This is a genomic window from Pseudomonas sp. Root329 (assembly GCF_001424925.1).
GTDB classification, from domain to species: domain Bacteria; phylum Pseudomonadota; class Gammaproteobacteria; order Pseudomonadales; family Pseudomonadaceae; genus Aquipseudomonas; species Aquipseudomonas arabinosi.
In genome coordinates, this window is record NZ_LMCV01000051.1 from 115,078 (window position 1) to 161,760 (window position 46,683).

Below are 46,683 nucleotides of genomic sequence, written 5' to 3' on the forward strand. Positions count from 1 at the left end.
TCCTGGTGGACGTGCGCGGCCCGCTCGCGTTCGAGCGTGGGCATGTGCCGGGAGCGATCAATATTCCGGGGCGACTGCTGAGCGCTGAAGGTCTGGCGGCCTACCCGAAAACCAGCGTGTTCGTGGTGTATTGCGCCGGGCCCCACTGCAACGGCGCCAACAAGGCTGCTGTGAAACTGGCGGCGCTGGGTTACCCGGTCAAGGAAATGATCGGCGGGGTGACCGGGTGGCTGGATGAAGGGTTTGAGTTGAGCATTGCGGTGCAACGGCCTGCCAGCACCGTGATCGGTTGCGAATGTTGATGTAGTCGAAAGGATCTACGCAATCCCCTGTAGGAGCTGTCGAGTGAAACGAGGCTGCGATCTGTTGATCTTGCGTCTAAATGGATGCGCACCACCCTTCCAGTGTCGCCTGCAACGTCCATCCGGTTTCCGTACGATCTATCCGCCGCACATTCCAGCCCAGACTCAGCGCCAGCAACTGCGTCCCCAGACAAATCGCAAACACCGGTGCGCCTCAACGTGGGCATAAGGGCTCTCTTGTAGTTTTTGCTTGTAGGTTTTGTCTGAAAAAAGGGCTTGTCCTACAGTCTTTGCACTGGCTTGGCGCACGCTTCAAGGGACTTGAATCTGCCGGCTACTTTTCTATAACTATTTGTCGCTTAAACACAATTTGCCCTCCTTGAGCCGCTCTAGACTGCCGGCCACTTCGGTGCTCTCCAATCGGAAGCAGCTACCGAAAGCTGCCAATAAAAGCCTCCGCACACAGGAGTTATAAATGAAGAAGCTAGTGATGTTCGGTGCCCTGGCACTGTCGATGTTGTCCCTGACAGCTGTGGCCGAAGACGCCAAGCCGATCCGCCTCGGTATCGAAGCCGGTTACCCGCCATTCTCGATGAAAACCCCTGATGGCAAACTCACCGGCTTCGACGTGGACATCGGCGACGCGCTGTGCGAGCAGATGAAAGTGAAGTGCACCTGGGTCGAGCAAGAGTTCGACGGCCTGATCCCGGCCCTGAAGGTCAAGAAAATCGACGCGATCCTGTCGTCCATGACCATCACCGACGATCGCAAAAAGAACGTCGACTTCACCATCAAGTACTACCACACCCCGGCGCGCTTCGTGATGAAGGAAGGCACCGACATCAAAGACCCGCTGACCGAACTCAAAGGCAAGAAAGTCGGTGTGTTGCGCGCCAGTACCCACGACCGCTTCGCCACTGAAGTACTGGTGCCAGCCGGTATCAATCTGGTTCGCTACGGTTCTCAGCAAGAAGCCAACCTGGACATGGTCGCCGGTCGTCTCGACGCGATGCTGGCCGACTCGGTCAACCTGGACGACGGTTTCCTGAAAACCGACGCCGGTAAAGGCTTCGCTTTCGTAGGCCCGACCTACGAAGACGCCAAGTACTTCGGCGGCGGCGCCGGTATTGCTGTGCGCAAAGGCGATACCGCCCTGGCAGAGAAATTCAACACCGCCATCACCGAAATCCGCGCCAACGGCAAGTACAAGCAAGTGCAAGACAAGTACTTCGACTTTGACGTTTACGGCCAGTAATCACGCCGTTCAAAAAAGTGGCAACCGTTGACGCGGTTGCCACTTTTTTTATGCCTTGATGATTTATTCTGCGCAGCACGCGAACACAGGAGCACCCCATGCAACGCATCGATCATTCACTGCCCTGGGGTCACCTGGGCACCGAACGCACCCTCAGCGTGTTTCGTTATGGCGCGGGCACTCGCAAGGTCTACATCCAGGCCAGCCTGCACGCTGATGAACTGCCGGGCATGCGCACGGCGTGGGAACTGAAGAAGCGTCTTGCAGAACTTGAAACCCAGGGTCAGTTGCAGGGCGTGATCGAACTGGTCCCGGTGGCCAATCCCATCGGCCTCGATCAACACCTGCAAGGCAGCCACATGGGCCGCTTCGAGCTGGGCAGCGGCAAGAACTTCAACCGCTCCTTCGTCGAACTCAGCGCACCGGTGGCCGAGTTGATCGGTGATCGGTTGGGCAATGATGCGGCTGCCAACATTGCGCTGATTCGCCAGACCATGGGCCAGGTACTCGACGGCTTGCCGGCACCGGCCTCGCAGCTTGAAGCCATGCACCGCTTGCTGCTGCGCCACGCCTGTGAGGCCGACATCACCCTCGACCTGCATTGTGATTTCGACGCGGCGATTCATCTGTATGCCTTGCCGCAACACTGGCCGCAGTGGCAATCCCTGGCGGCGCGTTTGAAGGCTGGGGTGGCGTTGCTCTGTGAAGACTCCGGCGGCAGCTCATTCGATGAGTCGTGTTCAACGCCGTGGTTGCGCCTGGCCAGGGCTTTCCCTGAGGCCGCGATCCCGCCGGCCAACCTGGCGACGACGCTGGAGCTGGGTAGCATGGGTGATACGCGAGTCGATCAGGCTCAGGCCAATTGCGAGGCGATTCTCGGCTTCCTCGCCGAGCAGGGTTTCATCAAAGGCACCTGGCCTGCGGCACCGAGCGAATGCTGCGAAGGCATGCCGTTCGAAGGCACCCAATACCTGTTTGCGCCGCATCACGGGGTCGTCAGTTTCCTGCGCGATTCGGGGGAGTGGGTGGAGAAGGGTGATGCGCTGTTCGAAGTGGTCGACCCGCTGAATGATCGAGTTACCACGGTTTGCGCCGGGACCAGTGGCGTGTTGTTTGCGATTGATCGCGGGCGCTATACACAGCCGGGCACCTGGCAGGCGAAGGTTGCGGGGCGCGAGCCGATTCGGGTCGGAAAACTCATCAACGACTGAGGTTCTTAGTCGTTTTCGAGGCCGCCTTCGCGAGCAAGCCCGCTCCCACAGTTGACCGCGTACTCCTGTGGGAGCGGGCTTGCTCGCGAAGGCGGCATCAGCAGCACCGAATATGCCCGGGCAGCTTCACAGTGTTAGGCTCTGCCCCGAATCCTGCACTTGTGAAGGAAGGTTTATGTTGAAGTTTTTCGCTCTGCTGACACTCCTGGCGTCCGCCGCCGTCCACGCTCAAACCCCGCTGCAAACCGATCTGCCGCTCAAGTACCTGGAGCAGGCCAACCCCGAGTCGCGCAATCAGCCCCTGGTGATTTTCCTCCACGGTTACGGCAGTAACGAGCAGGACCTGTTCGACATCAAGGATGAACTGCCCGCGTCATACAACTACCTGTCGGTACGCGCACCGATGGTGATGGAGGAGGACAGTTACAAGTGGTTTCGCCAGAAGGGCAACGCTGCCTACGACGGCGAGACCGATGATCTGAAGACCAGCGGCCAGGTGCTGCAGGATTTCGTCGCACAGGCGGCGAAGAAATATCACACCGAACCGAACAAGGTGTTCCTGGTGGGTTTCAGCCAGGGCGCAATCATGTCGTACGAGGTGGCCCTGCGTCACCCCGAGGCGGTGGGCGGGATTGCGGCGTTGAGCGGGCGGATTCTGCCGGTGCTCAGGTCCGAACTGAAACCGGATGAAAAGCGCCAGAAGCTGGCGATTTTCATCGGTCATGGCACGGCGGATAAACGCCTTCCGTACATCGACGGCACGGACGCCGACAGCCTGTTGCAGAGCCTGTCACTCAAGCCTGAATTTCATGCCTACCCTGGTGTCGGTCACAGCATCAGTGCTGTCGAAATGCAGGACTTGAGCGCCTGGTTGCAGCGCCTCAATCGCTGATTGTTACTTGCCGGAGACGATCTGTTTGACCAGCGTCTCGTGGCCAGCATTGTCGCTGAGGCGGGAAATCACCTGAACGATCGCCATGCGCGTGTTGGACGCGGCCATCACTGTGGTGTCGAGGGTTTTGCCGCCGCCCTGGGTGGCGGTGCTGTCGATCTGCCGCAGCCCCAGGCCGGTGCCTTTCTGGGTCAGGCTTTTTTCACTGAGTTTGGTGAAGTCCGGCAGCGCCGTGGCTTGTGCGGTGGCGAAGTCGGACGCCGCGGAGTCGAGGAATTGACCGTCGTTGTCTTTGACGTTGAGGCCGCCGGAAATGGTATTTTCAGCGGCGATCACGACGGTTTTAGTCGCCTGATTGGTGTACATGGTACCCGTTGCCCCGGCGGTGCCGGTGGCCGCGTCGCCGGCAGGCAACGGGTTGGCGACGAAGCCTTTAGGCAGGTTGAACGTGAACTTGCCGCCGAGCATCGAGACTTTCTGTGCGGGCGCGGTATTGCTGGCAGTGGCTTTGGCGGCCTGCGCATTCAGCGCTCCCAGACTGGCAACCGCCGTCAACAACAGGACAACGGCTTTTTTACTCAACAATGACATTCAGAAACTCCAGGGATGGTCGGTCTCGCGGTGGGGGGCGATCATCCCATGGAGGTTGCGGCGCATTCCAGCGCAGTCTAACGGACGGTCACGTTCTTTTGGCCAGCGCCATTAACGGCAAGCAGATCTAGACCGAAAGATTCATAGTTGACGCTTTATGAATACGCACGGTATAGCGGTCAGATTCGCAAGACACTGACCGAACAGTTCAAATTACAGATTTGGAGCATAGAAAACTATGGATTTGAACACTGACGCATTGGTGACTTTACTTTCGGGTCTCGTGGGTGCGCTCATTGGTGGTGCTTTCACCCTGCGTGGTGCCACCAAAGCCCATGAGTTAGCCCTAAAAAAAGAAGCCGCTGCGGACAAGGAGAAAATGGTTACAACGCTCATGCTTCTACGCACGGAGATCGCCACCGGTTGGAAAATATTCAAAGATGAGTATGTCGGTGAGTTGTCGCAACAAACACCAGATACGCCTTACCTAGTGATATTCCCAATTGGCGAGTCACCTTTCGCCATTTTCAACTCTGCGCCGCAGGCACTCGCTCTTTTACCCCAAAAACTAGCGAAAGATATCGTTCACTTCTACATACGTGCAAAAGGGGTGGTAGCGATGATCGAAATGAACAATCGTGACTATGAGCAAGCTCTCCAGTATGGCCGGTCAGTGCTGGCAAATCACGTAGAGAGCGCGCGCGCGCAAAACACAAAAATGCCAGAAGAGTTGAAAGAGCAGGTATTCCTCGAAGGTGTACAGTTTATGGCAGGCCAGCTAGGGATGAGCGATACAGCTGATGGCATAAGGGAGCTAGGACAAGAGCTAGAGCCAGTTGTGCAACGAATCACGGCTGCAGTTGATGAATTATTAGTTCCTGTGTCAGGGCTGCATAACAGAGTGGCGTCACCGATGCTCTGAGAAATTTGACGTCCGCTTTGGCGATAGCCGCCAGTCGTGAAGGACGGCTATCAGCCCTGCGCAATCATTCACCAACGTTTGCATATGGAGCCTGCAGCAACGGAGTTTGCCCGCATATACTCGTCCGAAATCGAGGCCTAGACTTTACTTCAGGTCCTCAATTTCTTTGACCATGACTTCCGACTTATTGGAGTACCAGTCGACTTTCAGCACCGTAAGCTGATACTGCTTTTTGCCGGAGGGAAATATCCAGTTGTCGCCCGATTTTATGTTTTCGAAATCTTTTTGATTCTGTCCTGGCAATGTGACGCTGCCGGTCGCAGTGAAATTCGATGTAATCCTACCAATGCCAATAGTTGCATTCGTTTTGGGATCAACGTATGCCTCACCCAACGACAACGTCTTGGTCCCGACATATGGTAAGTTTGTTAATTCAGGAGCGGTGGTTGCGTTTTCGGATGGCTTTGACCCCGACGTAGCAAGCTCTTGTTGGAGCTTCGTATTTTCCTCGGTGAGGGCCTTCATTTTAGTTTCGAAGTATGGAAGGGAATTCGGAGTTGCAGTCAGCCAATCTTGGTACTTCTTGTTTTCATCACGTAAGCGGGCAATTTCAACTTCGAGTACTTCAGTCTTGGCCTTGTATTGACCAGCCGTCGCTTTCTCGTTTTCCGCTTGTGCTCGAAAGACACTCACCTTGTTTTCGTCAAATACAAAAGTGAATACGGCCCAGACTGTGCCTGCTACCAGAATCGTATGGAGGATGACGCTTCGTGTCGGTGATTCTTCGAACCAGTTGCTCATAATACTTGTGGTTACCTAGCTTTTTGAGTTTATGCGGCGACAAGACGCCAACGACGGACGTTAATAAACTAAGGACTTGCGTGAAAGGTGTCCAGTGGCCCCTGCCAGAAACTCCAGGGTCAGCCTGCAGCATCACTCACCAGACTTCTTCTCCACAATGATCTGGTCATTCGGGATATCCAACTGGCGCTTAAGATCGCCGTCCGCGAAAGCAATAACGGTCGTATTACCAAAGCCCTTGAATTGCACTGTCACACCGGCATAAGCCTTGTAGCCTTCCGGCACCTTGGCTTCTTTGGCTACCAGAGCGTCAGGCATCAGGGCGTTATAAGGCGCTTTGACGTAAACGGTGGCGTGCTCGATTCGGACCTGTGCCATGCGCATGGCGCCATCCATGAGTTGGCCTGATACACCACCCATCAGTAATGGCAGCAGCATGATTAAGCTGATGCACGCGAGATAAGCGGTTTTTGCTTTTCCAGCCTCTCCCGATCTCTGAAGCGCATCCTTCTCTGGAGTGGCAATCACAGTGTTAAGCAACCGTTCATGGCTACGGTACTGCGCACCCGCCGCCTTTACCACGGAATAGAAGATGTAGAGCGCTATCGAAAGCAATGGCAAATTCCAGAAAGCCACATTGTCGTGTCGTCCGAATCCCCAAATCAGCAGCAAAGCCAACAGCGCGAAAGGGATTGCCCCCCAATGGAAAGGTGCCAGTTCATACGCCATTTTTTTAGTCGAGCGAGTTTTCTTCTTTATGTACTCGTAGGCAAAATTGAACACCGGTCGTGTCAGGATCGAGAAGCAAATGCCTAGTGAAACCAGGCAACCGACGAACATGGCATAAACAACACCAAAACAACTCGCCGCCAGGAGGAACAGCAGCCCGTCTCCAAGGGTTAGGCCTTGAGGGAAATGACCAACCCGTAATGCATAAATGATCACGCAGGCACTGCCTAAGCCGATGCTGAATTTGAGTGCCGCACCGGTTAGTTTTAAAAGACTTTCAGCGGTGGACTCAAGGGAGGAAATCACTGTTTTCATGAAGGCACATCTGTGGGGTGGATTTAGAAGTTTTTACAGTTGTCCCGTATGGTATCGACGCGATCATTCATAGCATGAGCGCACAGAGTATTCAGCGGTGGATCACTGCCTTAAGCGTGGTGAAACTTCGTGGAAAGTTTCAAGCGGCCACGCCACACTTTCCGACGGCCAAAGACCTCCCCAATATTTTTCAAAGCAGTCACCCGCTGTAGGACACCTATTCAGTGCACTCCGTGCGACCTCGTGCGGCTATAACACCAAACGCCAATGCCTACAGAATCCGCTGGCAGCCTTGATAACTTATTCCCGGTCACTGAGTCCATCAGTGACCATCTTTTTTCACCCCCGCACGGTTCCATTCAAAGGGAGCTCCGTAGCGATCAGCGTCGTCCCCATCAGACGGTGACCAATCCGGCATCCGCCTACCAAAACCTCTTCAAAAACACTACGTCGCCACGCGAGTCCGGCAGGATTTAAAGCGGCCAGCGGGTAAGGTCGCGCCCCCGGAAAAATGTCGGACGCTTCCTCGATTTTTGGAAAGCTTTCACGCGTTTAACGTATGCGTTTAAGGACACCCGCTGTTACGTCCTAACGGCTACAACGCCTTGCGTCGTTACCTACGCGTGCGCCAGAATCCGCCGGCTTGTGCGCCTTGGTACTGGGCCTTATCGTTTCTCCGTCGCTGAAAAACAGCGATCGGGTTTGGTAGCCCGGATGTAAGGAGTGCACAGCATCACCATTCGCGGCGTTTTTTTCGTCTCGGCATTATGGTGGTCATGCGCAGGGCACCTTCGGGTGCGCCGGTTTCCTTATGTCCCGGTCTACCAACCTGCGTATGGCCACCACCCTTCGTTTGGTAGCGAGGTTGGTTGGCTCTTTATTCACGGCATAAGGAGTTCTAACTATGTTCAAGGTAACGCCCAACCCCCCGAATACCGTTCCGTTACCCTACGACGCCTTTCTTGATCTTGACCCCAAGAAAATGAAAGAGGCGGCCGACCGCGCACTCAGCTTCTACCTCAACCCCGGGGCGACGAAAACGCAGATACCGCCCCGCAAGCCCAGCACCATTTTCACCATCGACGCAGCGGTGGATGACGAAACGTTGCTCGTCGAGGCTTGCGAATCGTTGGCATCAGCCAGCGCCATGGTCAACGATCTCACCGACTTGACTGACGGCCCACGACGGCAAACGATGCTGGTGCTGCAACGGGTCATCATGTTGGGGGAGTTAGCGGTCAATCGCGTACTGGACAACCACAAGCCTGGGTAGTCGCCAGGCGGGTAGTGAGGGCGCTTGCGCCCTCGCTGTTTAGCAGCATTCAAAGGTCGCAACCGCGACGCGCTGCCTTATTGTTTTTTTGCAGTAATGCCACCGACGTAGAACCGCAGATGCTGGCGCGCGGCGCTCTCTGCGCTCAGGCCACGCAGTTCTGTTGCTCGTGGTCACGCTGGAAGCGTCCGTTCAGACCCCACGTCGCACCGGATAGCTCTTGATCACATCCAGAAACTCAATGCGACGTTCGCTGGCCAGCAACTGCGGGAGCCGCTGTTCATACGCCTGTCGATACGGCTTGCTCAGGTGACGCGTGATGAAGTCGTCCTTGCTGCAGTTCCAGATTTCGTAGAGCACCAGGGTGTTCGGATCGTCCTGGAGTTGGTGGACCCAGGTGTTGACGAAGTCCGGCTCGGCCGACATCTGGTGCACCACGTCCAGCAGCCGTTCTTTCATTTCGGCGAAACGTTCCGGTTTGGCCGGCAGGTAAACGATAAACGCGACTTGATCACTCATTTCATCACCTTCGAATGCTGTGAACGGGTTATTGCGCCTGGTTCTGCGGGAACAGATTGCGACGGGTTTCTTCGTCGAACTCCGCCTTCAGCACCAGTTTTTCTTTCAACCCCTGGGCCCGCTGGGCGGCTGGACGGGCGCTGATTTCATCGAACAGGCGCTTGACGTTCGGGTACGCCGCCAGACCGTTCTCGCCGAGGATGTACGGTGCGTAATTGGCCCAACCCCAGAGCGCCATGTCGGCGATGCTGTAGGTGTCGCCGGCCAGGTACTGATGGTCGGCCAGTCGCTGATCGAGCACGCGGTAATGGCGTTCGACTTCCTTGAGGTAGCGGTTTTTTGCGTAAGGCAGGTCTTCCGGTGCGTGGTGCAGGAAATGCACCGCCTGGCCGGAAAATGGTGACAGCCCTGTCGCGATGAACATCAGCCAGGACAGTAGCTCGGCTTGCCCGGCCACGGAGGTCGGCAGGAAGCGCTGATGTTTTTGCGCCAGATGCAGCAGGATTGCCTGGGAGTCGAATACAGTGGCGTCGCCATCGACCAGCGCCGGCACCTTGGCGTTCGGGTTGATCGCCAAAAAGGCTGGCAGGTGTTGCTCACCCTTGAAGGTGTCGACGCCGATCAATTCGTAGGGCGATTGCAGTTCTTCAAGCAGCAGGGCGACTTTCATCGGGTTGGGCGAAGGGTGGAAAAAGAACTTCATGGTGTAGGCCTCAGTCAGTGGTTGGTTTTGAACTGAGGCTGATGTTGAAGTAAACCTGTTCGAATGACGTGCGAGCTTCTTGCTTTACTCGTTCGAAACTATCGAACTTGTTGTCGATTATCCTGGCCCGATGACATCGAGCCGCTTAGCGTTTGATCGCCGTACGCCCAGCGTCCGGTACCGGGCTCGCCGGCTTGGCCAACAAACGCTTGGTCACCCCAAGCATACCCACTGACACCGCGACGCCGAGGGCGAACGCGCTCAAACCCATGCCTGGCAAGGCCAGCGCCAACACCAGACAAAACGCGGCGAACGAATACATCCCGGTAGCGGTGGCCCGCAACAACGCAGCGGTAAACGCCGGCCCGCGGGTTTGTTGGGAGAACACCGCCATTACGCTGCCCAGCACCGGGAACACCGCGAGCAGGCCGCTCCAGCGCTCGCCAACGGTGCTGGCCAACAACGTGACCGCGAGGGTGAGCAGGGCGCCGGCAATCATGCGCAGCAGCAGTTTGTCGGACTTCGGCGCCGGGCCTGAAACGATCGGCTGTACCGAGGGGAACAGATACGGCGCCGCCAGCAGGGCGGTCGCAGAGGCGATCACCGAGAACACCAGGGACGGCGCAATCAACGACAACACAACGGCCGCCGAGGCCCAGACCAATAGCGAAATCACCAGCGCCCACGGCCACTTCGCGCGTTGTGCAACCTGAGCGTAGGTCACGCAAAAGGCAATCATCGCGAACATCGCCGACAGCGCTGCCGTCGCCGATTGAGCGGCGAACACCTGGCCTTGTTCGATGGCGAGAAAGAACAGAATCGGCCCGACCACCACCGGCAACCCCGACAGCCAACCGGCGACACTCGGTCCCCAGCGCTTACCGGCCAGGGAAATCAGCAAGAGAAATCCTGGGATGACCAGCAGTTTGAGTAGCAGCACGCACGCACCTCCGACCTGAGTGAGGCGGCAACGTTAGCATTGCGGGTGAGTGATTGCTCTATAGAAGTCGTGATTTTGTATACAAATATCAGGGCTTCAATGCTGACGCAGGTGATCACGATGCGGCAGCTCCTACAGGGTTTTGCATGTACAGCCGAATGAGTGAACGTCTAAGCTGCCCCTTCCCACTTGTTTCGGAATGTTTGCGTGAAATTCAGTTTGCCCAAAACCGCCACGGCGCCATTCTGTCCGCCGGAAGTGGCCGGCAGCGTTGCCGTCGATCCCCGCGCCTCGTTCTTCAACCGGATGCTGCGTTTTGCCGGTCCTGGCTTGCTGGTGTCCATCGGCTACATGGACCCGGGCAACTGGGCGACCGCCATCGAGGCCGGCTCGCGGTTTGGTTACAGCCTGTTGTTCGTGGTGCTGCTGGCGAGTCTGGCGGGGATGGTGGTGCAGTGTTTGTGTTCACGCCTGGGCATTGCCACCGGGCGTGATCTGGCGCAGTTGTCCCGGGAGCGCTACAGCACGCGGACCGCACGGACCCAGTGGGTGTTGGCGGAAATCTCGATCATCGCCACTGACCTGGCCGAAGTGCTCGGCTGCGCCCTGGCGTTCCATTTGCTGCTGGGCTGTTCGCTGACTTTCGGCATCGCGCTCACGGCGTTCGACACCTTGCTGGTGCTGGCTCTGCAAAACCGTGGCTTCCGCCGACTCGAAGCGATCATGCTGGTGCTGGTGGGCACCATCGGCGTGTGTTTCTTCGTTGAATTGCTGCTGATCAAACCCTACTGGCCGGACGTCGCCCGGGGGTTCACGCCGTCACTGTCCGCCATCGGTGATGCTGCGCCGCTGTACCTGGCCATTGGTATTCTCGGGGCCACGGTGATGCCGCATAACTTGTACCTGCACACCTCCATCGTGCAGACCCGGATGATTGGCAAGGACCTGGCCAGCAAGCAGGACGCGGTGAAACTGGCGCGCATCGACACCATCGGCTCTCTGGCCCTGGCGTTGCTGGTCAACGCGGCCATCCTGATCCTCGCCGCGGCGGCGTTCCACAAGACCGGGCATACCGACGTGGTCGACATCCAGGACGCTTATCACCTGCTCGACCCATTGGTGGGCGGGGCGCTGGCCAGTGTGTTGTTCGGCGTCGCGTTGCTGGCTTCGGGTCAGAGCTCGACCTTCACCGGGACCATCGCCGGGCAGGTGATCATGGAGGGCTTTCTGAACTTGCGGATTCCTTGCTGGCAACGACGATTGCTCACGCGCGGGCTGGCGCTGATCCCGGCGTTCATTGGCGTCTGGCTGATGGGCGACAATGCGATCGGCAAGCTGCTGGTGTTGAGTCAGGTGGTGTTGAGTCTGCAGTTGCCGTTTGCGTTGTATCCGCTGATTCGCATGACCAACGACCACACGCTCATGGGGCCGTTGGTGAATCGGTGGCCGACGCGGGTGCTCGTGTGGGGATTGTTTGTGGTGATAAGCGGGGCGAATAGCTGGTTGATCCTGCAGTTCGTAGACTGAGCCTGAAGCTGCGTTGCCTGACCGGGCCCCTTCGCGAGCAGGCTCGCTCCCACATGGGATTGGGGGCTCTCAGATTTAGTGTTCACCGCAGATCAACTGTGGGAGCGAGCCTGCTCGCGAAGAACGATTACGCGGTCTCCCTCTGAAACGCCTCAACGACAAAATCAATAAACACCCGGGTCTTGGCCGGCATCAACGTCCGGCTCGGGTAATACAACGAAATCGGTCCCGCGTCGGCGTACCAGTCGGGCAGCAGGCGCACCAGTTCGCCACGCTGGATATTCGCCAGCACATCCGGCAACACCAGCAGCGTCACGCCCAGGCCGAGTATCGCTGCTTCGCGCATCGCGGCCGGATCATTGAGCACAATGTTTTCATTCAGATTGGCCGGTGCTTCGTTGCCCGCGCCATCGTGCATCAGCCATTGGCGAATCCTCCCGGTTCGGGTGCCGCGCATCACAATGCCGGTGTGTCCGGACAGGTCCGCCGGACTGTCGGGCAGGCTGCGTCCTGCGAGGTAGGCGGGAGAGGCGACCGCCACCACATGCGCCGCCGCCAACGTCCGCGACACCACCCCGGGCGTCAACTTGAAGCCGCCGCCAATGGCCGCGTCATACCCTTCGGCAATCAAATCCACAGGACGGTTTTCGAAGTGCCATTCCGGGCGAATCAGCGGGTAGCGCGCCAGGAACGCCGGCAGCAGCGGCAAGACATGACCGATGCCAAATGTCGGCGCCAGACTGACTTTGAGCGCGCCCGCCGGCTCGCCTTGGTCGCTGCTTACCGTGCTGATCGCGGTCTGCAACGCTTCCAGATTGCCGCCGATACTCGTCAGAAAGCGTTCCCCGGCTTCGGTCAGGGACAGCTTGCGGGTCGAGCGCTGGAACAGCCGCACGCCGATGTTGCGTTCGAGCATCGCTACGTTGCGGCTGACAGCGGCAGGGGTCAGCGCGAGCACCCGTGCGGCGGCGGAAAAACTGCCGGTCTCCGCGCTGCGGACGAAAGATTCGAGGTTGGCGAGGGTTTCCATGGCGGGCACCTGCTAGTCATGCTTGAAGATCATTCAAGGCATTACCCGCTAATCAAACACTAATGGCAAGCGCAGTATTCACGCCAACGACAACCCTCGGAGTGAACAACCATGAGCACCATCGGAATCATCGGCGCCGGCGCAATCGGCGCAGCTTTTGCCAGAGCACTGTCGCGTCAAGGCATTGAAGTGGTTATCGCCAACAGCCGTGGCCCGCAAAGCCTGGCCTCGCTGGTGGAAGAACTCGGGCCAACGGCGCGTGCCGGAACCCGCGAGGAGGCCGCCGCACAAGCCATCGTTTTGGTCGCGGTCAACTGGTCGAAGTTGCCGACCGCGCTCGCCGGCCTGCCGGATTTTGGCGGACGGATTGTCATCGATGCCAACAACTCAATCGAGGCGCCGTCGTTCAAGGCGGTGGATTTGCAGGGGCGAATGTCCAGTGAAGTGTTTGCCGAATGGGTGCCCGGTGCGCGGGTGGTGAAGGCGTTCAATCACCTTCAGGCGCGGTTTCTGGAAAGCGATCCGACGGCGGAGGGCGGTCGGCGGGTGCTGTTTCTCTCGGGTGATGATGCCGATGCGAAAGCTCAAGTGGCGGCGCTGATCGAACAGCTGGGCTTCTTCGGGATTGATCTGGGGGAATTGAGCGTCGGCGCTCGGCTGGTGCAGTTTCCAGGTGGTCCGCTGCCGGTGCTGAATCTGGTGAAATTTGCCTGACGACCAGACAAAAAGAACCCGGTGCGACGTGAGTCGCACCGGGTGTATTGCCAGACGGCGAACGGATATTCGTGGGTCCCCGCGCCGTCTGTTGAACGCTTTACGCCCGTTCGATCGCCAGTGCCACGCCCTGACCACCACCGATGCATAGGGTGGCGAGGCCTTTCTTGGCGTCACGCTTGATCATTTCATGCAGCAGAGTCACCAGCACCCGGCAACCCGACGCACCGATCGGGTGGCCCAGGGCGATAGCGCCGCCGTTGACGTTGACTTTGTTCAGGTCCCATTCCAGATCCTTGGCCACCGCCAGAGATTGCGCAGCGAAGGCTTCGTTGGCTTCGATCAGGTCCAGTTGGTCGATGGACCAGCCGGCCTTGTCCAGGCAACGACGAGTCGCGCTGACCGGGCCGATGCCCATGATCGCCGGGTCAACGCCCGCATTGGCGTAAGCCGCGATTTTCGCCAGCACGGGCAGGCCGAGGGCCTTGGCCTTTTCCGCGCTCATCAGGATTACGGCGGCGGCACCGTCGTTCAGGGACGAGGCGTTACCGGCAGTCACCGAACCGTCCTTTTTGAAGGCCGGTTTCAGTTTGCCCAGCGCTTCAGCGGTGGTGCCGGCACGCGGCTGTTCATCGGTGGCGAAGGACAGCGGATCGCCCTTGCGCTGAGGAATCAGGATCGGCGTGATCTCATCGGCAAAACGCCCGGCTTCGATGGCGGCCGTGGCTTTCTGCTGCGAGGCCGCGGCGAAGGCGTCTTGTTGCTCGCGAGTCAGGCTGTACTTCTCGGCCAGGTTCTCGGCGGTAATGCCCATGTGGTAATCGTTGAACGCATCCCACAGGCCGTCGCTGATCATGGTGTCGACGATTTGCGCGTGACCCATGCGCAGACCGGTGCGGGCACCGGGCATGACGTAATTGGACAGGCTCATGTTTTCCTGGCCGCCGGCAATGATCACGTCGGCATCGCCGCAGCGAATCGCCTGAGTGGCCAGATGCAGCGCTTTGAGGCCCGAACCGCAGACCTTGTTCAGGGTCATCGCAGGCACGGTGAAGGGCAGGCCGGCCTTGATCGCGGACTGGCGCGCAGGGTTTTGCCCGGCGCCGGCGGTCAACACCTGGCCCATGATCACTTCATCGACTTCAGCAACGTCCAGACCGGTTTGCGCCAGCAGCTGACGGATCACCGCAGCACCGAGGTCAACCGCGGACACGTTGGCCAGGGCACCCTGGAAACTGCCGATGGCGGTACGGGTGGCGGCGACAATGACGACTTCTTGCATGGAATGATTCCTCACTGGGCAGCGAACTGCATTTCCGGAACGTGATCCGGCACGATCAGTTTACCGGCGGTCTTGGCGACAATCTCCTCGACGCTGACGCCCGGTGCGCGTTCCTTGAGAATGAACGCGCCGTTTTCGATTTCCAGGTAAGCCAGGTCGGTCAGCACACGCTTGATGCACCCGGCACCGGTCAGCGGCAGGCTGCATTTGGACAGGAGCTTGGACTCACCGTCCTTGGACGCGTGGGTCATGATGACGATGATGTTATCTGCGCCGGCCACCAGGTCCATGGCGCCGCCCATGCCCTTGACCAGTTTGCCGGGAATCATCCACGAGGCGATGTTGCCTTGCACGTCTACTTCAAAGGCGCCCAGCACGGTCAGGTCGACATGACCACCGCGGATCATCGCGAAGGACTCGGCCGAGGAAAAGATCGACGCGCCGATACGTGCGGTCACGGTTTGTTTGCCGGCGTTGATCATGTCGGCATCGATGGTTTCTTCAGTAGGAAAGGGGCCCATGCCGAGCAGGCCGTTTTCCGACTGCAGCATGACTTCCATGCCTTCAGGAATGTAGTTGGCGACCAGGGTCGGAATGCCGATGCCCAGGTTCACGTAGAAGCCGTCCTGCATTTCGCGGGCGACGCGTTGAGCCATTTGTTCGCGGGAAAGTGCCATTGTTGTTATTCCTTCATTCGGTCCGGGGGCAGGGGATCACTTACGCACGGTGCGCTGTTCGATGCGCTTCTCGAACGTGCCGCAAATGACCCGGTCGACGTAGATGCCAGGGGTGTGGATCTGCGCCGGGTCCAGCTCGCCGGGTTCGACGATTTCTTCGACTTCGACCACGGTAATCTTGCCGGCAGTGGCGGCCAGCGGATTGAAGTTCTGGGCGGTGTGGCGGTAGATGACGTTGCCGAAGTGGTCGGCTTTCCAGCCTTTGACGATGGCGAAGTCACCGGTGATGGATTCTTCCATCAGGTACTGGCGGCCATGGAATTCGCGGACTTCCTTGCCGTCGGCAACGGGAGTGCCGACGCCGGTGGCGGTGAAGAACGCGGGGATGCCGGCGCCGCCAGCGCGCATTTTTTCGGCGAGGGTGCCTTGAGGGGTCAGGACCACTTCGATTTCGCCTTTCAGCAGTTGGTCTTCGAACAGTTTGTTCTCACCAACGTAGGAGGCCACCACTTTGCTGATCTGCCGGTCTTCCAGCAACACGCCAAGGCCGAAACCGTCAACGCCGCAGTTGTTGGAAACCACGGTGAGGTCGCGTGTGCCTTTGCGCTTGATCTCGGCGATGAGGTTTTCCGGGATCCCGCACAGGCCAAAGCCGCCGGCGATCACGGTCATGCCGTCTTCAAGACCTGCAAGGGCTTCCTCGTAGGAACTCACGCGCTTGTCGAAACCTGCCATATGCACCTCTTTTATTCTTTGTGGGCGGCTGGCTAGCCGTATGGGGATGGAGTGTCTCGCCGCAGTATTCATTTGTTAAGTTGATTTTTAAGGTTGATTGATAGATAAAACTCACCAATCAATCATCTGTACTACGTTGGAGCCAGTGGTCATGACAGTCAAGCAGATCCGCGCATTCCTGGCCGTGGCCCAGAGTTTGAGTTTTGCCGTGGCCTGCGAGCGGTTGCACCTGTCGCAATCGGCCTTGAGCCTGACCATCAAGGCACTGGAGGAGGGGCTGGGCGGGCGCCTGTTCACCCGCAACACGCGTAATGTGGCGTTGACCGCGGAGGGAGAATCGCTGGTGCCACTGGCGCGTCGTCTGATTGCCGACTGGGACAACGCCGAGGATGAGCTGCGCCAACGCTTTACCCTCCAGCGCGGTCGCGTGACCTTGGCGGCGATGCCCTCATTTGCCGGCAACCTGCTGCCGCCGATCCTGAAAACCTTCCGCGCGCGCTATCCCAAGGTCAACGTCACGGTGAATGACGTGATCAACGAGCAGGTGCTGGAGATGGTGCGTGACCGGCAGGTTGAGCTGGGGGTGGCATTTGAACCGAGTCAGAGTTCGTCACTGGCATTCACGCCGTTGTACATGGATCGTTTCGTTGCGGTGGTGCCGAAAGATTCTCCTTTTGCCGAACGGGAAGACATCGATTGGCAGACCTTGCTCAAGGAACCGTTCATTACCTTGCAGCGTCCGTCGACGGTTCGAGTGATGCTCGAAGAGCACTTGCAGGCGCGTGGGATGAAATTGCCGGTGGAGTTTGAAAGCCATCAGTTGGCGACAGTCGGAAGGATGGTTGCCAGTGGATTGGGGGTGAGTGCGGTGCCGGCGTTGTGTGTCGGGCAGATGCTGGAACTGGGTGCGCGGTGCATTACCTTGCGCGATCCGGTGGTGGAGCGGGCTATTGGGGTGTTGACGAAGCCTGGGGTGGAACTGTCGGCGGCGGCGCAGGCGCTGTTCGACATCCTCAAAGAAGAAAACCTCGGCCAGCGCTTATCTGCGCAATGAAACACAGGCCCAATGTGGGAGCGGGCTTGCTCGCGAAAGCGGTTTGTCAGTCAACATTAATGTTGAATGTGCAGGCCTCTTCGCGAGCAAGCCCGCTCCCACAAGGTTGTGGTTTTGTCAGTTCTTAAGTGGTCAGGTGTTGAGCCAGCAACGGCAAAAGCTGCTCGCATGACGCCTCAATCTTGAGATCGAGGAGGTCATCCGCCCGAGTCTTCCCCAAATTAATCGCAATCAACGGCTTCCCCTGATCCGCCACCGCCCGGCACAACCGAAACGCCGAATACGCCATCAACGAAGACCCGACGACCAACAACCCCGCAGCCTTTTCGACCGCGGCCATTGCTTTGGCCGCCGTCGCCTGCGCCACATTCTCGCCAAAAAACACCACGTCCGGCTTCATCCGTTCACCCGCGCAGTGCGGGCAATGCGGCACCTGAAACCGCGCCTCAAACGCCGCATCCAGCAGCGTGTCGCCGTCCGGGGCTTGCACCGCATCCACGCCGGCCAGATACGGGTTCTGCGCCTCCATCAGTTGTTGGATCGAATCCCGTTCGCTGCGCTTGCCGCAGTCCAGGCACAACACCCGGTGCAGGCTGCCGTGGAGTTCGATGACGTCATGGCTGCCGGCCTGGTCGTGCAGGGTGTCGACGTTTTGAGTGATCAGCCCGCTGATCTGCTGCGAACTTTGCAAACTGGCCAAGGCCTCGTGGGCCACGTTCGGCTGGGCCTGGCGCACCCGCGGCCAACCGAGCATCGCCCGCGCCCAATAGCGCCGTCGGGATTCGGGGGCGGAGAGGAATTCCTGATACATCATCGGTTGCCGGCCACGCCGCACGCCCTGGTTGTCGCGGTAATCCGGAATGCCCGACGGAGTGCTGATGCCGGCGCCGGTCAGGACCAAAAACGGCTGGTCCGTCATTAGCTGCTGAAGGCGGTCGAGTTGTTCGCGGATGAGGCTGTCGAGCATGTTCAACACTCCGGTGGACCTGTAGGAGCTGCCGCAGGCTGCGATCTTTTGATCGTCAGCGATTTCAGCATCGCCAAATCAAGATCAAAAGATCGCAGCCTTCGGCAGCTCCTACAATAGGCCGTCAACGGTGTTTACTTACGCGCCTCCAGAATCAGGTTGAACGGTGTTTCCGTGGCCCGCCGGAACGTCTTGAACCCCGCCTCGGTGAAGACCTTGCGCAGCCGGGCCTCGCCAGCCTGGGCACCGAGCCCGAGGCCGACTTCCTGGGACAGCGAGTTCGGGGTGCAGATGAAGGTCGAGGCGGCGTAGAACAAGCGGCCAACCGGGTTGACGTTGTCGTCGAGCGAGTCATTGGCGAACGGTTCTACCAGCAGCACCGTGCCGTCCGGTTTTAGTGCGTCATAAGCGTGCCGCGCCGCGCCCACCGGGTCGCCCATGTCGTGCAGGCAGTCGAAGTAGCAGACCAGGTCATAGTCATCGCCGGGGAAGCTTTTTGCCGTGCCCTGGAAGAACCGCGCACGCCCGGCCACGCCACCTTCTTCGGCGCGCTGGGTGGCGACGGTGACGGAGGGCGCGTGGTAGTCGAAACCGACGAACCGCGAATCCGGAAACGACTGGGCCATGATCACGGTGGATGCGCCGTGGCCGCAGCCGATATCCGCCACCTTGGCGCCAGCCTCCAGTTTGGCGACCACACCTTCGAGCGCTGGTAGCCATTCGGCGACCAGATGCGCTTTGTAACCTGGCCGGAAGAACCGCTCCGTGCCACTGAACATGCACGGATGGTGATCGCCCCAGGCGAGGGCTCCGTCGCCGCGCATGGCGTTGACCAGTTTGTCCTTGTCATGGAAAAACGATGCGACCACCCCGATGCCACCCGCGATATAGACCGGTGAGTCTTCGATCGCCAATGCCATGGCCTGCTCTTCGGGCAGCCGGAACTGGCCGTCGCGGTGTTCCATGTAACCGGAAGCGGCGTGGGCGCTGAGCCATTCGCGTATCAGGCGGGGGTTGCAGCCGGTTTTTTCAGCGAGGGTTTCAGGGGTGACTGGCTGACTGTCGGCCATGGCCCGGTACAGTCCGAGCTCTTCGCCGAGGATGACGTTGGCGAGCATCGCCGCGCCGCCCATGTCGCTCACCAGTTTGCCCATGAAATCATTGATTCTGGCCTCGTCCATCACGTGTGCTCCTTCAGCAGGATCACAGTCCGGAGGCCTTGTTTTTCGAGGCGTTCACCTCTGGACGGTGGTCGTGGGAATGAACAGGACGATAAGCACGCCCTGCGTGCACTAAGTTTAGTCCGGGGGGCGTGCACCGCTGCCTTGAGCGACGAAAGTTACATTTCTCTGACTCCCACAGGGATTGGTGGTGTGTATCCGACTGTATCCAACCGCCGTCTCGATACAGTTCCCCCCAATACCAGGGCCCAGCCGAACACAGGCGAGATACAAACCTGCGATGAACTGCGTAGGCCATTTGGCACCCTATACACCGTGAAGGGGATAACAATGACCACGCTCCTGCCTGAAACCGACTTGAAACCCACACCCGTCAATCGCCTGCGCGTCGACCAATACACCAGCGGCATCATCGGCCCAAGCCAGCCGATGCTCGGGCCACTGGCCGACGGCGGCACCCTGATCACCGGCACACCGCCGGGCTGCTGGGGGCCGATGATCACGCCGGCCTTCGAGGGTGGCCACGAAGTGACGCAACCGGTGGCCATTGCCGGTGCGGAAATCGGCGACGCGGTGGCGATCAAGATCAAAAGCATGCGCGTCACCTCACTTGCCACCTCGTCCGGGGTGATGAAATTCGTTGAAGGTCGCTACAACGGCGATCCGTTCGTTTCCAAATTCTGCGCCAAGTGCGGTACCGAACACCCGGCCAGCCATGTCGAAGGCATTGGCGAAGACGCGATTCGCTGTAACACCTGTGGCGCCGAGGTCAGCGCGTTTCGCTTCAGCCACGGCTACGTGATCGTGTTCGATGCGCAGAATCAGGTCAGCCTGACCGTCAATCAGGACGTCGCCAATCAACTGGCCGGTAACGCAGCCGAGATGTCGGCGCTGCCGGAATTCGCCGCGCAACATTCGATCCTGTCCCTGGCGCGCGCCGACATCCCCGGTGTGGCGGCGCACATGCGGCCGTTCCTCGGCAACATCGGCACCACGCCGTCCCGTGATTTGCCCGACTCCCACAACTGCGCCGATTTCGGCCAGTACCTGATCGGCGCGCCGCACCGTTTCGGCATGACCCGCGAAGAACTGCACGCGGCCAAGACTGACGGCCACATGGACACCAACTCGATCCGCGAGGGCTGCGTGTTGATCTGCCCGGTCAAGGTGCCAGGCGCCGGCGTGTACATGGGCGACATGCACGCCCAGCAGGGCAACGGCGAGATCGCCGGGCATGCCACCGACTGCTCCGGGGAAACCGAAGTGGTGGTGGAAGTGGTGAAGCACCTGACGCTGGAAGGACCGATCCTGCTGCAAAACCTCGACGACTTGCCGCCCATGGCCCGGCCGATGAATGCCCAGCAGCGGCAGAAAGTCCGTGAGCTGGGCGAGCGCTGGGGCCAGCACGACATTGAGCAGAGCGGGCCGATCACCTTTATCGGCAGCGGCGAGAACCTAAACGTCGCGGTAGAGAACGGCTTGAAACGCGCCGCCTTGGTCACCGGTCTGCCGTACGACGAAGTGCTCAACCGCGCGACCATCACCGGCTCGATCGACATCAGCCGCTTGCCGGGCACCGTCCGCGTGACGTTCCTGTGCCCGATGAGCGTGCTGGATCGCATCGGCATTGGCCATCTGGTACGCGAGAAGTACGACCTGGCTTAACGCGCAACGGCGGGTCTGTACCACAGTGTGTACAGACCCCTGTGATTCCGTTCTGACAATCATTGAGATCGACATCATGCAAACTCCCACCCTCTTAGCGAAGGCGACCGTCGGGCTCGGTTTGCGTCGCGGTTTAATGAAAGACCTTCAAGCCGCCCGCGTGGGCGATTTCGATTTTCTGGAAGTCGCACCGGAGAACTGGATCGGTATCGGTGGTGCTCATGGGCATGCGTTGCGTGCCCTGGCCGAGCGTTATCCGTTGTCCTGTCATGGCTTGTCCCTGTCTTTGGGCGGTCCGGCCCCGCTGGACGTTGGGTTTCTGCAGGAAGTCCGGGTTTTCCTCGATCACTACAACGTGCCGCTGTACAGCGAACACTTGAGCTACTGCAGCGATGACGGTCACCTTTACGACCTGCTGCCGTTGCCCTTTACCGAAGAAGCGGTGCATCACGTCGCCGCGCGAATTCGCCAGGCCCAGGACATTCTTGGTCGGCGTCTGGCGGTGGAAAACGTCTCCTACTATGCCGCGCCACAGCAAGACATGGACGAGGTGACCTTCACCAACGCGGTGCTGCGCGAAGCCGATTGCGACCTGCTGCTGGACGTCAACAACGTCTACGTCAACTCGATCAATCACGGTTTCGATCCGCAGACCTTTCTGGCCGGCATCGATTCGGGCCGGGTGGTGGCCATGCACGTGGCCGGGCATTTCGATGAGTCCGACACCTTGAAAATCGACACCCACGGCGCTTCGGTCAAACCGGTGGTCTGGTCGTTGCTGGCTGAGGCTTACGCTCGATTCGGCGCGCAACCGACGCTGCTGGAACGGGATTTCAACTTTCCGGCATTTTCCGAACTGCTGGCCGAGTTGCAGACCATTCGCCGCCTGCAAACCGAGGGGGTGAGCCGTGGATAAGCCGAGTCTGTTTCAGCAGCAAAACACCCTGGGCCTTTACCTGCGCGATCCCGATCATTGCGCGCCACCGGCCGGGATGGACGTGAGTCGGGCGCAGGTTTACCGAGACCTGATTTTCGCGAACCTGTCGTCGTTGCTCAGCGGGACTTTTCCGGTGCTGATCAAGATTCTCGGTGATGAACACTGGCGTTCACTGGTACGGATTTTCCTGCGCGACTACCGCGCGCACACGCCAAAATTCGGCGAGATCGCCAAGGAGTTTGTCGAGTTCCTGGCCTCGGAACCGCAAGCGTTGGCCGAAGGGCGGTGGCCGCCGTTCATGGTGGAACTGGCGCATTACGAGTGGATCGAGATGGCGTTGCAGCAGTCCGAGGCCGAACCGTTGCCGCTGAGCGATGCCGGGTTGTTGCTGGACCGACCGTTGCAGGTTTCGCCACTGGCCTGGCCGCTGGCGTATGCCTGGCCGGTGCAGTTGGTGGGGCCGGATTATCAACCGGAGGCAGCGCCGGCTCAGCCGACATTGTTGCTGGTGCGTCGGGCTGAAGACTGGAGTGTGAAGTTTTCTGCCCTGAGCCCGTTGGCGTGGCGGTTGTTGCAGCGGATTGAGGAATTTCCTCAACTGGACGGGCGTAAGCAGCTGGAGGGATTGGCGGTGGAGGCGGGGATGGCTGGGTCGCCGGAGTTTATGGAAAGTGGGGCGATGTTGTTGCGGCAGATGCATGAAGAAGGGGTGGTGGGCTTGGTATGATCGTTCCCTCGCTCCGAGCATGATCGTTCCCACGCTCTGCGTGGGAATGCCTCAAGGGACGCTCCGCGTTCCAGCTCTCGAAAGGGACGCGGAGCGTCCCGGGCTGCATTCCCACGCGGAGCGTGGGAACGATCAACGCCCCGACGTGGGACGATCAAGCGGGGGGAATCAAACTCTGCCGGCAGTCGAGCACTAACCGCGCACCGCCGAGTTCACTGGTGCCCACCTCAAGCGCAAACCCATGCAAGCTGACAATCGCCGCAACGATCGACAGCCCCAACCCGAACCCGCTTTTCTGGTTGCCGCCGTCAGCACGATAGAAACGCTGGAACACCGCCTCTCGTTCGGCCATCGGAATGCCCGGACCCGAATCGAGCACTTCGATCCGCGTACGTCCACCCTCATTGCCCCCCCGCAAAATCACCTCGCCACCCGGCGGCGTGAACTTGATCGAGTTGCTCAGCAGGTTCGCCACCGCTTCGAACAGCAACGCGCGGTCGCCATTCAGTGGCGGCAAGACGTCAGGCAGTTGCAGCTTGAAAACCAGTTCGCCTTCTTCCGCCAACGGCAGATAAAAGTCGTGCAGCTCTTGCAACAACGGCACCGGATCCAGCTGCACAAAACCCGAACGCCGCTGACGATCTTCCAGCTCGGAAATCCGCAGCAACCCTCGAAAGCGCGCCATCAGGGTGTCTGCTTCACCGAGCACTGAGTCCAGTTGCACCGCCAGCGTCGAACCTTCATCAGCCTGTTGCTGAATCCGGTACAGCTGCGCCCGCAGGCGCGTCAGCGGCGTGCGCAGGTCGTGGGCGATGTTGTCGCAGACGCCCTTGACCTCGTTCATCAAGCGTTCAATACGTTCGAGCATGGCGTTGACGATGGCGGCGAGCATGTCCAGCTCATCGCGGCGATTGGACAATGGCAGGCGGCGGGTCAGGTCACCGGCGACGATGGCCTCGGCGCTGGCCTGAATCCCGCGAATACGCCGTAAGGGGCGGCGGCGCAACAAGTGCCAGCCGGCGATGCCCGGCAGGATCGTCAGGGTCACGCCCCAGAACAACGCGTGGAGGATGATCCGGGTCACGGCGAATAACGAACCGTTGTCGCGCACCAGCACCAGCCAGCGTCCATCCCGGGTCTGGGTCGCCACGGCGTCGCAGCTGTCAGCGGGCAGGGTCGGGTCGTCGGAGTCGGCGCAGTCGCTGAGCATGTGAATCTTGCCGTCCAGCGGCAGGCCTTCGGGAATGTGCTGCAGGGCGCCATTGAGGTAGCGATGCTGACCATCGAACAGGCCATAGGCGTCGATACCGCGAATGTCGAAGGTCATGCTGACGGCGAGGGCGTCCATCAGTTGTTCGCCTTGAAAGCGCGAAAACAAATGCTGGCGCTGCATCAGCGAGTGTTTGGCCAGGTTGTCCAGGTAATCGGACACCTCGTAGTACATGACCCCCATGAGAATGCCGCTCCAGAGCACGAACAGCGAACTGTAGAGCGCCAGCAGTCGGCTGCTGGAGGAACGCCAGCCTTTAGACGGGTTCGGCAATGACATAACCCGAGCCTCGCACGGTCCGGATCAATGGGAGATTGCCGGGTGGGTCGATCTTCTTGCGCAGCCGGCCGATGTGCACGTCGATCAGGTTGGTGCCGGGGTCGAAGTGGTAGCCCCAGACCTCTTCGAAAATCATCATTCGCGACAGAATCTGCCCGGTGTTGCGCATCAGGAATTCCAGCAGCTTGTACTCGGTGGGCAACAGCGTCAGCAGCTGACCGTCGCGGCTGGCTTCATGGCTGATCAGGTTCAGCTCCAGATCCGCCACCCGCAACGTGGTGGCCTGGGCGGTCACGGTGTTCTGCCGGCGCAGCAGGACTTCGACCCGGGCGGCCATTTCATCGGTGGCGAACGGTTTGGTCAGGTAATCGTCACCGCCCGCGCGCAAGCCGCGCACACGCTCATCGACGTCGGAGAGGGCGCTGATCATCAGAATCGGCGTGGCCACGCCCATGGTCCGCAACGTGGTGACAATCGCCAGACCATCGAGCTCGGGCAGCATGCGGTCGAGGGTGATCAAGTCGTAGTTGCCGCTGACCGCGCGCGCCAGACCTTCGCGGCCGTTGTCGACCCAATCCACGTCGAGGCCGTGGCTGCTCAGTTCGGCGACGATTTCCCGGGCGGTCACGGCGTCGTCTTCGATGGTCAAGATGCGGGTCATAGGGCGGGCCTGATTAGGAGTACTCAATGTTGAGCGGCATTTTGCCAAGAAATGATGGCAGGCTTTCTAAATAAAACTTCATGCGATCTTTTGATTTTTCCATTGAAAACACTAATCCCGGTCAATGCATAAAACCCGCCGCTACAGACGGCTTCTTGCAAATTGCAAGGCCATTGGAAGTTCAAACTTTATAACGTATTGAAAAACCGCGATTTATTTAAAGTTGGCGACTGGCACGGTGACTGCAATTCCTCCGTTGAAGAGTTGTAACACCATCTTTCCTGCCTGGAGCGATATAACAATGAATAGATCCTCTGATGGTTTCTATCCTGCCTTCGAAGAAACGAGCACGCTCTCTGGCGTGTCCTGGGGGGCGATCTTCGCGGGGGCCGCTGCGGCGGCAGCGTTGTCGCTGATCCTCGTGTTGCTCGGCTTTGGCCTGGGTTTTTCGGCGGTATCGCCGTGGGCCAATGAAGGGGTGAGCGCCAAGGGCCTGGGCATTTCAACGATTGTCTGGCTGGCCGCTACGCAAATCGTGGCGTCCGGGCTTGGTGGTTACATCGCCGGTCGTCTGCGGGTGAAGTGGGCGAACATGCACGGTGATGAGGTTTATTTCCGTGACACCGCCCATGGTTTCCTGGCTTGGTGCGTGGCGACGCTGGTGACGGCGACGCTGGTGGTCGGCTCGGTCAGCAGCATCGTCAGCGGTGGCGTGCAGGCCGGGGCGAGCGTGGTTGGCGGCGCCGCGAGTGCCGCGACTCAAGCAGCCGGCACGGCTGTCGGCAACACTGACAGTGACCCGTACGGTTACTTCGTCGACAGCCTGTTCCGCGATGATCGCCCGGCGGCGGTCAGTGATGATGCCGTTCGTGGCACCGTGACGCGCATCTTCGTGCGTAGCCTGAGCAACGACGGGCAACTGGCTGCCGAAGATCGCACCTACCTGGCGCAACTGGTCGCCCAACGGACCAACCTCACTCAAGCGGACGCGGAACGTCGCGTTGATGAAGTGTATGCCCGCACGCAAAAAGCCGTGGCCGACGCCAAACTCGCCGCCCAACAAGCCGCCGACACCGCCGCCAAAGTCGCTGCCTGGACTTCGCTGTGGATGTTCATTGCGCTGCTGATCGGTGCGTTTTTCGCCAGCCTCGCGGCAACCTTTGGCGGCCGTCGTCGGGATGCCGTGGTGTATCTGGAATCCGACGCTTACGTGACCACCACTTCACTGCCTGTCCGCTAACCCAGGAGAACTACCATGCGCTCATTACTGCTGTTCTTTCTCGGCGTACCGATTCCGATCATCATCCTGATCGCCCTGTTCATGCACTGACTTACGCTGGGGCACTAGCCTCTGCCGCTTCTGCCTTTGGTGGAAGCGGCGTTTTTGTTTGAGCGTACTGGCAGCCACCTAGATGTTGAATGTGACTGCCTCTTCGCGAGCAAGCCCGCTCCCACATTTTTCCTGCGGTGGATGCAGAATCTCCGAGCACTGGAGATCAACTGTGGGAGCGGGCTTGCTCGCGAAGGGGCCAGATTAGGCGCCCTCAATCCATCTATTCGATCGGTGTACTGACAAACACCTCAAGCCCCTCGGCATATTCGGTAAACGCACTGATCTGTGGAAACCGATTCACATCCACCTGATCCGGCACCACCAGATGGGTAAAACTCCACGCCACCGCCAACGTAATCCCGTCTTGAGCAATCGTCCCGTCAGTCTTCAACGGCTGCATTTCCAGCTCGCGCTCCAGCGCCGAATAGGCGGCCGCCAGTTGCCCTTCGACCCGCTCCACCCACGGTTCAAATTGAATATTCGCCGGCCGCAGGTTGCGTTCGTAGTAAAGCTGCACTGACTTTTCGCATGCCGCCAACGCCAGGCCGATCAGGCGCAATGAGCGCAGGCGTTGAGCGAGATCGCTGGGCATCAGGCTGTTGCCAGGACCGGCCAAGGCTTCGAGGTAGTCGAGGATCAACGTCGAGTCGATCAACACCTCGCCGTCGTCGAGCACCAGGGTGGGCGCCTTGACCACCGGGTTGATCTGCTGGAATTGCTCGAAATGCCGAAACACCGAAACCGACTGATGTTCCAGTGGGATGCCAAGGTGTTTGGCAGAGATGGCGACGCGCCGCACGTACGGCGAATCCAGCATGCCGATCAGCTTCATTGAACCGCTCCTTCAGATGTCCATTTCGGGATGGACAACCTTAGTTTAGCTTCAGCGAGCTGCAAACGGCGTGGCGCTAATCTTCGAAGCCGACCTGCTCGTGAATCTCATCGACCTTCAATTCCAGCCGATAGGCCACGGCGATAAACAGCGCCTGGCACAGGCACAGCGTCGCACTCAATGAGCGGAAGGCAAACGAACTGCCTTCGTTGACCAGCAGCACAGTGTTGGCGCGCTTTGCCAGAGGCGAGAGGTTGCTGTCGGTGATGATCAGGGTTTTTGCCTGATGGTGCTGGGCAATGCGCAGGCAGTGCTGGGTTTCCTTGCCATAGGGCGTGAAGCTGATGGCGATCACCAGGTCATTGGCGCGCACGCTGCGCATCTGCTCGCGGTAGCTGCCGCCGAGCCCCGAGACCAGGTGGATACGCTTGTTGGTGTGTTGCAGGTTGTAGACCAGGTAGTCGGCCACCGCGAATGAGCGACGCACGCCGACCACGTAGATATTGTCGGCATTCACCACCAGATCCACGGCCTTGTCGAAGGCCTGATCATCGAGTTCCAGTCCCAGCCGTTCGATGCCCGACAGGGTCGCATCGATGCACTCGCGCGCCAGGTCGCCGCCGCTGGCCTTCTGCGACTTGTTGGCAATCATGCTGCGAATGCGCTGCTGGTAGTTCTGCACCGGCGTGGTCTTGTGGGTGTAGGCCTCGCGGAACAGCGCCTGCATTTCGCTAAAACCGCTGAACCCGAAGCGCTGGGAAAACCGCACGATCGCCGACGGGTGCACTTCGCACTCGCGGGCGATGTCGCTGATGCGGTCGACCATGATCCGGTCGCTCTGCTGGCTCATGTAACTGGCGATGCGTTTGAGCTGGCGCGGCAGGCTTTCGTATTCGTTGGTGATCAGCTGCAGCAGACGCTCGGCGTTGATCGGGGGGCTGGCGAGATCGCTGTCGGGCGTGCTCTCGGTCGTCGCCGGCTGATCGGTGCGGGTCATAAGGAATCCTTCTGGCTTGTTCTTATAGGGAGGACGGATGGCGTCATCCCCTGACAATAGGTTGGCTGTGCGCAGTCTACAGGGTAGGCCGGAATAAAATCTTGAGCTTGCGGTCAGTACGAGGTGTGCTGAAACGATGCACTGCCTCTGGAACGCCTGTACCAAAGTTTATTGGAAAAAATATTCCACGTAAAAAATATTTAGAATAATTATTGATTGTTCGGTCCCGGACGTTTTAGTCTGCATCCACCAAGAGTGTTCGGCGCGGCCATCGCCCCGAACGCAGGCTGATAAAAATAACAGGAGCCAGCATGGGCCAGACTCGTTTTGCCAGTGGGCGTCAATTGGATCTGATTTGCCTGGGGCGCCTAGGCGTCGACCTCTATGCGCAGCAAGTCGGGGCGCGGTTGGAAGATGTTTCTAGCTTCGCCAAATACCTCGGTGGATCGTCCGCCAACATCGCCTTCGGCACGGCTCGGCTGGGTCTGAAATCGGCGATGCTGAGCCGGGTAGGGGACGACCACATGGGCCGCTTCCTGGTGGAATCCCTGACCCGCGAAGGTTGCGACGTCAGCGGCATCAAGGTCGATCCGGAGCGCCTGACTGCCATGGTCCTGCTGGGCCTCAAGGATCGAGAAACCTTTCCCTTGGTCTTCTACCGCGAAAACTGCGCCGACATGGCGCTGCGGGCCGAAGACATCAGCGAAGCCTTCATTGCCTCCAGCAAAGCCTTGCTGATCACCGGCACCCATTTCTCCACCGACGGCGTCTACAAGGCGAGCATCCAGGCGCTGGATTACGCCGAGAAGCACAACGTCAAACGGGTGCTGGACATCGACTATCGCCCGGTGCTCTGGGGCCTGGCTGGCAAGGCCGACGGCGAAACCCGCTTTGTCGCCGACCAAAACGTCAGCCAGCATGTGCAGAAAATTCTCCCGCGTTTCGATTTGATCGTCGGTACGGAAGAAGAATTCCTGATTGCCGGTGGCTCCGAGGATTTGCTCACCGCTCTGCGTAATGTGCGGCGCCTGAGCGCGGCGACCCTGGTGGTCAAGCTCGGTCCGCAAGGCTGCACGGTGATTCACGGGGTGATCCCGGAACGTCTCGAGGACGGCGCCATTTACCCCGGCGTTCGGGTGGAAGTGTTGAATGTGCTGGGCGCCGGCGATGCGTTCATGTCGGGTTTCCTCGCCGGCTGGCTGGAGGATGCGAGCGACGAGCGCTGCTGCCAGTTGGCCAATGCCTGCGGCGGTCTGGTGGTGTCGCGCCATGCCTGCGCCCCGGCCATGCCGACCCGCGCCGAACTCGATTATCTGTTTAACAGCCCGGTGCCGATTACCCGGCCGGATCAGGACGTGGTGTTGCAGCGTTTGCATCAGGTCAGCGTGCCGCGCAAACAGTGGAAGCAGCTGTTCATTTTTGCTTTCGACCATCGCGGGCAACTGGTGGAACTGGCGCAGAAGGGCGGTCGCGACCTGAACGCCATCGGCGAACTCAAGCAACTGTTTATCAAGGCTGTGGAACGGGTCGAAGCCGATTTGCGCAAGCAAGGCATCGAGGCCGATGTCGGACTGCTGGCCGATCAACGTTTTGGCCAGGACTCGCTGAACGCCGCCACCGGCCGCGGCTGGTGGGTGGCGCGTCCGGTGGAAGTGCAGGGTTCGCGGCCATTGGCCTTCGAACATGGGCGCTCCATCGGCAGCAACCTGATCGCCTGGCCGCAGGAACAAATCATCAAGTGCCTGGTGCAATTCCACCCCGACGACGAGCCGCTGCTGCGTCTGGAACAGGAAGCGCAAATCAAGGGTTTGTATCAGGCATCCCAAGTCAGCGGTCATGAGCTGCTGCTGGAAATCATCCCGCCCAAGGATCATCCGTCGCCCCATCCGGACGTGCTGTATCGCGCCCTCAAACGCCTCTACAACCTGGGCATTTACCCGGCGTGGTGGAAGATCGAAGCGCAGAGTGCCGAAGAGTGGAAGCAACTCGACGAGTTGATTCAAGAGCGTGATCCGTACTGCCGAGGCGTGGTGTTGCTGGGGCTGAATGCACCGGCAGCGGCACTGGCCGAAGGGTTTCAACAAGCCAGCCAGAGCCAGACTTGCCGCGGGTTTGCAGTCGGCCGGACGATTTTCCAGGAACCGAGCCGCGCGTGGATGGCCGGTGAAATCGACGATGAGGCGCTGATCCGTCAGGTGCAAGGCACGTTCGTCGAACTGATCGATGCCTGGCGCACAGCCCGGGCCTGACGTAACACCGCAGTACCAATGTGGGAGCGGGCTTGCTCGCGAAAGCGGTGTGTCAGGCGACAAACATGTTGAATGTGCCGGCCTCTTCGCGAGCAAGCCCGCTCCCACAGGGGTTCCGTGCCGGTCTTACTGATTTGTGTAAAACAATAAAAGGTGCAGCCATGCCCGCTATTCGAATTGGCATCAACCCGATCTCCTGGAGCAACGACGACCTGCCATCCCTCGGTGGGGAGACGCCGCTGAGCACCGCCCTGAGTGAAGGCAAGGAAATCGGCTACGAAGGTTTCGAGCTCAACGGCAAATTCCCCAAAGACGCCAAGGGTGTCGGCGATGTACTGCGCCCTTACAACCTGGCGCTGGTGTCCGGCTGGTATTCCAGTCGTCTGGCCCGTCGCTCGGTGGCCGAAGAAATCGACGCCATCGGCAGCCATGTCGAGCTGTTGGCGAAGAACGGCGCCAAGGTGCTGGTGTACGGTGAAGTCGCTGACTCCATTCAAGGCCAGCGCATTCCGCTGGTTGAACGCCCGCGTTTCCACACCGAACACGCCTGGCAGGAATACGCCGACAAGCTCACTGAACTGGCGCGCTTCACCCTGTCCCAAGGCGTGCGCCTGGCCTATCACCACCACATGGGCGCGTACGTCGAATCCCCGGCTGACATCGACAAGTTGATGGCGTTGACCGGCAGTGAAGTCGGCCTGCTGTTCGATTCGGGCCATTGCTACATGGGCGGCGGCGAACCGTTGCAGGTGCTGCGCAAACACATCGAACGCATCTGCCACGTGCATTTCAAGGACGTGCGCAAACCGGTGGTGCAACTGGCCCGCAACAACCTGTGGAGCTTCCCGGACTGCATCATCAACGGCACGTTCACCGTGCCCGGCGATGGCGACCTCGATTTCGGCGCCTTGCTCGACGTGCTGCTGGCGGCCGATTACCACGGCTGGCTGGTGGTCGAAGCCGAGCAGGACCCAGCGGTGGCACCGAGTTATGTCTACGCCAAAAAAGGCTACGACACCTTGCGTGCGCTGCTCGACGAGAGGACTGCATTATGAGCCTGCTGGTCAAAAGCAACGCCCGTGGCCGGACCATGGTCGAGCTGGGTAAAGGTGAGCTGGAATACGTCGGCTTCGCCGCTTACCGCTTGAGCCTGGGCGAAACCCTGCCGGTGTCGGCCGGTGATAAAGAACTGTGTCTGGTGCTGCTCAGCGGTCGGGTCAGCCTCAAGGGTGAAGCGCCGGGGCAGGGTGCGTTCGACTGGGACAACATCGGTGATCGTCAGTCGGTGTTCGAAGACAAATCCCCGTTCGCCGCGTACTTGCCACCCGGCAGTCAGGCGCAAGTGGTCGCGCTCAGCGATGTGCAAATCGCCGTGTGCGCCGCGCCCGGTTCAACGAGCAACGGCCTCGGCCCACGGCTGATCAAGCCCGACACCATGAAGCGCAGCGTGCGCGGTAAAGGCGCCAACACCCGTTACGTCTGCGACATTCTGCCGGACACCGAGCCGGCCCATTCGCTGCTGGTGGTGGAAGTGCGCACGCCTTCGGGTCACTCGTCGAGCTACCCGCCGCACAAGCACGACACCGACGATTTGCCGCACCAGAGTTTTCTCGAAGAAACCTACTACCACCAGATCAACCCGCCCCAGGGCTTCGTGTTCCAGCGGGTCTACACCGACGATCGCAGCATCGATCAGGCCATGGCTGTGGAAAACAGCGACCTCGTGGTCGTGCCCAAGGGTTACCACCCGGTCAGCGTGCCGTACGGCTACGAGTCGTATTACCTGAACGTGATGGCCGGCCCGAAACGTGTCTGGCAGTTCCATAACGATCCGCAGCACAGCTGGCTGCTTGATCTCTGAACTAAAAAGCCTGAATTCCAACCTCTGCACGGAGAACACGATCAATGAGCAACGCCCCGATCATCGGCCATTACATCCACGGTCAAGTGCAAGACAGCAGCAGCGAACGGTTCAGCAACGTCTTCAACCCGGCCACCGGCAGCGTCCAGGCGCGCGTCGGGCTGGCCAGCCAGAAGACCGTAGACGAAGCCGTCGCCTCGGCCCTGAAAGCGTTTCCGGCCTGGTCCGAACAATCGTCCCTGCGCCGTTCGCGGGTGATGTTCAAGTTCAAGGAATTGCTCGACCAACATCACGATGAGCTGGCAGAAATCATCAGTCGCGAACACGGCAAGGTGTTTTCGGACGCCAAGGGCGAAGTCACCCGGGGCATCGAAATCGTCGAGTACGCCTGCGGTGCGCCGAACCTGCTGAAAACCGAATTCAGCGACAACATCGGCGGCGGCATCGATAACTGGAACCTGCGTCAGCCGCTGGGTGTGTGTGCCGGCGTGACGCCGTTCAACTTCCCGGTGATGGTGCCGCTGTGGATGATCCCGCTGGCGCTGATCACCGGTAACTGCTTCATCCTCAAGCCGTCCGAGCGCGACCCGTCCGCCAGTGTGCTGATGGCCCGACTGTTGAGCGAAGCCGGTTTGCCAGACGGTGTGTTCAACGTGGTTCAGGGCGACAAGACCGCCGTCGACGCGTTGCTGCAACACCCGGACATCGAGGCGATTTCCTTTGTCGGCTCGACACCGATTGCCGAGTACATCCACCAGCAAGCCACCTCCCGCGGCAAGCGCGTGCAGGCGCTGGGTGGGGCGAAAAATCACATGATCGTCATGCCTGATGCGGATCTGGATCAAGCGGCGGATGCCTTGATCGGTGCCGCTTACGGCTCGGCCGGCGAGCGCTGCATGGCAATTTCGATTGCCGTGGCGGTGGGCGATGTCGGCGACCAACTGATTGCCAAACTGCTGCCGCGTATCGATCAACTGAAAGTCGGCAACGGCCTGAAGGGCGACAGCGACATGGGGCCGCTGGTGACCGCCGAGCACAAGGCCAAAGTCGAAGGTTTCATCGATGAAGGCGTGGCCCAGGGCGCGCAGCTGATCGTTGATGGCCGCCACTTCAAGGTGCCGGGCGCCGAGAACGGCTTCTTCGTCGGCGCCACGCTGTTCGACAACGTCACGACCGAGATGAGCATCTACCAACAGGAAATTTTCGGCCCGGTGCTGGGCATCGTTCGGGTCCCGGACTTCGCCAGTGCCGTCGCGTTGATCAACGCCCACGAGTTCGGCAACGGCGTGTCCTGTTTCACCCGCGACGGCGGCATCGCCCGAGCCTTCGCTCGCACGATCAAGGTAGGCATGGTCGGCATCAACGTGCCAATTCCGGTGCCGATGGCCTGGCACTCTTTCGGCGGCTGGAAACGCTCGCTGTTCGGCGATCACCACGCTTACGGCGAAGAAGGCATCCGCTTCTACAGTCGCTACAAAAGCGTGATGCAGCGCTGGCCTGACAGCATTGCCAAGGGCCCTGAATTCAGCATGCCGACGGCCAACTAATTCACCTGTGCGGAGAACAACAATAATGAGCAAACCCCTGCGTTTCGCCCTGAACCGTATGGTCGCCCCACGTTTGTCCCTGCCGGCGTTCATCGAGCTGGCGGTGACCCTCAAGGCCGACGCCATCGAAATTCGCAACGACCTTAAAGGCATCGAGATCGAAGACGGCACCGCACCCGAGCGCGTCCGTGAGTTGTGTGCCGCCAAAGGCATTACGGTGCTGTCGATCAACGCGCTGTATCCGTTTGATGTGTGGAATGACGAGCGTCGAGCACACGCCTTGGAGCTGGCCGCTTATGCCCGTGATTGCGGCGCACAGGGGTTGGTCATGTGTCCGCTCAACGACCGTGCCGACCTGCGTAACGAGGCCGCACGCGCTTCGGGTCTGCGCACGGCGTTGACTGAACTGGCGCCGATCCTGCGCGAACACGGCATCCTCGGCTTCATCGAGCCGTTGGGTTTCGAAGAATGCTCGCTGCGCCGTAAACGCACGGCAGTGGACGCGATCAAAGCCATCGGCGGGCTGGATGTGTTCCGTCTGGTTCACGACACCTTTCACCATCACCTGGCCAGCGAACATGAGTTCTTCCCCGAGCTGACCGGGCTGGTGCACATCTCCGGTGTCGAGGATGCCGAGGCACCGTTGGCGAGCATTCGCGATGGCCACCGGGTGCTGGTGGGCGAGGGCGACATCCTCGGCAACGCGGCGCAAATCGACACCTTGCTCAGCAGCGGTTACAGCGGCTACCTGTCGTTCGAACCGTTTGCCGACAGCGTCCATGGCCTGGCGGACATCCAGCAGGCGATCGGCGCGAGCATGGATCACCTGCAAAAATCCCTGGCCTGACAACACTTATGAACTGATGGAGATCAACTGTGGGAGCGGGCTTGCTCGCGAAGAGGGCGACACATTCAACATTGAAGTCGCCAGACACTCCGCTTTCGCGAGCAAGCCCGCTCCCACAGTGATCGCATTCCACAGCAAGTACCGGATTAGCTTCAAAGGAAGGTGCAAGCATGACTACAACAAGACTGACCATGGCCCAGGCCCTGGTGAAATTCCTCGATAACCAGTACATCGAGGTCGATGGGGTTCAAAGCAAATTCGTCGCCGGGATCTTTACCATTTTCGGTCACGGCAACGTGCTGGGCCTGGGCCAGGCCCTGGAGCAGGACAGCGGCGACCTGATCGTCCATCAAGGTCGCAACGAGCAAGGCATGGCCCACGCGGCCATCGGTTTCGCCAAGCAACACCTGCGGCGCAAGATCTACGCCTGCTCCTCATCGGTAGGCCCAGGCGCAGCGAACATGCTGACCGCCGCCGCGACGGCGACCGCCAACCGCATTCCCTTGCTGCTGTTGCCCGGCGATGTCTATGCCTGCCGCCAGCCGGACCCGGTGTTGCAACAGATCGAGCAGTTCCACGACCTGAGCATCAGCACCAACGACGCGTTCAAGGCCGCGAGCAAATACTGGGACCGCATCAACCGTCCCGAGCAACTCATGACGGCTGCGATCCACGCCATGCGCGTGCTCACCGATCCTGCCGAAACCGGCGCGGTAACCCTGGCCTTGCCGCAAGACGTGCAAGCCGAGGCCTACGACTACCCCGATTACTTCCTGCAAAAACGCGTGCATCGCATCGAACGTCGTCCGGCGACTGAAGCGATGCTGGGTGATGCGCTGGCGCTGTTCAAAGGCAAGCGCAAACCGCTGATCATTTGCGGTGGTGGGGTCAGATACTCCGGCGCCAATGCGGCATTGCAGGCGTTTGCCGAGCGCTTCGATATTCCCTTCGCCGAAACCCAGGCCGGCAAGAGTGCGGTGGTGTCCAGTCACCCGCTGAACGTTGGCGGCATTGGCGAAACCGGTTGCCTGGCCGCGAACCTGTTGGCCAAAGACGCGGATCTGATCATCGGTGTCGGCACCCGCTACAGCGATTTCACCACCGCGTCGAAATCCCTGTTTCAGCACCCGGACGTGCAATTTCTCAATCTGAACATCAGCCCCTGCGATGCATTGAAGCTCGACGGCGTGCAACTGTTGGCGGACGCCAAAGTCGGCTTGCAAGCGTTGGCTGAAGCCTTGGGCGATTACCGTTCTGCGTGGGGTGATCAACCGCGACAGGCCAAGGCGCAACTGGACGAGGAAGTCGACCGCATCTATCAGGTCGAATACCAGAGCAAAGACTTCATCCCGGAAATCAACGACCACATGGACCCGGCGGTGCTGCGCGAATTCATCGAGCTGACCGGTTCCTGCCTGACCCAGAGCCGCGTGCTCGGCGTGCTCAATGAAACCCTGGCCGATGACGCCGTGATCGTCGCCGCCGCCGGCAGTCTGCCCGGTGACTTGCAGCGCAGCTGGCGCAGCAAGGGCGTGAACACCTATCACGTCGAGTACGGCTATTCCTGCATGGGTTACGAGGTCAACGCCGCACTGGGCGTGAAACTCGCCGAGCCGGATCGCGAGGTCTATGCGCTGGTCGGTGACGGCTCTTACATGATGCTGCATTCCGAACTGGCGACCTCGATTCAGGAGCGCCGCAAGATCAACGTGGTGTTGCTCGACAACATGACCTTCGGTTGCATCAACAACCTGCAGATGGAACACGGCATGGACAGCTTCGGCACCGAGTTCCGGTTCCGCAACCCGGAAACCGGCAAGCTCGACGGTGGTTTCGTGCCGGTGGATTTCGCCATGAGCGCGGCGGCCTATGGCTGCAAAACCTACAAGGTGAACACGGTCGAAGAACTGAACGCGGCATTGGCCGATGCGCGATTGCAGACCGTGTCGACGCTGATCGACATCAAGGTCCTGCCCAAAACCATGATTCACAAATACCTGTCGTGGTGGCGGGTCGGCGTGGCGCAAGTCTCCACCAGCGCCCGCACCGATGCAGTGGCCAAGACCCTGAATGAACGACTGGCGAAGGCCCGTCAGTACTGATTGCCCCTGATACCAACAACAATTTTTCGCAGGAGAAACTTCATGTCTTTGCTCTCTAATTCACTGCGGGTCGGCGTCATCGGCACCGGGGCCATCGGCCAGGACCATATCCGTCGTTGCAGCCAGACCTTGCTCAATAGCCAGGTAATTGCTGTAACCGACATCAACTTGCAGCAAGCCGCGAAGGTCGTTTCTGACTTGAAACTGACCGCCGAGGTCTATCCCGACGGCCACGCGCTGATCAAGGCGCCGGAAGTCGAGGCGATTCTCGTTACCTCCTGGGGGCCGAGCCACGAAGAGTTCGTGCTGGCGGCGATTGCGGCGGGTAAGCCGGTGTTCTGCGAGAAGCCGCTGGCGGTCACCGCTGAAGGCTGCCGCAAAATCGTCGAGGCCGAAGTGGCCCACGGCAAACGCTTGGTCCAGGTCGGTTTCATGCGCCCGTATGACGAAGGCTATCGGGCACTGAAAGCAGTGATCGACAGCGGCCAGATCGGCGAGCCGTTGATGTTGCACTGCGCGCACCGCAACCCGACCGTGGGTGAAAACTACAAGACCGACATGGCGATCACCGACACCCTGATCCATGAGCTGGATGTGTTGCGCTGGTTGCTCGATGACGATTACGTGTCGGTGCAAGTGGTGTTCCCGCGCAAGAGCAGCAAGGCCCTCGCCCATTTGAAAGACCCGCAGATCGTGCTGCTGGAAACCGCCAAAGGCACACGCATCGATGTGGAAGTGTTCGTTAACTGCCAATACGGCTACGACATCCAGTGCGAAGTGGTGGGGGAGACCGGCATCGCCAAACTGCCGGAGCCGTCGCAGGTTCAGTTGCGCAGCGGGGCGAAGTTGTCCAACGCGATTCTGATGGACTGGAAGGATCGGTTCATCGCGGCGTACGACGTCGAGTTGCAGGCGTTCATCGATGGTGTGCGGGCCGGGCAGGTCGGTGGGCCTTCGGCGTGGGATGGCTTCGCCGCTGCCGTCGCGGCAGACGCGTGCATCGAAGCACAGAACAGCGGCCAGATCGTCAAAGTCAGCCTGCCAGACCGCCCACACTTCTACGGCTAACCCCGATCCAATGTGGGAGCGGGCTTGCTCGCGAAGGCGTCAGAACAGTCAACATTGATGTCGTCTGACCCACCGCTTTCGCGAGCAAGTCGAATCGTCGCACCGCCGCTCCCACAGGGGGTTGTGTCAAGGCTGAGGCCTTGGTCAGGAGAATAAGAACATGCGCATCGCACTAGACCCCTACATGTACCGCACCCTGTCCCTGGGCAAGATGGTCGATAAGGTCGCCGAGCTCGGTTATGAACACATCGAACTCTCGCCCCGGGAAGATTTCCTGCCGTTCTACAAAGCTCCGCGGGTCGACAAGGCGCGGATCAAGGAGTTTCGCAAAGCCCTGAGCGACACCGGGGTCAAGCTCTCTTCCTTGTTACCGATGTACCACTGGGCCGCTGCCGACGAAGGCCTGCGAGTTGCCGCCGTACGCAACTGGAAACGGGCGATCCAGATTGCCGTAGAGATGGACTGCGAACTGGTCAACACCGAGTTCACTGGTCAGTCAGACAACCCGCTGGTCTGCGAGAACCAGTTCATGCGCTCCATGGACGAGCTGATCCCGGAGTTCGAACGCGAAGGCATCAAGCTGGATATCCAGGCCCACCCGTACGACTTTTGCGAGCGCAACAACGAATCGGTGGACATCATTCGCGGTCTGGATCGCGAATGGATCAACTACCTTTACGCGGCCCCGCACACCTTCTTCTATGACGACGGCAAAGGCGATATCGCCTCGATGCTCAAGTATGCCGGGTCGAAGCTCAGCCACCTGATCATCGCCGACACCTACAACCACAAGGCTTCTTCGGGGTTGCGCTACATCGTCAACCCGCCGGGTGTCGTCGCCACCGTGCACCAGCATTTGGACATCGGTCAGGGTGAGGTCGATTGGGATGCGTTTTTCGGCACCTTGCGCGAGATTCAGTTCGACGGCATCGCCACGGTCTCGGTGTTTGCCTGGGAAGACCGGCCGGATGAGTCCAACCGGATGATGCTTGAACGCGTGACCCGCGAACTGCGCCGCTGACCTGTGTACGCAAAACCTGTGGGAGCGGGCTTGCTCGCGAAGACGGCGGCACATTCAACATTGATGTCGCCTGACATATTGCCTTCGCGAGCAAGCCCGCTCCCACAAGGTCCGTGTACATCCGGTAATTAACTATAAGGAGAATGTTTTCATGCGTATCGGACTTGTCGGTTACGGCCATGGCGGCCGGTTTTTCCATGCTCCGCTGATCAGCAGTTTGCCGGCGGCGACGTTCGTGGGTGTGGTCACCCGTTCGCCGGAACGCCGACAATTGCTGGCGGCCGAGCACACCGGGGTGCCAGCGTTTGACAGCATCGGCCAACTGGTGGAGGCCGGGATCGATGTACTGGTGGTGTCCACGCCGCTCAAGGGCCGTCCGGCGCTGGTGCTCGATGGCATCGAACACGGGGTGGCGGTGGTCAGCGACAAACCGTTCGCCGCTGACGCGCAGCAAGCCCAGACCCTGATCACCATGGCCGAGCGCCAGGGCGTGCAGCTCAGCGTCTATCAGAACCGTCGCTGGGACTCGGACTTCCTGACCGTGCGCAAACTCATCGAATCCGGTGCGTTGGGCCAGGTCACCCGTTTCGAATCGCGGATCGAGCGTTACTCACCACAGGCGGTGAACAACGGCAGTGGCGGTGGCTTCCTGCGCGATCTCGGTAGCCACCTGGTGGATCAGGCGTTGCTGTTGTTCGGTCCGGTGACACGGGTCTACGCCGAACTGGATTACCTGGAAAAAGGCCAGGTCTTCGATAACGGCTTCTTTATGGCCCTGACCCATGCCAGTGGCGTCACCTCACACCTGGGCGGCAGTTGCCTGCAAAACACCCCCGGCCCGCGCTTTCGGGTGACCGGCACCCAAGGCTGTTACAGCGTCGATGGCCTGGACGGGCAAGAAGCATCGGCACTCGCCGGGCTCTCGCCAAAATCCGAAGGTGAACGCTGGGGCGTTGAAGAGCATCGCCGCTGGGGCTGGTTCGAACAGGGTGAGGTGCGCGAGCGGGTTCCCTCCGAGCGCGGTTGCTGGAATCAGTTCTATTTACAGCTGCAAGCCGCGTTGCAGAGCGGTGGCCCACTGCCTGTGGAAGCCCGTGATGCACTGGCGACCACCCGCGTGCTAGACGCTGCACGACTGAGCGCCGAGCGGCATCAAGTGGTGGAATTGAGCCCGTTCAAGAGCCATGGAATAAAATCAGAATAAAATTCTAAAATGAGTTGATATAGAAATTATTTTCTAATAAAGTCATTTTCAGCGACCTGCCTCGCAACCTGTTTCAACCCTTTTCCCGCTTGCCTGCTTACTGAAATCGTCACGCCTCATCCATAAAACCAACAAGAATGTGGAGAAAGACTTTTCATGAAGACCAAGATCCGCTTCGCCTCACTTGCCTTGTCCCTGATGTTCGCCAGTGGTGCGGCGCTCGCCGATATGAAGATCGGCGTCAGCATGTCCCAATTCGATGACACCTGGCTGACCTACCTGCGCGAATCCATGGACAAGAAAGCCAAGTCCTATCCCGAGGGCGTGCAGCTGCAATTCGAAGACGCCCGCAGCGACGTGGTCAAGCAGTTGAGCCAGGTCGAAAATTTCATCAGCCAGAAGGTCGATGCCATCGTGGTCAACCCGGTTGACACTGCCGCCACCCGTAAAATCACTGAAGCCGCCGTCAAGGCCGGTATCCCGCTGGTCTACGTCAACCGCCGCCCCGATGACCTGAAGCTGCCCAAAGGCGTGGTCACTGTCGCCTCCAACGATCTGGAGGCCGGTGAAATGCAGATGCAGTACCTGGCCGACAAAATGGGCGGCAAGGGCGACATCGTGATTCTGCTGGGCGACCTCGCGAACAACTCCACCACCAACCGCACCAAGGGCGTCAAAGACGTTCTGGCCAAATACCCGAACATCAAGATCGAGCAAGAGCAGACCGGCATCTGGTCGCGGGACAAGGGCATGACCCTGGTCAACGACTGGCTGACTCAGGGCCGCAAGTTTGACGCGGTGGTGTCCAATAACGACGAAATGGCCATTGGTGCCGCGATGGCCTTGCAACAGGCCGGCGTCAACAAGGGCAGCGTACTGATTGCCGGTGTCGACGGTACGCCGGACGGCTTGAACGCGATCAAGAAAGGCAACATGACGGTCTCGGTGTTCCAGGACGCCAAGGGTCAGGCCGACGGTTCGATCGACACCGCTGTGAAAATGGCCAAGAACGAGCCGGTTGAACAGGCCGTGTGGGTGCCATACCGCTTGATCACCCCGCAAAACGTCGACACGTTCAAATAGCCCGTCCGTTCAATAACAACAATAAACACGCAAGGTTGCGACCGCGACCTTGCTGATGGAGTACCTGATCATGTTCGCTTCAGCGACTGCTTCGAGCACCCCGTTGGTGGGTATCCAGCCAGCTGCAACACCTGTCGATGAGCCGTACCTGCTGGAGATCATCAACGTCAGCAAGGGATTTCCCGGTGTGGTGGCCTTGTCCGATGTGCAGCTTCGGGTACGCCCTGGTTCCGTGCTGGCCTTGATGGGCGAAAACGGTGCGGGCAAATCCACCCTGATGAAAATCATTGCCGGCATCTACCAGCCGGACGCCGGTGAACTGCGTCTGAGGGGCAAACCGGTGGTTTTCGAAACGCCATTGGCTGCGCTCCAGGCCGGGATCGCGATGATCCACCAGGAACTCAATCTGATGCCGCACATGAGCATCGCCGAGAACATCTGGATCGGCCGTGAGCAGCTCAACGGTTTCCACATGATCGACCACCGTGAAATGCATCGCTGCACGGCGAAACTGCTGGAACGCCTGCGGATCAACCTCGATCCGGAAGAGCAGGTCGGCAACCTGAGCATCGCCGAACGGCAGATGGTCGAGATCGCCAAAGCCGTGTCCTACGATTCCGACATCCTGATCATGGATGAGCCGACCTCGGCCATCACCGACAAGGAAGTTGCGCATCTGTTCTCGATCATTGCCGACCTCAAGAGTCAGGGCAAAGGCATCATCTACATCACCCACAAAATGAACGAAGTGTTCAGCATCGCCGATGAAGTGGCGGTGTTCCGTGACGGCGCCTACATCGGCTTGCAACGGGCCGACAGCATGGACGGCGACAGCCTGATTTCGATGATGGTCGGCCGCGAACTGAGCCAGTTGTTCCCGGTGCGTGAACAGCCGATCGGCGATCTGCTGCTGTCGGTGCGTGACCTTAAGCTGGACGGCATTTTCAAGGATGTTTCCTTCGACCTGCACGCTGGCGAGATCCTCGGCATCGCCGGGTTGATGGGCTCGGGACGGACCAACGTCGCCGAAGCGATTTTCGGCATTACCCCAAGCGACGGTGGCGAAATTCGTCTCGACGGCGAAGTGGTGCGCATCAGCGATCCGCACATGGCGATCGAGAAGGGCTTCGCGCTACTGACCGAGGATCGCAAGCTCAGCGGCCTGTTCCCGTGCCTGTCGGTGCTGGAGAACATGGAAATGGCAGTGTTGCCGCATTACGCCGGCCACGGTTTCATCCAGCAAAAAGCCCTGCGCGCCTTGTGCGAAGACATGTGCAAGAAGCTGCGGGTCAAAACCCCGTCGCTGGAGCAGTGCATCGACACCTTGTCCGGCGGTAATCAGCAGAAAGCCTTGCTGGCGCGCTGGCTGATGACCAATCCACGGATCCTGATTCTCGACGAGCCGACCCGCGGTATCGACGTCGGCGCCAAGGCCGAGATCTACCGGCTCATTTCCTACCTCGCCAGCGAAGGCATGGCGGTGATCATGATTTCCTCGGAGCTGCCGGAAGTGCTCGGCATGAGCGACCGGGTGATGGTCATGCACGAGGGCGACCTGATGGGCACCCTCGACCGCAGTGAAGCGACCCAGGAACGAGTGATGCAATTGGCCTCGGGCATGTCCGCGGTTCACTAATGGATGCCGGCGCTGGTTGTGGCCAGCGTCGGCGACGCGATAGAAGGGTGAGTGTTTATGAACGCGATACTGGAAAACAAGCCAGCAACGGCACCGGTCAAGAGTCGCCGGCGCTTTCCGACCGAGTTGAGTATTTTCCTGGTGCTGATTGGCATCGGCCTGGTCTTTGAAGTGTTTGGCTGGATCGTGCGCGACCAGAGCTTCCTGATGAACTCCCAGCGTCTGGTGCTGATGATTCTGCAGGTGTCGATTATCGGTCTGCTGGCGATCGGCGTGACCCAGGTCATCATCACCACCGGTATCGACCTGTCCTCCGGCTCGGTGCTGGCGCTGTCGGCGATGATCGCTGCGAGTCTGGCCCAGACGTCGGACTTCGCCCGGGCGGTGTTCCCGTCGCTGACTGACTTGCCGGTGTGGATCCCGGTGATTGCCGGGCTCGGGGTCGGACTGCTGGCGGGGGCGATCAACGGCAGCATCATTGCCATTACCGGTATCCCGCCGTTCATTGCCACCCTCGGCATGATGGTTTCGGCTCGTGGCCTCGCGCGTTACTACACCGAAGGCCAACCGGTGAGCATGCTCTCGGATTCCTACACGGCGATCGGACACGGCGCGATGCCGGTGATCATTTTCCTGGTGGTCGCGGTGATCTTTCACATCGCCCTGCGTTACACCAAGTACGGCAAGTACACCTACGCCATCGGCGGCAACATGCAGGCGGCGCGTACCTCGGGGATCAACGTCAAGCGGCATCTGGTGATCGTCTACAGCATCGCCGGGTTGCTGGCAGGCCTGGCGGGTGTGGTGGCGTCGGCACGGGCCGCGACCGGGCAGGCCGGGATGGGCATGTCTTATGAGCTGGACGCGATTGCCGCGGCCGTGATCGGCGGCACCAGCCTGGCCGGCGGAGTAGGGCGCATCACCGGCACGGTCATCGGCGCACTGATCCTCGGGGTCATGGCCAGCGGTTTCACCTTTGTCGGCGTCGATGCCTACATTCAGGACATCATCAAAGGCCTGATCATCGTGGTCGCAGTGGTCATCGATCAGTACCGCAACAAGCGCAAACTCAAGCGCTGAGCCTCAGATAAAGCAGCCAATGCGCCACGCCTGACCCGCGTGGCGCAGCCGTTTGTCTTCTATATACAGCCGCTCGATTGAATTTCTTGCTATAAACGCACTCCGATAACCACCGCAAAGACTGCCATAGAGCACTTTCAGGGCTTTGTCGGACAAATTCGCTGTCTTTTCAGTTGCTGAGGCCTCAAGTCGGCCTTAGACTGCCGCCCCTCGTAAATTGAGTGCCGGGTGGCGCTTGGAATTACACGGCGCCGTTCCGATGGCCAACCCAGGTCCGCCGGAACGCTCCCTAATTCGCCTTAATGCACGTTTTTTTATAGAGATATCAATGACAAAGGACAAGTTGCTGGCCATGCCGGCGGATGACTACATGAATGCCGAGCAACATGCTTTTTTCTCTGAGCTGTTGCAGAACATGAAAGTCGAAACCCATGAGCGCATCGAACAGAACCGCATCGCCATCGAAAGCCTGGACACCCCGGCCGATCCGGCCGACGCTGCTTCTGTTGAAGAAGAGCGCACCTGGCTGGTAAACGCGATCGATCGCGACCAACGCATGCTGCCTCAGTTGGAACAGGCTCTGGAACGCATCAAGGAAGACAGCTTTGGCTGGTGCGACGACAGCGGCGAGGCCATTGGCCTGAAGCGCCTGCTGATCAGCCCGACCACCAAGTACTGCATCGAAGCTCAAGAGCGTCACGAACAGATCGACAAGCACCAGCGTCAGGCCTGATTTCGTAACGCCCCGCATCGCGGGCAAGCCTCACTCCTGTAGGAGCAAGGCTTGCCCGCGATGCTTTTTTTCGTCTGCGAAAAACCCGCGCACTTCTATTGATCTGCTGCAAGGCCCACTACTAATGGACCATAGATAATGGCCTTGTAGTGGCGTTTAATGCCGATACAACAATTAGAATGACTCGGGGGATGACGAAGATGACGCGTGACGGATCTGTGGTTGCAGCAGTGTCTGCACCCGTACTTTTGCCGAAAAACCTTTGGCTGACGCCGACTCTGCAAAGCATCGCCCTGATGCTCTTGTTGTGCGGCATGACGCTGGGCGGCTGGTCGCTTTACCTTGGCCTGCCATTGGCGGTGCTGGTGATCTGGCTACCTCGCTTGCGCACGCGCGCCATCCCTGAGGCACCCCCCGTCGACAGCGCCAGCGCGATTGCCGAGTTGACTCGCGATCTTTCCTACACCACCAGTCATAACGCGTTGTCTGCCGCCGGTGTGGCCTTTTCGGTCAAGCAACTGGCCGACAAACTGCAATCGCAGCTCGGTGCCGCGGCGCAGATTGTCAGCAACGCCGAAGTGATGATCGCGACCGAACAAGCCACCTCGACACTCAGCCGGGAAGCGCTCAGTGCGGCCAGCGAGGCACATCGCAGCAGCGCGGCAGGACGTACGGAGCTGATCGAGTCCATCGCCCGTATGCATCAACTCAGTCAGCGCGCCAGTAACAGCCGTGAACTGATCGAAGCCCTGAGCCTGCGCAGTGATGATATCCAACGGGTCACTCTGGTGATCCAGTCCATCGCCAGCCAGACCAATCTGCTGGCATTGAACGCGGCGATTGAGGCGGCGCGGGCCGGGGAGCATGGTCGCGGATTTGCGGTGGTGGCCGATGAGGTTCGCGGTCTGGCCGCGCGCACGGCGACGGCCACCGGCGAAGTCGGGGAAATGGTCGCTGATATTCAGCAACGCACCGCGCAAGTGGTGGAGCAGATCCGTCAACTGTCCAGCGACCTCGACATCGGAGTCGAGCAGGTCGAGCACACCGGTCAGCATCTGGAGAACATTGCGCGTCTGGCTGCCGGCGTCGAAAGCCAGGTCGGGGAAATCGCCAGGGGCGCCGACACCAACCGCGAACAACTCGATAGCCTGTTTCACGCCATCGAACAGATGCGCAGCGACCTGGCGATCAGCGACCAACAAACCCAGCGCCTGGCCCAGGCTGCCGTGCAAATGGAAGGTCAGGCCGAAACCATCAGCGAACGCCTCGCCGAAGTCGGGCTGGATGACTATCACCAGCGGATCTATGACCTGGCCCGCGAAGGCGCGAGTCAGATCGCGGCGCGCTTTGAAGCGGATATCGACGAGGGCCGCGTCAGCCTCGATGATTTGTTTGATCGCAATTACCAAACCATTCCTAACACCAGCCCGGCGAAATACCAGACTCGCTTCGATCGCTACGCCGATCAGGTGTTGCCGGCGATCCAGGAACCCTTGTTGCCGCGTCATGAAGGCCTGGTGTTTGCCATTGCCTGTACGCAGCAGGGCTATGTGCCGACCCACAACAAGGTCTTTAGCCAACCCCTGACCGGTGATGCGCAGGTCGATACCTTGCAGAACCGCACCAAACGCAAATTTGCCGATCGCACCGGGATCCGCTGTGGCAGCCATCAGCAGGCCGTACTGCTGCAAACCTACACCCGCGACACCGGTGAACTGATGCACGACCTCTCGGTGCCGATCATGCTCAAGGGCCGGCATTGGGGTGGTTTGCGATTGGGTTATAAGCCGGAAAGCGCTCGTTGATAGACCGTGATGCTGTTCACTTGGGGTTGTTGGGGTACATATCCGTTTCTGCGGTGATGGCTGCTGGCGGTTTCGCTTTTACAGCGACTCCCTTTTGCAGACGCCCAAAAGGAAGCAAAACGCTTT

Annotated in this window: 43 protein-coding genes and 1 pseudogene (1 of these 44 only partly in view); 27 read left to right on the forward strand and 17 right to left on the reverse strand. The window is 59.7% G+C overall.

Annotated elements, in window-relative coordinates; translation table 11 throughout:
- Positions 1 to 302: the 3' portion of a rhodanese-like domain-containing protein gene (locus tag ASC74_RS30395; protein WP_056746667.1), read on the forward strand. It extends 133 nt beyond the left edge of the window; only the last 302 of its 435 coding nucleotides appear in the window; the start codon falls outside the window, past its left edge; its stop codon occupies positions 300 to 302.
- 94 nt (positions 303 to 396) lie between these two features.
- Here ASC74_RS30395 and ASC74_RS31750 read toward each other — a convergent pair.
- A pseudogene (locus ASC74_RS31750) lies at positions 397 to 516 on the reverse strand (glutamine amidotransferase-related protein); the annotation flags it as partial.
- Positions 517 to 777: 261 nt separating this feature from the next.
- Here ASC74_RS31750 and ASC74_RS30400 point away from each other — a divergent pair.
- The 3 genes from ASC74_RS30400 (at position 778) to ASC74_RS30410 (ending at position 3,660) form a co-directional block, all read left to right on the forward strand.
- Positions 778 to 1,557, forward strand: a complete 780-nt coding sequence (locus ASC74_RS30400; RefSeq protein ID WP_056746669.1) for an ABC transporter substrate-binding protein — start codon at positions 778 to 780, stop codon at positions 1,555 to 1,557.
- A gap of 98 nt (positions 1,558 to 1,655) precedes the next feature.
- Positions 1,656 to 2,768 (forward strand): succinylglutamate desuccinylase/aspartoacylase family protein, encoded by a 1,113-nt coding sequence (locus ASC74_RS30405; RefSeq protein WP_056746671.1) that lies wholly within the window; start codon positions 1,656 to 1,658, stop codon positions 2,766 to 2,768.
- A 175-nt stretch (positions 2,769 to 2,943) separates the two neighbouring features.
- A complete protein-coding gene (locus ASC74_RS30410; RefSeq protein ID WP_056746673.1) occupies positions 2,944 to 3,660 on the forward strand; it encodes an alpha/beta hydrolase in 717 nt (238 codons plus the stop codon).
- A gap of 3 nt (positions 3,661 to 3,663) precedes the next feature.
- On the opposite strand, the gene ASC74_RS30415 is transcribed toward ASC74_RS30410, so the two are convergent.
- Positions 3,664 to 4,251, reverse strand: coding sequence for a hypothetical protein (locus tag ASC74_RS30415; protein ID WP_056746676.1), 588 nt, complete (start codon positions 4,249 to 4,251; stop codon positions 3,664 to 3,666).
- A gap of 238 nt (positions 4,252 to 4,489) precedes the next feature.
- Between ASC74_RS30415 and ASC74_RS30420 the strand changes: the two genes are divergently transcribed.
- On the forward strand, positions 4,490 to 5,173 hold the full coding sequence (locus ASC74_RS30420) for a hypothetical protein (RefSeq protein ID WP_056746678.1): 684 nt from the start codon (positions 4,490 to 4,492) through the stop codon (positions 5,171 to 5,173).
- A 144-nt stretch (positions 5,174 to 5,317) separates the two neighbouring features.
- Here the strand turns inward: ASC74_RS30420 and ASC74_RS30425 are convergent, their stop codons facing one another.
- Positions 5,318 to 5,974: a hypothetical protein gene (locus tag ASC74_RS30425; RefSeq protein WP_056746680.1), complete on the reverse strand. Its 657-nt coding sequence runs from the start codon at positions 5,972 to 5,974 to the stop codon at positions 5,318 to 5,320.
- Between the two features lie 132 nt (positions 5,975 to 6,106).
- Positions 6,107 to 7,018 (reverse strand): hypothetical protein, encoded by a 912-nt coding sequence (locus ASC74_RS30430; RefSeq protein ID WP_056746682.1) that lies wholly within the window; start codon positions 7,016 to 7,018, stop codon positions 6,107 to 6,109.
- 904 nt (positions 7,019 to 7,922) lie between these two features.
- Between ASC74_RS30430 and ASC74_RS30435 the strand changes: the two genes are divergently transcribed.
- Positions 7,923 to 8,291 (forward strand): DUF6124 family protein, encoded by a 369-nt coding sequence (locus tag ASC74_RS30435; protein WP_056746684.1) that lies wholly within the window; start codon positions 7,923 to 7,925, stop codon positions 8,289 to 8,291.
- Positions 8,292 to 8,483: 192 nt separating this feature from the next.
- Here the strand turns inward: ASC74_RS30435 and ASC74_RS30440 are convergent, their stop codons facing one another.
- From ASC74_RS30440 to ASC74_RS30450, 3 genes are all read right to left on the reverse strand, one after another.
- Positions 8,484 to 8,810, reverse strand: coding sequence for a putative quinol monooxygenase (locus ASC74_RS30440; RefSeq protein ID WP_056746685.1), 327 nt, complete (start codon positions 8,808 to 8,810; stop codon positions 8,484 to 8,486).
- Positions 8,811 to 8,838: 28 nt separating this feature from the next.
- Positions 8,839 to 9,513 carry a glutathione S-transferase family protein gene (locus ASC74_RS30445; RefSeq protein WP_056746687.1) on the reverse strand — a complete coding sequence of 225 codons (675 nt, stop codon included), beginning with the start codon at positions 9,511 to 9,513 and terminating at the stop codon, positions 8,839 to 8,841.
- 145 nt (positions 9,514 to 9,658) lie between these two features.
- Positions 9,659 to 10,453: a hypothetical protein gene (locus ASC74_RS30450; protein WP_056746688.1), complete on the reverse strand. Its 795-nt coding sequence runs from the start codon at positions 10,451 to 10,453 to the stop codon at positions 9,659 to 9,661.
- Positions 10,454 to 10,660: 207 nt separating this feature from the next.
- Between ASC74_RS30450 and ASC74_RS30455 the strand changes: the two genes are divergently transcribed.
- Complete coding sequence (locus tag ASC74_RS30455; RefSeq protein ID WP_056746689.1) at positions 10,661 to 11,980, forward strand: Nramp family divalent metal transporter; 1,320 nt, start codon at positions 10,661 to 10,663, stop codon at positions 11,978 to 11,980.
- Positions 11,981 to 12,107: 127 nt separating this feature from the next.
- On the opposite strand, the gene ASC74_RS30460 is transcribed toward ASC74_RS30455, so the two are convergent.
- On the reverse strand, positions 12,108 to 13,010 hold the full coding sequence (locus ASC74_RS30460) for a LysR family transcriptional regulator (protein ID WP_056746690.1): 903 nt from the start codon (positions 13,008 to 13,010) through the stop codon (positions 12,108 to 12,110).
- Between the two features lie 111 nt (positions 13,011 to 13,121).
- Here ASC74_RS30460 and ASC74_RS30465 point away from each other — a divergent pair, with 111 nt between their 5' ends.
- On the forward strand, positions 13,122 to 13,724 hold the full coding sequence (locus ASC74_RS30465; RefSeq protein WP_056746692.1) for an NADPH-dependent F420 reductase: 603 nt from the start codon (positions 13,122 to 13,124) through the stop codon (positions 13,722 to 13,724).
- A gap of 100 nt (positions 13,725 to 13,824) precedes the next feature.
- Here the strand turns inward: ASC74_RS30465 and ASC74_RS30470 are convergent, their stop codons facing one another.
- From ASC74_RS30470 to ASC74_RS30480, 3 genes are read right to left on the reverse strand one after another with little or no spacing between them, the layout of a single operon-like run.
- Entirely contained in the window at positions 13,825 to 15,006 is a 1,182-nt protein-coding gene (locus ASC74_RS30470; RefSeq protein ID WP_056746694.1) for an acetyl-CoA C-acetyltransferase, read from the reverse strand.
- A gap of 11 nt (positions 15,007 to 15,017) precedes the next feature.
- Positions 15,018 to 15,683, reverse strand: coding sequence for a CoA transferase subunit B (locus ASC74_RS30475; protein ID WP_010455523.1), 666 nt, complete (start codon positions 15,681 to 15,683; stop codon positions 15,018 to 15,020).
- A 36-nt stretch (positions 15,684 to 15,719) separates the two neighbouring features.
- Positions 15,720 to 16,418: a CoA transferase subunit A gene (locus tag ASC74_RS30480; protein ID WP_045060543.1), complete on the reverse strand. Its 699-nt coding sequence runs from the start codon at positions 16,416 to 16,418 to the stop codon at positions 15,720 to 15,722.
- A 151-nt stretch (positions 16,419 to 16,569) separates the two neighbouring features.
- Here ASC74_RS30480 and ASC74_RS30485 point away from each other — a divergent pair, with 151 nt between their 5' ends.
- Positions 16,570 to 17,472, forward strand: coding sequence for a LysR family transcriptional regulator (locus ASC74_RS30485; protein WP_056746696.1), 903 nt, complete (start codon positions 16,570 to 16,572; stop codon positions 17,470 to 17,472).
- A gap of 124 nt (positions 17,473 to 17,596) precedes the next feature.
- Here the strand turns inward: ASC74_RS30485 and ASC74_RS30490 are convergent, their stop codons facing one another.
- A complete protein-coding gene (locus ASC74_RS30490; RefSeq protein ID WP_056746697.1) occupies positions 17,597 to 18,439 on the reverse strand; it encodes an NAD-dependent protein deacetylase in 843 nt (280 codons plus the stop codon).
- A gap of 134 nt (positions 18,440 to 18,573) precedes the next feature.
- Positions 18,574 to 19,620, reverse strand: coding sequence for a class I SAM-dependent methyltransferase (locus ASC74_RS30495; protein WP_056746699.1), 1,047 nt, complete (start codon positions 19,618 to 19,620; stop codon positions 18,574 to 18,576).
- 330 nt (positions 19,621 to 19,950) lie between these two features.
- On the opposite strand from ASC74_RS30495, the gene ASC74_RS30500 reads away from it, so the two are divergent.
- The 3 genes from ASC74_RS30500 to ASC74_RS30510 all read left to right on the forward strand — a co-directional run bounded on the left by ASC74_RS30500 (position 19,951) and on the right by ASC74_RS30510 (position 22,949).
- Positions 19,951 to 21,285, forward strand: a complete 1,335-nt coding sequence (locus ASC74_RS30500; RefSeq protein WP_056746701.1) for an acetamidase/formamidase family protein — start codon at positions 19,951 to 19,953, stop codon at positions 21,283 to 21,285.
- A gap of 76 nt (positions 21,286 to 21,361) precedes the next feature.
- On the forward strand, positions 21,362 to 22,201 hold the full coding sequence (locus ASC74_RS30505) for an HvfB family MNIO-type RiPP peptide maturase (protein ID WP_056746703.1): 840 nt from the start codon (positions 21,362 to 21,364) through the stop codon (positions 22,199 to 22,201).
- Positions 22,194 to 22,949, forward strand: a complete 756-nt coding sequence (locus ASC74_RS30510) for an HvfC family RiPP maturation protein (RefSeq protein ID WP_056746705.1) — start codon at positions 22,194 to 22,196, stop codon at positions 22,947 to 22,949. Before ASC74_RS30505 ends, ASC74_RS30510 begins: the two co-directional genes overlap by 8 nt.
- A gap of 154 nt (positions 22,950 to 23,103) precedes the next feature.
- Here ASC74_RS30510 and ASC74_RS30515 read toward each other — a convergent pair whose 3' ends face one another.
- Together ASC74_RS30515 and ASC74_RS30520 are read right to left on the reverse strand one after the other, a co-directional pair.
- Entirely contained in the window at positions 23,104 to 24,498 is a 1,395-nt protein-coding gene (locus ASC74_RS30515) for a sensor histidine kinase (protein WP_056746706.1), read from the reverse strand.
- Positions 24,476 to 25,159, reverse strand: a complete 684-nt coding sequence (locus ASC74_RS30520) for a response regulator transcription factor (protein ID WP_008153872.1) — start codon at positions 25,157 to 25,159, stop codon at positions 24,476 to 24,478. Before ASC74_RS30520 ends, ASC74_RS30515 begins: the two co-directional genes overlap by 23 nt.
- Before the next feature lie 301 nt (positions 25,160 to 25,460).
- Here ASC74_RS30520 and ASC74_RS30525 point away from each other — a divergent pair, with 301 nt between their 5' ends.
- Positions 25,461 to 26,399, forward strand: coding sequence for a hypothetical protein (locus ASC74_RS30525; protein ID WP_056746708.1), 939 nt, complete (start codon positions 25,461 to 25,463; stop codon positions 26,397 to 26,399).
- A 313-nt stretch (positions 26,400 to 26,712) separates the two neighbouring features.
- Here the strand turns inward: ASC74_RS30525 and ASC74_RS30530 are convergent, their stop codons facing one another.
- Together ASC74_RS30530 and ASC74_RS30535 are read right to left on the reverse strand one after the other, a co-directional pair.
- Complete coding sequence (locus tag ASC74_RS30530; protein WP_056746710.1) at positions 26,713 to 27,324, reverse strand: glutathione S-transferase; 612 nt, start codon at positions 27,322 to 27,324, stop codon at positions 26,713 to 26,715.
- Between the two features lie 76 nt (positions 27,325 to 27,400).
- Positions 27,401 to 28,321 carry a MurR/RpiR family transcriptional regulator gene (locus ASC74_RS30535; RefSeq protein ID WP_046049576.1) on the reverse strand — a complete coding sequence of 307 codons (921 nt, stop codon included), beginning with the start codon at positions 28,319 to 28,321 and terminating at the stop codon, positions 27,401 to 27,403.
- 311 nt (positions 28,322 to 28,632) lie between these two features.
- Between ASC74_RS30535 and ASC74_RS30540 the strand changes: the two genes are divergently transcribed.
- The 14 genes from ASC74_RS30540 to ASC74_RS30605 all read left to right on the forward strand — a co-directional run bounded on the left by ASC74_RS30540 (position 28,633) and on the right by ASC74_RS30605 (position 46,557).
- The gene (locus tag ASC74_RS30540; RefSeq protein ID WP_056746711.1) at positions 28,633 to 30,570 is read left to right on the forward strand and encodes a bifunctional 5-dehydro-2-deoxygluconokinase/5-dehydro-2-deoxyphosphogluconate aldolase; all 1,938 of its coding nucleotides are present in this window, start codon (positions 28,633 to 28,635) and stop codon (positions 30,568 to 30,570) included.
- A 161-nt stretch (positions 30,571 to 30,731) separates the two neighbouring features.
- Positions 30,732 to 31,625: a myo-inosose-2 dehydratase gene (iolE, locus tag ASC74_RS30545; RefSeq protein WP_056746713.1), complete on the forward strand. Its 894-nt coding sequence runs from the start codon at positions 30,732 to 30,734 to the stop codon at positions 31,623 to 31,625.
- Complete coding sequence (iolB, locus tag ASC74_RS30550; protein WP_056746715.1) at positions 31,622 to 32,431, forward strand: 5-deoxy-glucuronate isomerase; 810 nt, start codon at positions 31,622 to 31,624, stop codon at positions 32,429 to 32,431. The genes iolE and iolB overlap by 4 nt, the downstream gene beginning before the upstream one ends.
- A 44-nt stretch (positions 32,432 to 32,475) precedes the next feature.
- On the forward strand, positions 32,476 to 33,978 hold the full coding sequence (locus tag ASC74_RS30555; RefSeq protein WP_046049572.1) for a CoA-acylating methylmalonate-semialdehyde dehydrogenase: 1,503 nt from the start codon (positions 32,476 to 32,478) through the stop codon (positions 33,976 to 33,978).
- A gap of 25 nt (positions 33,979 to 34,003) precedes the next feature.
- Positions 34,004 to 34,825, forward strand: a complete 822-nt coding sequence (locus ASC74_RS30560) for a TIM barrel protein (RefSeq protein WP_056746717.1) — start codon at positions 34,004 to 34,006, stop codon at positions 34,823 to 34,825.
- A 170-nt stretch (positions 34,826 to 34,995) separates the two neighbouring features.
- A complete protein-coding gene (gene iolD / locus ASC74_RS30565; RefSeq protein ID WP_056746718.1) occupies positions 34,996 to 36,927 on the forward strand; it encodes a 3D-(3,5/4)-trihydroxycyclohexane-1,2-dione acylhydrolase (decyclizing) in 1,932 nt (643 codons plus the stop codon).
- Positions 36,928 to 36,969: 42 nt separating this feature from the next.
- Positions 36,970 to 37,995: a Gfo/Idh/MocA family protein gene (locus ASC74_RS30570; protein ID WP_056746720.1), complete on the forward strand. Its 1,026-nt coding sequence runs from the start codon at positions 36,970 to 36,972 to the stop codon at positions 37,993 to 37,995.
- A gap of 160 nt (positions 37,996 to 38,155) precedes the next feature.
- On the forward strand, positions 38,156 to 39,016 hold the full coding sequence (locus ASC74_RS30575) for a sugar phosphate isomerase/epimerase family protein (protein WP_046049568.1): 861 nt from the start codon (positions 38,156 to 38,158) through the stop codon (positions 39,014 to 39,016).
- 151 nt (positions 39,017 to 39,167) lie between these two features.
- Positions 39,168 to 40,220: a Gfo/Idh/MocA family protein gene (locus ASC74_RS30580; protein ID WP_056746722.1), complete on the forward strand. Its 1,053-nt coding sequence runs from the start codon at positions 39,168 to 39,170 to the stop codon at positions 40,218 to 40,220.
- 156 nt (positions 40,221 to 40,376) lie between these two features.
- Entirely contained in the window at positions 40,377 to 41,303 is a 927-nt protein-coding gene (locus tag ASC74_RS30585) for a sugar ABC transporter substrate-binding protein (protein WP_056746725.1), read from the forward strand.
- A 70-nt stretch (positions 41,304 to 41,373) separates the two neighbouring features.
- Positions 41,374 to 42,939 (forward strand): sugar ABC transporter ATP-binding protein, encoded by a 1,566-nt coding sequence (locus ASC74_RS30590; RefSeq protein ID WP_046049565.1) that lies wholly within the window; start codon positions 41,374 to 41,376, stop codon positions 42,937 to 42,939.
- Positions 42,940 to 42,996: 57 nt separating this feature from the next.
- Complete coding sequence (locus ASC74_RS30595; RefSeq protein ID WP_008153855.1) at positions 42,997 to 44,019, forward strand: ABC transporter permease; 1,023 nt, start codon at positions 42,997 to 42,999, stop codon at positions 44,017 to 44,019.
- Positions 44,020 to 44,347: 328 nt separating this feature from the next.
- Complete coding sequence (locus ASC74_RS30600; RefSeq protein WP_007907888.1) at positions 44,348 to 44,752, forward strand: TraR/DksA family transcriptional regulator; 405 nt, start codon at positions 44,348 to 44,350, stop codon at positions 44,750 to 44,752.
- A 200-nt stretch (positions 44,753 to 44,952) separates the two neighbouring features.
- Positions 44,953 to 46,557 (forward strand): methyl-accepting chemotaxis protein, encoded by a 1,605-nt coding sequence (locus ASC74_RS30605; RefSeq protein ID WP_056746729.1) that lies wholly within the window; start codon positions 44,953 to 44,955, stop codon positions 46,555 to 46,557.
- Positions 46,558 to 46,683: the final 126 nt, after the last annotated feature.

What these genes read in the sequence shown, in the direction of transcription:
- ASC74_RS30500 (WP_056746701.1), top strand. Translation starts at nt 19,951, where the DNA reads ATGACCACGCTCCTGCCTGAAACCGACTTGAAACCCACACCCGTCAAT.
- iolB (WP_056746715.1), top strand. Translation starts at nt 31,622, where the DNA reads ATGAGCCTGCTGGTCAAAAGCAACGCCCGTGGCCGGACCATGGTCGAG.
- ASC74_RS30435 (WP_056746684.1), top strand. Translation starts at nt 7,923, where the DNA reads ATGTTCAAGGTAACGCCCAACCCCCCGAATACCGTTCCGTTACCCTAC.
- ASC74_RS30410 (WP_056746673.1), top strand. Translation starts at nt 2,944, where the DNA reads ATGTTGAAGTTTTTCGCTCTGCTGACACTCCTGGCGTCCGCCGCCGTC.
- ASC74_RS30400 (WP_056746669.1), top strand. Translation starts at nt 778, where the DNA reads ATGAAGAAGCTAGTGATGTTCGGTGCCCTGGCACTGTCGATGTTGTCC.
- ASC74_RS30580 (WP_056746722.1), top strand. Translation starts at nt 39,168, where the DNA reads ATGCGTATCGGACTTGTCGGTTACGGCCATGGCGGCCGGTTTTTCCAT.
- ASC74_RS30540 (WP_056746711.1), top strand. Translation starts at nt 28,633, where the DNA reads ATGGGCCAGACTCGTTTTGCCAGTGGGCGTCAATTGGATCTGATTTGC.
- ASC74_RS30505 (WP_056746703.1), top strand. Translation starts at nt 21,362, where the DNA reads ATGCAAACTCCCACCCTCTTAGCGAAGGCGACCGTCGGGCTCGGTTTG.
- ASC74_RS30415 (WP_056746676.1), bottom strand. Translation starts at nt 4,251, where the DNA reads ATGTCATTGTTGAGTAAAAAAGCCGTTGTCCTGTTGTTGACGGCGGTT.
- ASC74_RS30470 (WP_056746694.1), bottom strand. Translation starts at nt 15,006, where the DNA reads ATGCAAGAAGTCGTCATTGTCGCCGCCACCCGTACCGCCATCGGCAGT.
- ASC74_RS30585 (WP_056746725.1), top strand. Translation starts at nt 40,377, where the DNA reads ATGAAGACCAAGATCCGCTTCGCCTCACTTGCCTTGTCCCTGATGTTC.
- ASC74_RS30490 (WP_056746697.1), bottom strand. Translation starts at nt 18,439, where the DNA reads ATGCTCGACAGCCTCATCCGCGAACAACTCGACCGCCTTCAGCAGCTA.
- ASC74_RS30590 (WP_046049565.1), top strand. Translation starts at nt 41,374, where the DNA reads ATGTTCGCTTCAGCGACTGCTTCGAGCACCCCGTTGGTGGGTATCCAG.
- ASC74_RS30460 (WP_056746690.1), bottom strand. Translation starts at nt 13,010, where the DNA reads ATGGAAACCCTCGCCAACCTCGAATCTTTCGTCCGCAGCGCGGAGACC.
- ASC74_RS30525 (WP_056746708.1), top strand. Translation starts at nt 25,461, where the DNA reads ATGAATAGATCCTCTGATGGTTTCTATCCTGCCTTCGAAGAAACGAGC.
- ASC74_RS30560 (WP_056746717.1), top strand. Translation starts at nt 34,004, where the DNA reads ATGAGCAAACCCCTGCGTTTCGCCCTGAACCGTATGGTCGCCCCACGT.
- ASC74_RS30480 (WP_045060543.1), bottom strand. Translation starts at nt 16,418, where the DNA reads ATGGCAGGTTTCGACAAGCGCGTGAGTTCCTACGAGGAAGCCCTTGCA.
- ASC74_RS30425 (WP_056746680.1), bottom strand. Translation starts at nt 5,974, where the DNA reads ATGAGCAACTGGTTCGAAGAATCACCGACACGAAGCGTCATCCTCCAT.
- ASC74_RS30595 (WP_008153855.1), top strand. Translation starts at nt 42,997, where the DNA reads ATGAACGCGATACTGGAAAACAAGCCAGCAACGGCACCGGTCAAGAGT.
- ASC74_RS30520 (WP_008153872.1), bottom strand. Translation starts at nt 25,159, where the DNA reads ATGACCCGCATCTTGACCATCGAAGACGACGCCGTGACCGCCCGGGAA.
- ASC74_RS30555 (WP_046049572.1), top strand. Translation starts at nt 32,476, where the DNA reads ATGAGCAACGCCCCGATCATCGGCCATTACATCCACGGTCAAGTGCAA.
- ASC74_RS30420 (WP_056746678.1), top strand. Translation starts at nt 4,490, where the DNA reads ATGGATTTGAACACTGACGCATTGGTGACTTTACTTTCGGGTCTCGTG.
- ASC74_RS30405 (WP_056746671.1), top strand. Translation starts at nt 1,656, where the DNA reads ATGCAACGCATCGATCATTCACTGCCCTGGGGTCACCTGGGCACCGAA.
- ASC74_RS30430 (WP_056746682.1), bottom strand. Translation starts at nt 7,018, where the DNA reads ATGAAAACAGTGATTTCCTCCCTTGAGTCCACCGCTGAAAGTCTTTTA.
- ASC74_RS30495 (WP_056746699.1), bottom strand. Translation starts at nt 19,620, where the DNA reads ATGGACGAGGCCAGAATCAATGATTTCATGGGCAAACTGGTGAGCGAC.
- ASC74_RS30530 (WP_056746710.1), bottom strand. Translation starts at nt 27,324, where the DNA reads ATGAAGCTGATCGGCATGCTGGATTCGCCGTACGTGCGGCGCGTCGCC.
- ASC74_RS30445 (WP_056746687.1), bottom strand. Translation starts at nt 9,513, where the DNA reads ATGAAGTTCTTTTTCCACCCTTCGCCCAACCCGATGAAAGTCGCCCTG.
- ASC74_RS30600 (WP_007907888.1), top strand. Translation starts at nt 44,348, where the DNA reads ATGACAAAGGACAAGTTGCTGGCCATGCCGGCGGATGACTACATGAAT.
- ASC74_RS30575 (WP_046049568.1), top strand. Translation starts at nt 38,156, where the DNA reads ATGCGCATCGCACTAGACCCCTACATGTACCGCACCCTGTCCCTGGGC.
- ASC74_RS30605 (WP_056746729.1), top strand. Translation starts at nt 44,953, where the DNA reads ATGACGCGTGACGGATCTGTGGTTGCAGCAGTGTCTGCACCCGTACTT.
- ASC74_RS30535 (WP_046049576.1), bottom strand. Translation starts at nt 28,321, where the DNA reads ATGACCCGCACCGATCAGCCGGCGACGACCGAGAGCACGCCCGACAGC.
- ASC74_RS30465 (WP_056746692.1), top strand. Translation starts at nt 13,122, where the DNA reads ATGAGCACCATCGGAATCATCGGCGCCGGCGCAATCGGCGCAGCTTTT.
- ASC74_RS30515 (WP_056746706.1), bottom strand. Translation starts at nt 24,498, where the DNA reads ATGTCATTGCCGAACCCGTCTAAAGGCTGGCGTTCCTCCAGCAGCCGA.
- iolD (WP_056746718.1), top strand. Translation starts at nt 34,996, where the DNA reads ATGACTACAACAAGACTGACCATGGCCCAGGCCCTGGTGAAATTCCTC.
- iolE (WP_056746713.1), top strand. Translation starts at nt 30,732, where the DNA reads ATGCCCGCTATTCGAATTGGCATCAACCCGATCTCCTGGAGCAACGAC.
- ASC74_RS30440 (WP_056746685.1), bottom strand. Translation starts at nt 8,810, where the DNA reads ATGAGTGATCAAGTCGCGTTTATCGTTTACCTGCCGGCCAAACCGGAA.
- ASC74_RS30570 (WP_056746720.1), top strand. Translation starts at nt 36,970, where the DNA reads ATGTCTTTGCTCTCTAATTCACTGCGGGTCGGCGTCATCGGCACCGGG.
- ASC74_RS30475 (WP_010455523.1), bottom strand. Translation starts at nt 15,683, where the DNA reads ATGGCACTTTCCCGCGAACAAATGGCTCAACGCGTCGCCCGCGAAATG.
- ASC74_RS30485 (WP_056746696.1), top strand. Translation starts at nt 16,570, where the DNA reads ATGACAGTCAAGCAGATCCGCGCATTCCTGGCCGTGGCCCAGAGTTTG.